At 57.8% G+C, this 55,734-nt stretch carries 52 protein-coding genes and 1 pseudogene (2 of these 53 running past the window's edge); 20 read left to right on the top strand and 33 right to left on the bottom strand.

Annotation, left to right across the window (positions count from 1 at the left end; all coding sequences use genetic code 11):
• Both L6D89_RS21005 and L6D89_RS21000 read right to left on the bottom strand, forming a co-directional pair.
• Positions 1 to 1,335: the 5' portion of a heavy metal sensor histidine kinase gene (locus L6D89_RS21005; RefSeq protein WP_236201053.1), read on the bottom strand. Its footprint begins 51 nt before the window's first position; the window shows 1,335 of its 1,386 coding nt (coding positions 1-1,335); its start codon is at positions 1,333 to 1,335; its stop codon lies beyond the left edge, outside the window.
• Positions 1,332 to 2,006 (bottom strand): heavy metal response regulator transcription factor, encoded by a 675-nt coding sequence (locus L6D89_RS21000; RefSeq protein ID WP_236174115.1) that lies wholly within the window; start codon positions 2,004 to 2,006, stop codon positions 1,332 to 1,334. The genes L6D89_RS21005 and L6D89_RS21000 overlap by 4 nt, the downstream gene beginning before the upstream one ends.
• Before the next feature lie 402 nt (positions 2,007 to 2,408).
• On the opposite strand from L6D89_RS21000, the gene L6D89_RS20995 reads away from it, so the two are divergent.
• From L6D89_RS20995 to L6D89_RS20975, 5 genes are all read left to right on the top strand, one after another.
• Complete coding sequence (locus L6D89_RS20995; RefSeq protein ID WP_373874979.1) at positions 2,409 to 3,656, top strand: TolC family protein; 1,248 nt, start codon at positions 2,409 to 2,411, stop codon at positions 3,654 to 3,656.
• A gap of 171 nt (positions 3,657 to 3,827) precedes the next feature.
• The gene (locus tag L6D89_RS20990; RefSeq protein WP_236201052.1) at positions 3,828 to 5,078 is read left to right on the top strand and encodes an efflux RND transporter periplasmic adaptor subunit; all 1,251 of its coding nucleotides are present in this window, start codon (positions 3,828 to 3,830) and stop codon (positions 5,076 to 5,078) included.
• A 12-nt stretch (positions 5,079 to 5,090) separates the two neighbouring features.
• Positions 5,091 to 8,249: a CusA/CzcA family heavy metal efflux RND transporter gene (locus L6D89_RS20985; protein WP_236201051.1), complete on the top strand. Its 3,159-nt coding sequence runs from the start codon at positions 5,091 to 5,093 to the stop codon at positions 8,247 to 8,249.
• 595 nt (positions 8,250 to 8,844) lie between these two features.
• The gene (locus L6D89_RS20980; RefSeq protein WP_236174112.1) at positions 8,845 to 9,255 is read left to right on the top strand and encodes a hypothetical protein; all 411 of its coding nucleotides are present in this window, start codon (positions 8,845 to 8,847) and stop codon (positions 9,253 to 9,255) included.
• Between the two features lie 81 nt (positions 9,256 to 9,336).
• Entirely contained in the window at positions 9,337 to 9,882 is a 546-nt protein-coding gene (locus tag L6D89_RS20975; protein ID WP_236201050.1) for a hypothetical protein, read from the top strand.
• Between the two features lie 260 nt (positions 9,883 to 10,142).
• On the opposite strand, the gene L6D89_RS20970 is transcribed toward L6D89_RS20975, so the two are convergent.
• Positions 10,143 to 11,498, bottom strand: coding sequence for an OprD family porin (locus L6D89_RS20970; protein WP_236201049.1), 1,356 nt, complete (start codon positions 11,496 to 11,498; stop codon positions 10,143 to 10,145).
• Between the two features lie 244 nt (positions 11,499 to 11,742).
• Here L6D89_RS20970 and L6D89_RS20965 point away from each other — a divergent pair.
• Positions 11,743 to 12,012: pseudogene (locus tag L6D89_RS20965) on the top strand (cupin domain-containing protein); the annotation flags it as partial.
• 140 nt (positions 12,013 to 12,152) lie between these two features.
• Here the strand turns inward: L6D89_RS20965 and L6D89_RS20960 are convergent.
• Genes L6D89_RS20960 through L6D89_RS20945 form a run of 4 tightly spaced genes read right to left on the bottom strand, consistent with a single transcriptional unit; the run spans position 12,153 to position 18,001 of the window.
• The gene (locus L6D89_RS20960; RefSeq protein ID WP_236201048.1) at positions 12,153 to 14,453 is read right to left on the bottom strand and encodes a hypothetical protein; all 2,301 of its coding nucleotides are present in this window, start codon (positions 14,451 to 14,453) and stop codon (positions 12,153 to 12,155) included.
• The gene (locus L6D89_RS20955; RefSeq protein ID WP_236201047.1) at positions 14,450 to 15,388 is read right to left on the bottom strand and encodes a TniB family NTP-binding protein; all 939 of its coding nucleotides are present in this window, start codon (positions 15,386 to 15,388) and stop codon (positions 14,450 to 14,452) included. The genes L6D89_RS20960 and L6D89_RS20955 overlap by 4 nt, the downstream gene beginning before the upstream one ends.
• Entirely contained in the window at positions 15,381 to 17,360 is a 1,980-nt protein-coding gene (locus L6D89_RS20950) for a DDE-type integrase/transposase/recombinase (RefSeq protein WP_236201046.1), read from the bottom strand. The genes L6D89_RS20955 and L6D89_RS20950 overlap by 8 nt, the downstream gene beginning before the upstream one ends.
• Positions 17,357 to 18,001, bottom strand: a complete 645-nt coding sequence (locus L6D89_RS20945; RefSeq protein ID WP_236201045.1) for a Tn7 transposase TnsA N-terminal domain-containing protein — start codon at positions 17,999 to 18,001, stop codon at positions 17,357 to 17,359. Before L6D89_RS20945 ends, L6D89_RS20950 begins: the two co-directional genes overlap by 4 nt.
• A 438-nt stretch (positions 18,002 to 18,439) precedes the next feature.
• On the opposite strand from L6D89_RS20945, the gene L6D89_RS20940 reads away from it, so the two are divergent.
• The gene (locus tag L6D89_RS20940) at positions 18,440 to 19,396 is read left to right on the top strand and encodes a hypothetical protein (RefSeq protein ID WP_236201044.1); all 957 of its coding nucleotides are present in this window, start codon (positions 18,440 to 18,442) and stop codon (positions 19,394 to 19,396) included.
• A 606-nt stretch (positions 19,397 to 20,002) separates the two neighbouring features.
• On the opposite strand, the gene L6D89_RS20935 is transcribed toward L6D89_RS20940, so the two are convergent.
• Positions 20,003 to 20,377 carry a DNA-binding protein gene (locus L6D89_RS20935; protein ID WP_236201043.1) on the bottom strand — a complete coding sequence of 125 codons (375 nt, stop codon included), beginning with the start codon at positions 20,375 to 20,377 and terminating at the stop codon, positions 20,003 to 20,005.
• Between the two features lie 178 nt (positions 20,378 to 20,555).
• On the opposite strand from L6D89_RS20935, the gene L6D89_RS20930 reads away from it, so the two are divergent.
• The 3 genes from L6D89_RS20930 to L6D89_RS20920 all read left to right on the top strand — a co-directional run bounded on the left by L6D89_RS20930 (position 20,556) and on the right by L6D89_RS20920 (position 23,165).
• Entirely contained in the window at positions 20,556 to 21,533 is a 978-nt protein-coding gene (locus L6D89_RS20930; RefSeq protein WP_196913529.1) for a site-specific integrase, read from the top strand.
• A gap of 478 nt (positions 21,534 to 22,011) precedes the next feature.
• Positions 22,012 to 22,479 carry a helix-turn-helix domain-containing protein gene (locus L6D89_RS20925; RefSeq protein ID WP_196913530.1) on the top strand — a complete coding sequence of 156 codons (468 nt, stop codon included), beginning with the start codon at positions 22,012 to 22,014 and terminating at the stop codon, positions 22,477 to 22,479.
• Positions 22,480 to 22,793: 314 nt separating this feature from the next.
• Positions 22,794 to 23,165 (top strand): histone-like nucleoid-structuring protein, MvaT/MvaU family, encoded by a 372-nt coding sequence (locus L6D89_RS20920; RefSeq protein WP_196913531.1) that lies wholly within the window; start codon positions 22,794 to 22,796, stop codon positions 23,163 to 23,165.
• A 41-nt stretch (positions 23,166 to 23,206) separates the two neighbouring features.
• Here the strand turns inward: L6D89_RS20920 and L6D89_RS20915 are convergent, their stop codons facing one another.
• From L6D89_RS20915 to L6D89_RS20865, 11 genes are all read right to left on the bottom strand, one after another.
• On the bottom strand, positions 23,207 to 23,575 hold the full coding sequence (locus L6D89_RS20915) for a molecular chaperone DnaJ (protein ID WP_231387799.1): 369 nt from the start codon (positions 23,573 to 23,575) through the stop codon (positions 23,207 to 23,209).
• Positions 23,576 to 23,601: 26 nt separating this feature from the next.
• A complete protein-coding gene (gene hxsA, locus L6D89_RS20910) occupies positions 23,602 to 24,252 on the bottom strand; it encodes a His-Xaa-Ser repeat protein HxsA (RefSeq protein ID WP_236201042.1) in 651 nt (216 codons plus the stop codon).
• Positions 24,249 to 25,478: a His-Xaa-Ser system radical SAM maturase HxsC gene (hxsC, locus tag L6D89_RS20905; protein WP_196913534.1), complete on the bottom strand. Its 1,230-nt coding sequence runs from the start codon at positions 25,476 to 25,478 to the stop codon at positions 24,249 to 24,251. Before hxsC ends, hxsA begins: the two co-directional genes overlap by 4 nt.
• Positions 25,479 to 25,481: 3 nt before the next feature.
• A complete protein-coding gene (gene hxsB / locus L6D89_RS20900; protein WP_196913535.1) occupies positions 25,482 to 26,969 on the bottom strand; it encodes a His-Xaa-Ser system radical SAM maturase HxsB in 1,488 nt (495 codons plus the stop codon).
• Positions 26,970 to 27,272, bottom strand: coding sequence for a His-Xaa-Ser system protein HxsD (gene hxsD, locus L6D89_RS20895; RefSeq protein WP_236201041.1), 303 nt, complete (start codon positions 27,270 to 27,272; stop codon positions 26,970 to 26,972).
• A gap of 376 nt (positions 27,273 to 27,648) precedes the next feature.
• On the bottom strand, positions 27,649 to 28,050 hold the full coding sequence (locus L6D89_RS20890) for a heme-binding protein (protein WP_236201040.1): 402 nt from the start codon (positions 28,048 to 28,050) through the stop codon (positions 27,649 to 27,651).
• Positions 28,051 to 28,087: 37 nt separating this feature from the next.
• Positions 28,088 to 29,305, bottom strand: coding sequence for a glycolate oxidase subunit GlcF (glcF, locus tag L6D89_RS20885; protein ID WP_236201039.1), 1,218 nt, complete (start codon positions 29,303 to 29,305; stop codon positions 28,088 to 28,090).
• Positions 29,306 to 29,312: 7 nt separating this feature from the next.
• Positions 29,313 to 30,365 (bottom strand): glycolate oxidase subunit GlcE, encoded by a 1,053-nt coding sequence (gene glcE, locus L6D89_RS20880; RefSeq protein ID WP_373874978.1) that lies wholly within the window; start codon positions 30,363 to 30,365, stop codon positions 29,313 to 29,315.
• Positions 30,365 to 31,864: a glycolate oxidase subunit GlcD gene (gene glcD / locus L6D89_RS20875; RefSeq protein WP_236201038.1), complete on the bottom strand. Its 1,500-nt coding sequence runs from the start codon at positions 31,862 to 31,864 to the stop codon at positions 30,365 to 30,367. Before glcD ends, glcE begins: the two co-directional genes overlap by 1 nt.
• A gap of 134 nt (positions 31,865 to 31,998) precedes the next feature.
• Entirely contained in the window at positions 31,999 to 32,196 is a 198-nt protein-coding gene (locus tag L6D89_RS32945) for a DUF7740 domain-containing protein (protein ID WP_236201037.1), read from the bottom strand.
• Positions 32,197 to 32,297: 101 nt separating this feature from the next.
• Positions 32,298 to 32,585 (bottom strand): hypothetical protein, encoded by a 288-nt coding sequence (locus L6D89_RS20865; RefSeq protein WP_196913540.1) that lies wholly within the window; start codon positions 32,583 to 32,585, stop codon positions 32,298 to 32,300.
• A gap of 302 nt (positions 32,586 to 32,887) precedes the next feature.
• On the opposite strand from L6D89_RS20865, the gene L6D89_RS20860 reads away from it, so the two are divergent.
• From L6D89_RS20860 to L6D89_RS20850, 3 genes are all read left to right on the top strand, one after another.
• The gene (locus L6D89_RS20860) at positions 32,888 to 33,637 is read left to right on the top strand and encodes an electron transfer flavoprotein subunit beta/FixA family protein (protein ID WP_236201036.1); all 750 of its coding nucleotides are present in this window, start codon (positions 32,888 to 32,890) and stop codon (positions 33,635 to 33,637) included.
• The gene (locus L6D89_RS20855; protein WP_236201035.1) at positions 33,637 to 34,581 is read left to right on the top strand and encodes an electron transfer flavoprotein subunit alpha/FixB family protein; all 945 of its coding nucleotides are present in this window, start codon (positions 33,637 to 33,639) and stop codon (positions 34,579 to 34,581) included. The genes L6D89_RS20860 and L6D89_RS20855 overlap by 1 nt, the downstream gene beginning before the upstream one ends.
• A 108-nt stretch (positions 34,582 to 34,689) precedes the next feature.
• Positions 34,690 to 35,718 (top strand): aldo/keto reductase, encoded by a 1,029-nt coding sequence (locus tag L6D89_RS20850; protein ID WP_236201034.1) that lies wholly within the window; start codon positions 34,690 to 34,692, stop codon positions 35,716 to 35,718.
• Positions 35,719 to 35,795: 77 nt separating this feature from the next.
• On the opposite strand, the gene L6D89_RS20845 is transcribed toward L6D89_RS20850, so the two are convergent.
• The gene (locus L6D89_RS20845; RefSeq protein ID WP_196912408.1) at positions 35,796 to 37,130 is read right to left on the bottom strand and encodes an amidohydrolase family protein; all 1,335 of its coding nucleotides are present in this window, start codon (positions 37,128 to 37,130) and stop codon (positions 35,796 to 35,798) included.
• Positions 37,131 to 37,456: 326 nt separating this feature from the next.
• Here L6D89_RS20845 and L6D89_RS20840 point away from each other — a divergent pair, with 326 nt between their 5' ends.
• Positions 37,457 to 38,305 (top strand): cache domain-containing protein, encoded by an 849-nt coding sequence (locus L6D89_RS20840; RefSeq protein ID WP_196912407.1) that lies wholly within the window; start codon positions 37,457 to 37,459, stop codon positions 38,303 to 38,305.
• Positions 38,306 to 38,324: 19 nt separating this feature from the next.
• Here the strand turns inward: L6D89_RS20840 and L6D89_RS20835 are convergent, their stop codons facing one another.
• The 5 genes from L6D89_RS20835 to L6D89_RS20815 all read right to left on the bottom strand — a co-directional run bounded on the left by L6D89_RS20835 (position 38,325) and on the right by L6D89_RS20815 (position 42,343).
• The gene (locus tag L6D89_RS20835; RefSeq protein WP_236201033.1) at positions 38,325 to 39,575 is read right to left on the bottom strand and encodes an NAD(P)/FAD-dependent oxidoreductase; all 1,251 of its coding nucleotides are present in this window, start codon (positions 39,573 to 39,575) and stop codon (positions 38,325 to 38,327) included.
• Positions 39,576 to 39,600: 25 nt separating this feature from the next.
• A complete protein-coding gene (locus L6D89_RS20830; RefSeq protein WP_196912412.1) occupies positions 39,601 to 39,768 on the bottom strand; it encodes a rubredoxin in 168 nt (55 codons plus the stop codon).
• A gap of 79 nt (positions 39,769 to 39,847) precedes the next feature.
• On the bottom strand, positions 39,848 to 40,867 hold the full coding sequence (locus L6D89_RS20825) for a zinc-dependent alcohol dehydrogenase (RefSeq protein WP_236201032.1): 1,020 nt from the start codon (positions 40,865 to 40,867) through the stop codon (positions 39,848 to 39,850).
• Positions 40,868 to 40,926: 59 nt separating this feature from the next.
• Positions 40,927 to 41,400 (bottom strand): MaoC family dehydratase, encoded by a 474-nt coding sequence (locus tag L6D89_RS20820; protein ID WP_024764200.1) that lies wholly within the window; start codon positions 41,398 to 41,400, stop codon positions 40,927 to 40,929.
• A gap of 40 nt (positions 41,401 to 41,440) precedes the next feature.
• The gene (locus tag L6D89_RS20815; RefSeq protein ID WP_236201031.1) at positions 41,441 to 42,343 is read right to left on the bottom strand and encodes an SDR family NAD(P)-dependent oxidoreductase; all 903 of its coding nucleotides are present in this window, start codon (positions 42,341 to 42,343) and stop codon (positions 41,441 to 41,443) included.
• A gap of 626 nt (positions 42,344 to 42,969) precedes the next feature.
• Here L6D89_RS20815 and L6D89_RS20810 point away from each other — a divergent pair.
• Complete coding sequence (locus tag L6D89_RS20810; RefSeq protein WP_236201030.1) at positions 42,970 to 43,713, top strand: TetR/AcrR family transcriptional regulator; 744 nt, start codon at positions 42,970 to 42,972, stop codon at positions 43,711 to 43,713.
• Here the strand turns inward: L6D89_RS20810 and L6D89_RS20805 are convergent.
• The 3 genes from L6D89_RS20805 to L6D89_RS20795 all read right to left on the bottom strand — a co-directional run bounded on the left by L6D89_RS20805 (position 43,710) and on the right by L6D89_RS20795 (position 46,319).
• Positions 43,710 to 44,558 (bottom strand): FAS1-like dehydratase domain-containing protein, encoded by an 849-nt coding sequence (locus tag L6D89_RS20805; RefSeq protein ID WP_236201029.1) that lies wholly within the window; start codon positions 44,556 to 44,558, stop codon positions 43,710 to 43,712. The two genes, L6D89_RS20810 and L6D89_RS20805, sit on opposite strands and share 4 nt — an antisense overlap.
• Before the next feature lie 70 nt (positions 44,559 to 44,628).
• Positions 44,629 to 45,429 carry an enoyl-CoA hydratase gene (locus tag L6D89_RS20800; RefSeq protein WP_196912399.1) on the bottom strand — a complete coding sequence of 267 codons (801 nt, stop codon included), beginning with the start codon at positions 45,427 to 45,429 and terminating at the stop codon, positions 44,629 to 44,631.
• Between the two features lie 20 nt (positions 45,430 to 45,449).
• Positions 45,450 to 46,319 (bottom strand): MaoC/PaaZ C-terminal domain-containing protein, encoded by an 870-nt coding sequence (locus L6D89_RS20795; RefSeq protein WP_236201028.1) that lies wholly within the window; start codon positions 46,317 to 46,319, stop codon positions 45,450 to 45,452.
• A 231-nt stretch (positions 46,320 to 46,550) separates the two neighbouring features.
• On the opposite strand from L6D89_RS20795, the gene L6D89_RS20790 reads away from it, so the two are divergent.
• The 4 genes from L6D89_RS20790 to folX all read left to right on the top strand — a co-directional run bounded on the left by L6D89_RS20790 (position 46,551) and on the right by folX (position 49,653).
• Positions 46,551 to 47,414 (top strand): SDR family NAD(P)-dependent oxidoreductase, encoded by an 864-nt coding sequence (locus tag L6D89_RS20790; protein ID WP_196912396.1) that lies wholly within the window; start codon positions 46,551 to 46,553, stop codon positions 47,412 to 47,414.
• Positions 47,415 to 47,476: 62 nt separating this feature from the next.
• On the top strand, positions 47,477 to 48,664 hold the full coding sequence (locus L6D89_RS20785) for a thiolase C-terminal domain-containing protein (protein ID WP_236201027.1): 1,188 nt from the start codon (positions 47,477 to 47,479) through the stop codon (positions 48,662 to 48,664).
• A gap of 67 nt (positions 48,665 to 48,731) precedes the next feature.
• Complete coding sequence (gene folE, locus L6D89_RS20780) at positions 48,732 to 49,280, top strand: GTP cyclohydrolase I FolE (protein ID WP_373874977.1); 549 nt, start codon at positions 48,732 to 48,734, stop codon at positions 49,278 to 49,280.
• Position 49,281: 1 nt separating this feature from the next.
• A complete protein-coding gene (gene folX / locus L6D89_RS20775) occupies positions 49,282 to 49,653 on the top strand; it encodes a dihydroneopterin triphosphate 2'-epimerase (RefSeq protein ID WP_236201026.1) in 372 nt (123 codons plus the stop codon).
• A gap of 132 nt (positions 49,654 to 49,785) precedes the next feature.
• Here folX and L6D89_RS20770 read toward each other — a convergent pair whose 3' ends face one another.
• From L6D89_RS20770 to L6D89_RS20750, 5 genes are read right to left on the bottom strand one after another with little or no spacing between them, the layout of a single operon-like run.
• On the bottom strand, positions 49,786 to 50,805 hold the full coding sequence (locus tag L6D89_RS20770) for an acyl-CoA dehydrogenase family protein (protein WP_236201025.1): 1,020 nt from the start codon (positions 50,803 to 50,805) through the stop codon (positions 49,786 to 49,788).
• A gap of 26 nt (positions 50,806 to 50,831) precedes the next feature.
• Positions 50,832 to 51,992 (bottom strand): acyl-CoA dehydrogenase family protein, encoded by a 1,161-nt coding sequence (locus L6D89_RS20765; protein WP_236201024.1) that lies wholly within the window; start codon positions 51,990 to 51,992, stop codon positions 50,832 to 50,834.
• A 10-nt stretch (positions 51,993 to 52,002) separates the two neighbouring features.
• On the bottom strand, positions 52,003 to 53,250 hold the full coding sequence (locus L6D89_RS20760) for a CaiB/BaiF CoA transferase family protein (RefSeq protein WP_236201023.1): 1,248 nt from the start codon (positions 53,248 to 53,250) through the stop codon (positions 52,003 to 52,005).
• A 2-nt stretch (positions 53,251 to 53,252) separates the two neighbouring features.
• Positions 53,253 to 54,038, bottom strand: coding sequence for an SDR family NAD(P)-dependent oxidoreductase (locus tag L6D89_RS20755; RefSeq protein WP_196912386.1), 786 nt, complete (start codon positions 54,036 to 54,038; stop codon positions 53,253 to 53,255).
• 9 nt (positions 54,039 to 54,047) lie between these two features.
• Positions 54,048 to 54,416, bottom strand: coding sequence for a Zn-ribbon domain-containing OB-fold protein (locus L6D89_RS20750; protein WP_196912384.1), 369 nt, complete (start codon positions 54,414 to 54,416; stop codon positions 54,048 to 54,050).
• Positions 54,417 to 54,665: 249 nt separating this feature from the next.
• On the opposite strand from L6D89_RS20750, the gene L6D89_RS20745 reads away from it, so the two are divergent.
• Positions 54,666 to 55,734 carry the 5' portion of an MFS transporter gene (locus L6D89_RS20745; RefSeq protein WP_236201022.1) on the top strand. 515 nt of this gene lie beyond the right edge of the window, so the window shows 1,069 of its 1,584 coding nt (coding positions 1-1,069); it begins with the start codon at positions 54,666 to 54,668; its stop codon lies off the right edge, out of view.

Genomic DNA, 55,734 nt, shown 5'->3' with positions numbered 1-55,734 from the left:
CGAGCTCTGCGCGCTGGCCGCGCCCAGGTGCAACTCCATGATCGAACGCACGATGGCCAGCCCCAGGCCCGTGCCGCCCTGCGCTCGCGAGCGGCCCTTGTCCACCCGGTAGAAGCGCTCGAACAGGTGCGGCAGGTGCTCGGCGGCAATGCCCGTTCCGGGGTTTTGCACCTGCAGAGTTACGGTCTCATCGTCGTTGCGGACCTGCACGCTGATGCGCTCGCCCGCGGGCGTGTGGCGGATGGCGTTGGACAGCAGGTTGGAAATGGCGCGCTGGATCATCAGGCGATCGCCGACGACCCGCCCATGGCCGTCGATGCTGATGCGCAGCGACTTCTCTTCGGCGCTGAAAGCGAACAGTTCGGCGACCTTCGCGGCTTCCTCTTCCAGCTGCACCGTCTCCTGCGGCAGCAGCGCGCGCGGGTGGCTGACCTGAGCGAGGAACAGCATGTCGCTGACGATCCGGCCGACCCGTTCCAGCTCCTCGGTACTCGCGGCCAGCACCGCTTCGTACTCTTCCTTTTGCCGCGGTCGCGACAGCGTCACCTGCGCCTTGCCCAGCAGGTTGCCGATGGGCGAGCGCAGCTCGTGGGCGAGGTCGTCGGAGAACTGCGTGAGCTGCTGCACGCCGCCATCCAGCCGGTGCAGCATCAGGTTCAGCGCTCGCGCAGCCTTGCCCAGCTCCCGTGGCAGGTCCTGCACGGGAATGCGGTGGCTGAGGTCCTGGGTGGTGATCAGCGAGGCCACCTGGCCGAACTGCCGCAAGGGTTGCAGGCCGCGCTTGGCCACCAGGCGCGCGCCGAGGGCGATCAGCAGCAACAGCAGCGGCACCGCCAGCCAGGCCGAACGCAGGAAGGCGCCGAGCAGGGCATCGTCGTCGCGGCGATCCAGGCTCAGGAATACCCGCAGGGTGTTGCCGTCGCGCAAGCGGATCAGGCTGCGCTCGGTGAGCAGGCGGCGGCCGTCCGCCGAGCGCCAGGCAAAGGCGCGGCCACTGCCGGCGAACCCATCGAGCACCGCCAGGTCGCGAGTCGGCCCGCTGCTGAACTGCGCCGGCTGCCCGCGTCGCTCATCGAGCAGCGCGGCGCTCAGGTTGTCGTGGCCCATCAGTTGGTCCTGCAGGGCATGGCCGCGCAAGGGCAGGGCGGCGAGACCCGGATCGGCGTCGAGGGCGTGGCGCAGTTGCCCGAGCTTGTCCTCCAGCTCGCGGTGGGCGCGCTGGTCCAGTTGGTGGTCGAGGGCGAGGTAGGCCAGGCTGAGCAACAGGATCATCAGCACCGAGCCCAGCACGCCGACCCACAGGCCGATGCGCAGCGACAGGCTGGCCGGCTTCATGCGCGGGACTCCAGCACGTAGCCGACCCCGCGCAGGGTATGGATCAGCTTGTCGGCAAAGGGATCGTCGATCTTCGCGCGCAGGCGGCGGATGGTGACTTCCACCACGTTGGTGTCGCAGTCGAAGTTCATGTCCCACACCAGCGAGATGATCTGCGTACGCGAGAGCACTTCGCCGCTGCGGCTCATCAGCAGGTGCAGCAGGGCGAATTCCTTGCTGGTCAGGTCGATACGCTGGCTGTCGCGGTAGGCACGGTGGCGCCCGGGGTCGAGCTCCAGCCCGCCGATCTCCAGCACCTGGGGCTGGTCGATACGCTCGCTGCGGCGCATCAGTGAACGCACGCGGGCCAGCAGTTCGGGGAATTCGAAGGGCTTGAGCAGGTAGTCGTCGGCGCCCAGGTCGAAGCCCTTTACCCGCTCGGTGAGACGGCCGCGGGCGGTGAGCATCATCACGCGAATGTCGCTGTGCTGGCGCAGGCTGGCGAGTACGTCCCAGCCATCCATCTGCGGCAGGTTCACATCGAGGATGACCAGGTCGTAGGCGCACTGTCGGGCCAGGTGCAGGCCGTCGACGCCGTTGTCCGCGCGATCCACCACATAGCCGCTTTCGCTCAGCCCCTGTTGCAGATAATCGGCCGTCTTGTGGTCGTCCTCGATGAGCAGGATTTTCATGGATAGTTACCCGGTAATTACGTGGAGAGTGGTGCCGCAGGCGCAGGAAAGTTCATGCCGCCGGTGAAAAGCGCGGGCAGTCTAGAAGCTGTAGCGACTTCAGGGTCAATCGTGCAGGGGTCGCATCTGGTATCGCAGTTGAAGGCTTCAAAGTTATGCAGGTGGCTGTCCTGAAAGGATTTTTCAGCCGTCAGCGAATTTCTCGGAATGGCGCGAATTGTTTCCTGAAGTTACCTGGAAGTGGCACAAAGCCTTTTTAAATACATACAACGGGAAGTCGCTGGATGGCCAATTACATGTTTGTAATTATCCAGTCACCTTGTCGCTAGAGAGGCACTTCTAGATTCGCCGGTGGAAATGACGGAATACCGTCGAAGTTGACTCCACCGTGCGAGGTTCGCTGTGTTTTCAAGACGTTCTGGATTCGCCGCCTGGGCAACGCTGCTGGCGCTGCTGCTGGGGCAGTTCCCGGCCTGGGTGCAGGCCCGCGAGATCGGCATCGAGGATGCCTTGCAGGCCGCTGCCAGCGGCAACCCCGAACTGGCCGCCAGTGCCCGGGAAATCGGCATCGCCCAGGGACTGCGCGAGCAGGCCGGCCTGCTGCGCAACCCGACGTTCTCCTGGGAGCAGGAAGGCACCGAGTCGCGCAATCGCACCACCACCCTCGGTATCAGCCAGCCGCTGGAGCTGGGCGGCAAGCGAGGCGCGCGGGTGGAACTCGCAGAGCGCGGCCAGGCCGTCGCTGCGCTCAGCCTGGAGGCCCGGCGCAACCAGCTGCGCGGCGAGGTGATCGCGGTTTTCTACAGCGCCTTGCGGGCCCAGGAGCGCGAGCGCCTGGCACAGCAGTCGGTGGCGCTGGCGCAGCGTGGCGTGGTCGCGGCGCAAGGGCGCGTGCGTGCCGGCAAGGCAGCGCCGCTGGAGGCCAACCGTGCGCAGGTGCAACTGGCCGAGGTGCGTCTGGAACAGGAGCGCGCGCGCCGCGAGCGGGCCGACGCCAACCAGGCGCTGGCCGCGCTGATGGGGCTGGCCTCGGCGGATTTCACTGGCGTGCGCAGTGACAGTGGCAAGCCACTGCCCGGGCTGCCAAGCCCCGATGAGCTGCTGCGTCGCCTGGGCGACAGCGCGCCAATGCGCCTGGCGCAGAGCCGAATCGATGAAGGCGAGGCCGCCGTGCGCCTGGCGAAGACCCAGCGGATTCCCGACCTCGACGTCAGCCTGGGCAGCCAGGAAGCCATCGAGGATGGCAACCGCGAGCGCATCGCAGTGATCGGCCTGAGCCTGCCGTTGCCGCTGTTCGACCGCAACCAGGGCAACATCCTTGCCGAGTCGCGCCGTGCCGACCAGGCCCGCGACCTGCGCAACGCCACCGAGCTGCGCCTGCGCCAGGAAACCCAGCAGGCGCTGCAGCAGTGGAGCACCGCCCAGGGCGAGGTGAATGCCTTCCGCCAGACCATCCTGCCCAGCGCCCAGAGCGCCGTGGAAAGCGCCACGCGCGGCTTCGAGATGGGCAAGTTCGGCTTCCTCGAAGTGCTCGATGCCCAGCGCACCCTGATCACCGCCCGCGACCAGTACCTGCGCGCGCTGGCCCAGGTCAGCGACGCCTGGGGGCGGATCGAGCGGGTTTACGGCGATGTCGGTGCGGCCCGTTAAGGCTCGCCGTGCCTGGTTCGGTTTGCTGCTCGCGGCGCTGACGCCATCCGCCGCCGCGCCGACCGCGAGCCTGCCGCCGCACTGGTGCGTCCATGACCTCTTCAGCACCCTCCATCACCCTGCGGTGCCTGCGCCACGGCGCGGCGCCGACGGATTTTCCCCGGAGCTTCCATGATCAAGAAAACCCCACTTGCCGCCGCTGTACTGCTGGCCTCTGCACTGGGCGTCAGCGCTTACGCCTGGATGGGCAGCGAACAGGCTGGCGGCAGCCATCTCGACGATGCGACCCATGCCGATGCTGAGCACCACAACAGCGCTGCACCGACTCGCCATGCCGAATCGGCGAACCATGCCGACGGCGAGCACCACGCCGCACAGGAAACCCAGGCCGAGGAGCAGGGGCTGCACCTGAGTCCGGCACAGATCGAAGCGGCCGGCATCCAGTTGGCCATCGCCGGCCCGCAGGCGCTGGACGAGGCGTTCAGCCTGCCCGGAGAAATCGGTTTCGACCAGGACCGCACCGCCCACGTCGTGCCGCGTACTCCCGGCGTGGTGGAGTCGGTGTCGGTTGAGCTGGGGCAAAGCGTGAAGAAGGGCCAGTTGCTGGCGGTGATCGCCAGTCAGCAGGTCTCCGAACTGCGCAGCGAGCTGGCTGCCGCCCAGCGCCGGGCGAGCCTGGCAAGCAAGACCTTCGAGCGCGAGCGTGAGCTCTGGCAGGAGAAGATTTCCGCCGAGCAGGACTACCTGCAGGCGCGCCAGGACCTGGAGGAAGCACGCATCGCCCTGGCCAATGCGCAGCAGAAGACCAACGCACTGAGCGGCGTGTCGGTCAGTGCCGGTGGCAATCGCTACGAGCTGCGTGCGCCTTTCGACGGTGTGGTGGTCGAGAAGCACCTGGTGCCTGGCGAGGTGGTCAGCGAGACCACGGCGGCTTTCACGCTGTCCGACCTGTCGCGGGTCTGGGCCAGCTTCAGCGTGGCGCCGCAGGACCTGGCGCGGGTGCAGGTGGGCAAGCCGGCGCGGGTGGAGGCGGCGGACCTGGGCATGCAGGTCGATGGCCGCGTCAGTTATGTCGGCAACCTGCTCGGTGAGCAGACCCGCAGTGCGGTAGCCCGCGTTGCCCTGGCCAATCCCGATGGCGCGTGGCGCCCCGGTCTGTTCGTCAACGTGCGGGTGAGTAGCGAGGCACGCCAGGTGGCGGTCGCGGTGCCGGAGCAGGCGATCCAGGAGGTGGAAGGCAAGCCCAGCGTGTTCGTGCGCAGTGCCGAAGGCTTCGACCCGCGCCCGGTCGACCTGGGGCTGCGCAGCGCCGGCCAGGTGGAAGTGCTGGCGGGACTTTCTGCGGGTGATCAGGTGGCGGCCGCCGGCAGCTTTATTCTCAAGTCGGAGCTGGGCAAGAGCTCGGCGTCCCACGCGCACTGACGGGGCGAGAGCATGTTCGAACGCATCATTCGTTTCGCCATCGAGCAGCGCTACCTGGTGCTGCTCGCCGTCCTCGGCATGGCCGGTCTGGGTATCGCCAGCTACCAGAAACTGCCCATCGACGCGGTCCCCGACATCACCAACGTGCAGGTGCAGGTCAACACCTCGGCGCCGGGCTTCACGCCGCTGGAGACCGAGCAGCGCATCACCTACCCGGTGGAGACTGCCATGGCGGGCTTGCCGGGCCTGCAGCAGACGCGCTCGATTTCACGCTCCGGGCTGTCGCAGGTGACGGTGATCTTCAAGGACGGCACCGACCTGTTCTTCGCCCGCCAACTGGTCAACGAACGCCTGCAGCAGGCGCGCGAACAATTGCCCGAGGGCGTCGAGGCGGCCATGGGGCCGATTTCCACCGGCCTGGGCGAGATATTCCTCTGGACCATCGAGGCCGAGCCGGGCGCGCGCAAGGAGGATGGCAGCGAGTACACGCCGACCGACCTGCGGGTGATCCAGGATTGGGTGATCAAACCGCAGTTGCGCAACGTGCCGGGCGTGGCCGAGGTGAACAGCATTGGCGGTTTCGCCAAGCAGTTCCAGGTGGCCCCGGACACCCGCCGGCTGGCGGCCTACCGGCTGACCCTGGCGGATGTGATCGCCGCCCTGGAGCGCAACAACGCCAACGTCGGCGCCGGCTACATCGAGCGCAACGGCGAGCAGCTGCTGGTGCGCGCGCCGGGGCAGGTGGGCAGCCTGGAGGACATTGCCAACATCGTCGTGGCCAATGTCGATGGCACGCCGATCCGCCTGCGCAATGTCGCCGAGGTCGGCCTGGGCCGCGAGCTGCGCACCGGCGCCGCCACCGAGGACGGCCGCGAGGTGGTGCTCGGCACGGTGTTCATGCTGATCGGGGAGAACAGCCGCACGGTCGCCAAGGCCGCCGCGGCGAAGCTGGACGAGATCAACCGCACGCTGCCGGCCGGGGTCAAGGCGGTGACCGTCTACGACCGTACGCAACTGGTCGACAAGGCTATCGCCACGGTCAAGCGCAACCTCACCGAAGGCGCGATCCTGGTGGTCGCGGTGCTCTTCCTGTTCCTCGGCAACATCCGCGCGGCGCTGATCACCGCCATGGTGATCCCGCTGGCGATGCTGTTCACCTTCACCGGCATGTTCAGCAACCGCATCAGCGCCAACCTGATGAGCCTCGGCGCGCTGGACTTCGGCATCATCGTCGATGGCGCCGTGGTGATCGTCGAGAATGCCATCCGCCGCCTGGCCCACGCGCAGCAGCACCACGGCCGCCTGCTCACCCGCAGCGAGCGCCTGCACGAGGTCTTCGCCGCCTCGAAAGAGGCGCGCCGTGCGCTGATCTACGGGCAACTGATCATCATGGTGGTGTACCTGCCGATCTTCGCCCTCACCGGCGTCGAAGGGAAAATGTTCCACCCCATGGCCTTCACCGTGGTGCTGGCGCTGCTGGGCGCGATGATCCTCTCGGTGACCTTCGTGCCGGCGGCCATTGCGTTGTTCATCACTGGCAAGGTGAAGGAAGAGGAAAACCTGCTCATGCGTGGCGCGCGCCGCGCCTATGAACCGGTACTGGACTGGGTGATGGCGCGGCGCGCGCTGGTGTTCGCCGGCGCCGCCGTGCTGGTGCTGCTTTCGGGGTTGCTCGCCAGCCGCATGGGCAGCGAGTTCGTGCCCAGCCTGGGCGAGGGCGACTTCGCCCTGCAATCGCTGCGCACGCCGGGCACCAGCCTGTCGCAATCGGTGGCCATGCAGGAGGCTCTGGAACGCCAGGTGCTGGACAAGGTGCCGGAGGTACAACGCATGTTCAGCCGCACCGGCACCGCGGAGATCGCCTCCGACCCGATGCCGCCGAATATTTCCGACGCCTACGTGATGTTGAAACCCAAGGAGCAGTGGCCCGACCCGAAGAAGAGCCGCGCGCAGCTGGAAGCGGAAATCCAGGAAGCCGCCAACGGCGTGCCGGGCAGCGCCTATGAGCTGTCGCAACCGATCCAGTTGCGCTTCAACGAGCTGATTTCCGGGGTACGCAGCGACGTGGCGGTGAAGGTCTTCGGCGACGACATGGAGGTCCTGAACCAGACCGCCGAGCAGATCGCCGGCGTGCTGCGCCAGGTACAGGGTTCGTCCGAGGTGAAGGTCGAGCAGACCAGCGGCCTGCCGGTACTCACCGTCAACATCGACCGCCAGCGCGCGGCGCGCTACGGGCTGAATGTCGGCGACATCCAGGACAACGTCGCCGTGGCCATCGGCGGCCGCGAGGCAGGCACGCTGTTCGAGGGCGACCGCCGCTTCGATCTGATCGTGCGCCTGCCGGAACACCTGCGCAGCGACATCGATGCGCTGTCGCGCATGCTCATCCCGGTGCCGGCCCCGGCCAATGCTGCGGATTCGCGCATCGGCTTCATCACCCTGGGCGAAGTGGCACGCCTGGAACTGGTGCAGGGGCCGAACCAGGTCAGCCGCGAGAACGGCAAACGTCTGGTCGTGGTCAGCGCCAACGTGCGTGGGCGCGACATCGGCTCGTTCGTCGCCGAGGCCGGCGCCAGCATCGAGCAGCAGGTCAAGCTGCAAGCCGGCTACTGGACCACCTGGGGCGGCCAGTTCGAGCAGTTGCAGTCGGCGGCGCAGCGTTTGCAGATCGTGGTGCCGGTGGCGCTGTTGCTGGTCTTTACGCTGCTGCTGATGATGTTCAACAACGTCCGTGACGGGCTGCTGGTGTTCACCGGGATTCCCTTTGCCCTGACCGGGGGCGTGGTCGCGCTGTGGCTGCGCGACATTCCCTTGTCGATCTCCGCTGGTGTCGGTTTCATCGCGCTGTCGGGCGTGGCGGTGCTCAACGGCCTGGTGATGATTTCCTTCATCCGCAGCTTGCGGGAGGAGGGGCGCAGCCTCGACGAAGCGATCCGCGAGGGGGCGCTGACGCGTTTGCGTCCGGTGCTGATGACGGCACTGGTGGCCTCGCTGGGCTTCGTCCCGATGGCCCTGGCCACCGGCACTGGCGCCGAGGTGCAGCGGCCCCTGGCGACGGTGGTGATCGGCGGCATCCTGTCTTCGACCACGCTGACGCTGCTGGTGCTGCCGGCGTTGTATCGGTGGATGCACCGGCGGGATGAGGAGGCGCAGGTGGGCACGCCAACGTAGGGCGTATAACCGTTTGCGGTTATACGCCGCTGCACCTGTCGCGACTTGAGCTTCGTGGCCGAGCCAGGGGCCCATGTGCCTCAGGGCTTGCCCCCCAGCGGGCCGGAAATCTGCGCCAAACGGCGGATAACGCTGCGCGTTATTCGCCCTACAGGGCTGGTGCTGTCGGCGCTGTATCGGTGGATGCACCGGCGGGATGAGGACTCCTGAGAGGGGTGTTCCAGGCGACCATGGGGCGTATGAGCATTCACAGTCATACGCCGGATGGCCCGAAGCCTTCCGCGGTGCCTGGTGCGGGGCGGTGATCACGCTGAAGTGGCGGATAACCGCGAAGGTTATCCGCCCTGCGGGGTTGAGCGTTCGCGTTGCAGTGTCCGGAGGGCGGTAGAACCGTCGCCCAGATTGGCGCAAGGGTCACTTGCGCCGTTCAAGCCAAGTGGCACCATGCCACCCCATCTGTAAGAACTCGGATACAGGCTGCAGGAAGCCTGGCTTTTCGCGTGGGAGATTGCCTGGGATTTGGTCCGACAGGCTGCGCCGCGCGGGAGCCCATTCCTGAATCACCCATCAGTTGAATGTTGCCAAGGATGCCTGGATGAGAGAGCGGAATATCGAGATCGGGAATATCGCGGAGATCGATATCAGAGAGGTATATGCGCCCCCTGCCGCCAAGCTGGTCGTGACGCAGTCCACCACCGATATTCTGAAGCTCAAGAAGCGCATGCAGTATTCGTTCTGCGCCGCTTTTCTCGCCAGTTTCCTGCCGTCGCTGATCTTTCAAATGGCCGGCGGTGTACCGCTGTTGTTCCTTGCCGTGTTTTTCCTCGTGCCGCTGTTCTGGCTCGCCATGCTGGTGTTCATCTTCCTGCTCAACAAGCGGCTTTCCTCGGTGGGCTATGCGCTCTTCAGGACCGCTATCGCGCTGGTTCCGATCCTCGCTCTCTACGTGCTGTACCGCACGTCCTACGACGCCAACAAAGTCATTCGCGCCAATAGCGCAGCGTGACTGCCGGGCGCTTGGGAACCTGGCAGGGCGCTGGGGCGCCCTCTGCTGTCAAACAAACAACAACGAGAAGGTTTGCCGTTCATGCTCAAGAAATTTTTCGGGGGATTGCTCCTGCTGGTCACGCTGTCCGCGATCGGGGGATGCGCCAGCCAGCCGACCGCTGTTTCCAAGTCCAATATCGCGGAGGGATACACCTCGGCGTCAAAGAGCATCTATGTCATGTCGCTGGTGGGTAGCACCCAGCCGGAGTTCAATACGCTGCTGGAGAAGAGCCTGACACGCAAGCTCGAGTGGGCCGGATACCAGGTCAAGTACGCGAACTCCAACGGTCTTGAGCTCGATCCGGATTCCCACCTGGCCAAGGCCAAGGAGTTCGGTGCGCAATTTGTGCTGGTCATTACCCCCAACGGCGGAAAGGTAATGGGTATGTCGAATCTCTACGTCGAAGGCCAGTACCGCATCGCGGCTGTCGATGTGACGCTCAAGCGCGTGGTTTACAAGTCGCAGTTGCGGTTCTGGCCCTACAACGAACCGTGGATCATGGGAATCCAGTGGAACGACGTGAGTGCGCAGGGGCTCGCCGATGCCATCTACAACGAAGGGCACTACCAGGGCCTGCTGTTCTGATCCGGGCGCGTCTCCTGCCGCGCTGAAAGGCTGAGCCGGTTGCCGGTTTGTCTCGGGGAAAAAAAGGCGCCCAGTCGGGCGCCGAGGGTTCCTCTTCCTCCAAAGGGGCACGTGGAGCGCCAGGAAGCGGAGCAGTCTTGCGGGGAAAATCATCACCGGTTGCCTTGGGGGCGGTGATGCCTGCCGTTATACGCAGGGGCGCCTAACGGCAGGCTGAGGCGCAGCTGACAATTCCGTCATCCGCCCGCCCGGCGCTGGTGTTACAGCACCGCCAACGGGTACTCGATGATCAGCCGCACTTCGTCCAGGTCCGATTCGAAGGCCGTGGCGCGGGTCGTCGCCTGGCGCACGCGCAGGGACAGGTCCTTGAGCTGGCCTTTCTGGAACACGTACCTGGCCTCGATGTCGCGCTCCCAGCGCTTCTGGTCAGTGAGCGGATCGCCATTGTCGTCGCGGCGCATGTACACAGCGTTGGCATTGGAGTAGTCGGCGTCGGTGCCGCGGGCGTAACGGGTCATGAAGCTCAGGCCGGGCACGCCGTAGGTGGCCATGTCGAGGTCGTAGCGGACCATCCAGGAACGTTCCTTCGGCGAGTTGAAGTCGCTGTACTGGATGGAGTTGTCGAGGTAGATCGAGTCGGCCTGGCGCAGGTAGTCGAAGTCGTTGTTGCCGTTGTTGCGCTGGTGGCTGACGGCGATGCGGTGGGCGCCGAAGTGCACGCCGGCGCTGGCGCTCCAGATGTTGGTGTTGAACTCGCCGAGCAGCTCGCGGCCCTCGTCCTGCGACTTGTAGTAGTTGAAGCCGCCGAACAGCTCCACTGCCTCGCTGAGCGGGAAGTTCAACGCGGTGCCGAAGTAGTACTGGTTCCAGGCGTCCTTCAGGCGGCTGCTGTAGAGGCTGACGCTGGCATTGTCATTGATCGTGTAGTCACCGCCGCCGTAGGCGAGCCAGGAGGAATCCACCGGGCCGGCGTAGAAGGTGGCGAAGCCGTCGTCCATCTGCCGCGATTGCGGCTGGCTCATGGCGTGCAGGCGGCCGCCCTGCAGGGTCAGGCCTTCGAGGCTGGTGTTCTGCAGGGTGAAGCCGCGGAAGGATTCGGGCAGCAGGCGTGAGTCGCCGTAGTGCACCACGGGAGTCTCGGGGAACACGTCGCCGACCTTCAGCACCGTGTCCCACAGGCGCACCTTGGCGGCGCCACCGGCCTTGGAGTAGTCGCTTTCGGTACGCCCGTCGTTGTCGGTGGGCAGCACGTCCACCGAGCTGCCGGCGCCGTTGCGGCCATCGCCGGTATCGAGCTGGAAGCCAAGCATGGCGAAGGCGTCCACGCCGACGCCGACCGTGCCCTGGGTGAAGCCGGATTCGAACTTGCCGATGATCCCGTGGGCCCAGACTTCCGAGTAGCCGTTGCCGCGCGGCGGTGCGGACTGGCCATGGCGGGTGTCGCGGTTGAAGTAGAGGTTGCGGTTGAGGACTTCCAGGCTGGCGCCTTCGATGAAGCCTTCAGGCTTCTCTTCGGTGGTCGCCTCGGCGAAGACGGTCGGCGATGCGACTCCCAGAGCCAGCAGCGAAGCCGCCAGCGGAAACTTGTGTCGGTACTTTCGATACGTGTGATGCATGGATGTGCTCCCAAGGGCAGGGTGGTTTGGTTACCGCCTGCTGTTGTTGTTTTCGCCCAGGCGTGGCGAGGGCCACGGGCATCGTGTAGGAGCGTGGATAACGACCCGGTGAGCGGTGCATGACAAATCTGTCAGGCAGCGGCTGGGCAGCGCTGGCAGGCAAGCCGATGTCGGAACCAGGCAATCGTTCCGGGTGGTCGATGCCTAGGGTGGCGAACCCTCACCGAAACGATCTGGAGCTGACATGTCCGACTTCATTACCGTGCTGCGCGACACCTGCCCGACGCCTGTGCTGGACGCCACCAGGTGGCAGCGCATCGGCGGCGATCCGCACACCGTCAACCTCAACGCCTACTTGTCGGCGGACGGCAGCAAGATCATGGGCACCTGGATCTGCACTCCCGGCAAGTTCCAGGTGAACTACGAGAAGTGGGAGTACTGTCATTTCCTCGACGGCTACTGCGTCATCACCCCCGAGGGTGAGCCGCCGATCCATCTGCGTGCCGGCGATCTTAGAAAGTCAGGTAGAAATAAAATTGTGCATAGGGAAATCAAAGGGTTAGGAATGGCTAAAATCGATAAATTTGGAATATTTTATCAATTTTTCTGAAATTCACGCTCAATATGCAAAAAAAAATGATCGAGTGAAGAGTGTTATTCGTTCGTCACTTCTAGCGTTGATCGCTGAATAAGAATGCTTCGTGTAGATAGCTCTGTTGGGAGAGGGGCTCTGGTTAGCTTCCCAAATCTGACTAAACGGTATGTGTAACCGGGCGGCAGGTTAAATGCTGAATCGTGGGCGCGGCAGGTATAGTAATTATTGGTGAAGTGAAGAATTCTAACATAATCAGACTTCCGTATGTGAGCTATATTGTCAATGGTGATTTTCTCGATTTTGTTATTGTCATTAATTAAGTAATGTAGCTCTCTGTTTGATAGCCAAGTTTCGGAAATGACTGAGCTTATTGGAATAAGGGAGTCAATGTGATTTCTTATTATTTCAATTTCAGGTGGAGATATTAAGCAGATTTTGCGGAAGTGCTTTGGCCTGGCAGGGAGGACAATATCGAATTTTAGTGAGATTAGCGTGGGAAGAGATATCCGAAGAATTTTGGCAGCTTGTGTCGGGGAGATCAATAGGTTGCTTCTGTGGTAATGTCCAAAATGGTGACCCTTGGGGTTGATTGATGAAATAAATTTCGACGTCATATCCGAGCGAAGAAAATAAGTGTCGCGCTCTCCGGAGGTTGTTGGCCCAGTACACGGAGCGGCATCGTGGGAGATTAATATAGCGACAGTTTTGTTCGGTGAGGTGAGTAACATCTCGGATGCCTCTGCTGAAGAGATATATTTTGATTTGAATGTATGCACACTCTCTTTTTCAATTAAGTATCCATGGCGGCTGTTTTGGAAAGGGGCATGAAGTAAGTTTGCTCTTGCAAGGCTTCGGATAGTAGTCTTGTCTAAGTTGAGAGCTTTCTCTGCATCTGTAACTGTATAGTAATTAGATTCTTCCGCTGGAGGGCAGAGTGGAAGTTTAAGAGAAAGAAGCCGGTGTGCCGGCGTGGCGGGAGCAGTGGAGGATGATTTTAGGTTTGATAGACTGCTGCGATTTATGAAGTCATTGCGCCGATATCCTGGTCTATTTGAAGACTTAATTATTGGTATGTTCAGACGTCTTAGCAAGGGTCTTAGAACCTTGATGCTTGATTTGATTGATTCGGCTGCAGCTATAATGGTAATGTGCCTGGCTCGAAAGGTATTAATGCTTTGTTTTAGTATTCGGCAAGAGTTGTTTTGAGTTGTAAGTCTGGGGGGCTCGGTTAGGAATTTTGAGTTAATTAAGAATTTGGCTTCTCTGGTGCTGATTCCGAGAAGATTCGCTGCTTCAGGCAGGTTAAAAGTTCTATCTTTTATTTTTTGGTCTCTCTGGTAAAGTTTGACGAGATACGCTCTCGCCCGGCGATGAATTTCACAGATTTCTTCAACCTCCTCAGAGCTGAATTTGGAGTATTTCTTCTTTTTTGGGAATTTTTCGTCTGAAACTACGATCCGCCATTCATCTGCAGTAGGTGTTAGGTATTTTTTTAACTGTTTTTCACTTAATGAACACAGCCTAAAACGGGCGATGCTGGACGGTGAGGCTGAAAGATGATAATGGACTTTGGTTAGTAGAGAGTTAGGGGTGATGTTAAAAAGGAGAGCAATAGCTAGCTCTTTGTTTATAGAGTCGATTTTTTGTACTCTTAAAAGATTAATTATCACCCCTTCAATTTCCTCTTTGCAAATAGCCAAAGCTAGAGAAAAAATTGCTCTGCGCTCTTCTTTGTTGCATGGCCTTGTTCTAATTCTTAGGCTTGTATATGCTTTTGTGAAGATATCTAGCCTGTCTTGCGATTTCGCGTTGAGTAGTTCAATAAATTGATTCTCTAGCTCTACCTCTTCGCTAGAACAAACTGGTGACTCCAATTGTGCTCGACAAGAGCAGCCATCTATAATTTTGTCATGCCAAAAGAAGTTCTTTTTGCAAGTGGGGCATGAAAAAAGGTACTTCCTGTTGTGGTATGGACAGTTCTCGATGGGCAGGAAGTCCTTAATGACTCTCTCCCAACCCTCGCGAATACACTCAGTACATACTGCGGAAACTTTATGGCGAATAATTTTTGTGTTGAATGAAATTCCGGTTATTTCGATTCTGGAGCCGTCTTTATTGCTTTTGGATGCTGAGTAAAATGTGCTTTCAATCTCTAGTGAATATTCCCCTGCATTCTTCTTGAGCAGTTTCCCAAAGGAAGAGTCTTTTAACATCGGGCTTTTATATATACCTTCTGTGCCACATTTTGCTAATAGAAAAATGAGGCAGCTATTATAGCCATTTGCATCAGTTGCTCGTCTGAGAAGGCTGAATGGACTCTCATCAGGTAGGGGCCTAGGGATAAAGTGCAAGTTGATCATTGCCGGCGCCCCTCTAGCAGTGCATAACAATTCGAAATGCTAAGAGAGAATGGATTCGCGCCTCTACATGGACAAAGCTTCAGTTCAATAGTTGAACATGCGTCGTGGAAATCCTGCTTTTGAAGTGAAAGGGAGCGTCTTGCTAGGCAAGTAGTAAATGCCCGAGAGAGAATCTGCCGGATATACTCTAAGTTCCCCTGTGTTGCTACATGCAAAGGAGTGGAAATATTGGTGTCCGTTAGATGTGCGCCGGTTGCGAGATTCCCTATTTGATACAGTTGCTCATCAAGCAGGCGAAGGAGTGTCATGAACTCTGAGTTTGGATTTTGGTCGAATTTTACATAACTAAGCTCAGCCAAGAAAGGATAGCGGCGTGCGAGGCGGTCCTCTTTGTATATTATATATTTGCATGCGTCGGTTCCTGCGCAGATGATGGGTATGGAAAGCCGATTTATTAAGCTTACCAGCCAGTTAATTAGCACCGTTAATTGCTTTTCATTTTCTGGATCTGCGAGTGTGTGAAATTCATCTATAAAAACAATTTCTGTTTGACAGGTTTTTATTAATTTAATAAGTCTAAGAAACAGGTCCTCCGTGTCGCCTCTGGTATCCGGGCAATCTAGACTGCTCACCATAACTTTACAGAATGACTTTATGGTTACTTTGGCTGGCACGCAGCAGTAAAGAGCAGGTATGGTATGTACGATTCGATCCGGCTCGACCTTAATAGAGGTTTCTGGAAACGAGTTTTTAATAATATTACATAGAGTAGACTTCCCTGAGCCGGAAGGGCCTATTAATACTGCTGAGGTAGGAATTCCTCTAAGACGGGTGCTTTCAATCGCCATTTCAATCTTGGCATGGGCTTGACTAAAGCCTTGAAAGAACGCAATTTTCCTCTCGAAGGCTCTAACTTTGTCCTCAAGTTTAGTCATCAATTTCTCCAAGTTGAGTTGGCTTAAGGAGTTCGACTATCTTAGGCTCGCGTGGAGTAGTGCTCCGGGCGAGGTGCTTGTCTGGATCAATAAGGAAGTTTTTTACTTCCTCCGTTTGAATGGCGAGGGCCGACGACTCTCCAGAATTCAAGTTTATTGTTTTAGCCTCTAACATCCTGGCGTGGCGTTTCTTGCCTCTCTTACGAAGTTCATCTGCGATTTTAAGGTTGAGCCTAGCCCGGTTGTTCCTAGCAGTGCGGAAGTCGAATTTGCACCGTTGCTCTTTTATCTCGGCTTGAACTAACTTGTGCATATGCAAAGTAAGATCATCCTGATAATCAGCATCAGATGCTATGATTGGATAAACATCGTCTGGTAGATCAGGGTGGCAAACATAAGCGGCACCAAGATCACTCGGGTCATAATAAAGTACCAATTTAGGCTTTCGATATTTTTGCTTATTTCGACAGCGGCTTTGTCCTAGTGTGCTCAAGTAAGAAACACTTGGCCCTGTCCACTCGAGATGTGAAAATCCTACTCGTCCATTTGCTGGGGTCACATACTTGACACTCAAGAAATGCCTGCGCAGGTCTTCCTCAGAGTAGCGTCGTGCTGGAAATACTGGATCCTGGTGGCTATCCCAAAAATCATTTGGGGATGTGTTCAGTGACTGGTGAAAGCTGATGTGATAAACATCTTCGAGCCAAGTGTTGAATACTTCCCTTACGTGGTCGATAGTAAAAATAGCCTCTTTCTCCGAGTCATAATCGCCGCGCTCAACGATGTTAGAAAAACAGGTGCCCTTGAGGGTGTGTATAATCTCCATGTTCAGAGTTCTAAACCATCGCTCCACGAAAGGCTTTTGATTTGGTTTGCCAGGAGCACAAAAAGTAATTCTTGCACCGAGTAGGGTTAGACAATCTCTCAGCTTTTTAGCAACGAATTCGCTTCCGTTGTCTACCACATAATGCAATGCCAATCCATTTCTCTCATATGCGCTATTAAGAGAGTTTTTAATGGCTCGGATTGTTTTTTCTATACTCGGTGGGTTAAGGGATATATCCCATCCTATAATGCGCCTGGATGAGACTTCCAATACGACAGTGAGAAATGGTCTGCCTAGAATGCGGCCATATTTGTCGACTACGTATATGTCGAGAACTTGTGTGTCGCATTCTACCCTGACCAGCAAATGGCGAAGTTTTGTGTGGCGTATACTCCACGTTTGTCGTTTTTGCGCAGCTCGAAGCCCAAGTTGGTAGAGGTCGGTTTCATAAGCATCTAGTTCATTGATAATTCGGCGGATAGTTGATTTGCTAGGGGCGTTTAGTTTGTCTGAAATTGGCCTCCCCTCGTTGTGGTCGTCTATAAGAAACTGGATAGTTTCCACCACGGCGCTAATTGAGCATGGAGTTTCGATGTAATATAAGCAATCTAAGCAATACTGAATGATGTCTTGAATTAGGTCCGGCTGCCTGAATACTCTCGGTTTTCTCTCTTTGACTTTCTTGGAAAGTAGAGCAAGGCAGTTTTCCCCAGAGTTTAAATAGCTTCTAATCCAGTTGTATACGCTACTATAGGAGGGCGGCTTTGAGTCTCCGATGTCAGCCGATATCTGGAAAATCTCAGCAACCGCAGCTGGTCTTGGGAGGCGGCCTTTAAGTTTTTTAAGGCAACCGGTTACGTATGCGAGTTTTCTGTCGAATTTTTCACGTGCCGTCTTTGTTAGCGAGGATATTACTTGGCTCGATTTTCCTTTAAACGGCGCCTCCTGGATTTTTTGAAAATTTCCAGATAAATTTGCTTTTGCTAATCGTTTGAAATCTATTATTATTATGTTTCTTTGCGCGTCTAACCCCCTTAGTTGCACGCGCTCGCCCTTCACCGCAATGATTTCATAGGCTCCGGTGCGGTATCTGTACTGCTCGCCGACATTAATCTCTAGTCCTGTACCTTCCTCAGAGCTTTTCATCTTGGCTTCAAGATGGTTTGAGAGTTAAATGGAAGGCTAAGGTCGGCATTTATATGCCCATAAAATACTGAAAATGCAATGTCTGACGCGGATTGACTGCGACCTAAAAGATCTTGAACTTTCAGGGCCTTGTTTGATGTGTTAACTATGTCGATGGTCGGTTTTGCTGAGGTGAGTGTTGCGTCGGAGCTGGTGTGATATAACCGCTGAAGGTTATATGTTTTTATTGGGTGGCGGAACTGGCTTTCTCTGATTACTTCAAAGAGATATCCACAGGTTGCGAATATAATTTTTAGATTAAGGAGTCTGGTCATGGTTACGCTATCTTTAAGCGCAGTGTCTGGCTTTATTTCATATATGACTGTTGAGCCGTCTTTGAGTAATACGGAAAAGTCTGGAGTATATTTAATTTTTCCACGCTTAACTGCTAATGTGAATGGCTGCGTTTGATATGACACGATGGTTAGGGATCGTTCCAATTCTAAGCAGAGATCAGTCTCGAGCAAGGTTTCGCAAGTTCTAATGCATTTGTTCTTTCGCGAAAATATACAAGTTACATGTTTACCGTGCTTGCCGTGACGCAGAGTTCGGCCAGGGAGAATCTCAAAGTTCTCTATAAATTCGCCTGGAATGCGTATCATATACTCTCCTTGGGCTCCCAGGCGTTGTGCCAGTTGGAGCAGCTGTTACAGATTTTTTCGCTATTCGCAATAATTCTCTTGGCCTTTTGCTCATTAACCTAGATGTGTACAACGGTACATCTACTCGTTGTTGGCATCGTCTTAAGCCACAAGGTGGACTTGAATTTTTTAGGTGGCAATGACAAAAACATGCAGAAGGAATTCATTAACTGTTTGTTTTTTATGGGATTAAATTTTTTGGTACGTGCGCTATTTACGCCTAAGCTCGAATTGTCCCGAGATAGAGCGCCACTTGAAATGTCAAGGACAAAAAAGTGAAGAATCAACTATGTTTATGAGGGGTATTTTTCTATTTTTTACGGTAATTCAATAAGTTAGTGTCGACTAAAAATTTCATCATGTTCACGGTGTGTGACTTCGGCGGAGGTATTGAACAGTATGAGTAACTCCTGGAATCAATCCGTACGTCGTTGCAGGGCTGTTGTCTTTGGGAGACTATTTGCTAGCAACGTGACTGCGTCAGGTAAGGGGGCGGAGCTTAATGATTGGTTGAACGAGAACTGGAATCGAGAGAAAAGATGGGACGATCCGGTAGCAAAGTCGGGGCGTCTGCTGAAGGGTACATTTCCTCAAAAGGAGTTGCGCCAATTTGTGATTGAGAGATTCCCGAGGTTTAAGCGGTTTTTAAGCAGTCCTATTTGGCTTTCTCTGAGTCAGCTATCAGTCGATCAGTACGATAATAGATTCTGGAATTCTTGCGCTTCAGCCATTGAGATAAACGGAGTTTCGCTGTCTCGCCACAAAAGTAAAGTTATGGAGAGCTTTGCCGGGACGGGATGGGATTGGTGGGATAGGCTTGGTTTGCTTTTGATGATATTGCGCAGCGACGATATGAATTTTTCAGTGCATCGTGAGTGGATTAAAAGTAATTTTTTTGCTTATATGTGTATCGTATTCATATCTTACCCTGCGAGATGGGTGGTTCCACGGCTTTTTGGGTTGATCGACGAAATGGTCCGTACAGGAGTCTTGGGCGATAACCCATTTTACTACTGGCCCAGTAGTCTTGACGAGCTTAACTACGAACTTGAATGTTACCAATATGCATTTGATAAGATTGTTTTGCAAAGATGGTGGTGGAGATGCAAAGGAGGGGAGGATCCCAGTTTGCTATTATGGCTTTTGACTGAGGAAAGGGATGCTTTGCAAGACCTCTGTGATGACGTTGATAAGAACTACAGAATTTCTGCTCAGTTGCGGATGAAATGGCTTAGAGCTCTAAGAGTTGCACGTGAAACTAATATAGAATTTAGGCTGGAGAAAGTTGGCGTTCGGGGTATTCCCGCTGCGGATAAGAGGGTTGTTTGCCGCTTTTACTTGGAGAAAGACTGGTAGTTCTTGTGATTTAAGTTTCTTTTAGCCATCCCCTTGTATAGACTTTTTTGAAGTTGAAGTCTGATTGCTAAGTAGCCGCCTAAAGTAGCGAAATCTCAAAGTGCGTTCTCGTAATTTTTCTTTCAGTATCATGTTTTCGGATCGCTGAGAACCTATCTCGTTATGCAGATTTTCTTTCTCTGCCTCCAGAATGGTTGATTCCTCCAGGAATATTTTCCTTTGAGCGTGTATTTCTTGTTCCCAGGTGTTTACCTGATGGGCTAGATTTCTATTTTCATGTATCAGTCGTTCATTGTCTCGGTTGAGCACGAGGATCTCATCGTTCTTGGCTATCAAGCTATTCTGTAGCGCACGTAATTCAAGGCGGAGCAGGTTCAGTTCTTGTTCAGATTTTCGAATGTCCTGCGCCCTTTGCTCTTTCTGGGCAGTCCGATAGTGTTCAAGTGCTTGTCTCGCATGTTGATTTTTATCCTCAAGCGAGGTTAGCTGATTTGCATGATCGTCTGCTAGTTGCTTTAAGATCTGCTCAACGGCGAGCAGACGGCTTCGCTCAATTTCGCTAATTCGTAACCGCTCCTGAAGCTCCGTCTCCAGGCTTCGGAGCTCTTACAACTGTGATTCCAATTCCGCTTTTGTGCTCTGGAGGCCTTCAATTTTCTCGAGTGCCTGCTGGCGTTGGATTTTATTGTTGAGGTGCTCTTGTGTTAGCAGCTCTCTCTCAGATGCGATTGATGCTTGTGCATTGTCACGCATTCGTTCTGCCACTTTACCAATCAGGATCGATAGTTCTTCTTCTAGAGAAGGGGGTTGACATGGGGCTTCAATCTGCTCCAGCTCCCGCAGGCATCGAATGATCGTGGTCTTGGAGCCCGTGTTCCCCAGCTCAATTCTGATGGCATCAATACTCGGCTTTACCCCTCGGGCCAAGAGTGCGTCGCGTGCAATTTTAACCACAGCTCTGTTTATTCCTCCGCGTGCCATCAGTTCACTCCGACGATTTTGTACTGTGCTATGGAGTATGGGAGTACAGACAGAATGGTGCCGCTAATCGGATGTGGCAGCCGACGGGCTGACATTGGATAAAGTGGAGTTATCTCGTGTGAGAGCCGTTTTCGACCTGTCCGGGGTGAAACGCAGTACGTCGAGGTGGGAGAGAGCGGTGGCGCAGACAGTTGAGGACTACCTGCAGGCGGGTATCCGAGCGAATACCCAGCGAAGTTATCAGCAGGCAATTGAGCACTTCGAAGTGACCTGGGGCGGCTTTTTACCAGCCACGAGTGATGCCATTGCTCGGTACTTGGCTGACTTTGGCGGCACACTTTCTGCCAGCACCCTCAAGCTGCGCTTAGCCGCCCTGGCTCAATGGCATAGCAGCCAGGGTTTTCCCGATCCGACTAAGGCTCCCTTGGTACGCCAGGTCCTCAAGGGAATCAGGACTCTTCATCCAAGGCCGGAGAAGCAAGCGGAGCCTATGCAGTTGGAGGAGTTGGATCGTTGTAGCGTGTGGTTGGAAGAGCAGGCCTCAATGGCGATAGTGGACGGCAGCACCGCTCGGCTTTTGCGCTCTAAGCGTGATCGTGCGCTGATGCTGCTAGGGTTCTGGCGTGCGTTTCGTAGCGATGAGCTGTGCCGGCTACAGGTAGAGCACATTCAGGCAAAGGCTGGGGAGGGGATGCAGCTTTTTCTCCCCTGGAGTAAGTCCGATCGAGAAAGTGAAGGTCAGACCTATCGAGCACCCGCATTGAAGCGGCTTTGTCCCGTCCAGGCCTATATCGACTGGATAGAGGTTGCCGGGCTGCGCAATGGGCCAGCATTCAGGGCAATCGACCGCTGGGGCAACATGAGAGAAGGTGCGCTACACGTCAACAGTGTCATACCGTTGATGCGATCAATCCTTAAACAAGCCGGACTGGAGGCTCAGTTATACAGCAGCCATTCATTGCGACGCGGCTTCGCTACATGGGCTACGCACAACGGTTGGGATCAGAAGGCTCTAATGACGTATGTCGGGTGGCGCGACGCGAAGTCCGCTCTTCGGTATATCGAAAGCGAGCCGCCGTTTCGGGATGATGCGATCGAGATTTCGAACAGCGGTAAGGAGGCTGCCTGGAGAAGCCCTAAAAACGAGTTGCATTGAGAGGTGTAACATCAACTCTTTTTCCTATTTTTTATTTTGATTGGAGCCCTCTAGATCAGCCATCACAGGGCATTTTTCCAATCCTACATTCACATTTTTTTTCGCATTTTTCGCATGCACCTTCAGAGAGTCATCTGCGGAGTGCGCAACGGCGTTCTCCGCCGAGGATGGTCTTATTCGAAAATTATGCGAAACGCCATAATTGCGCATAATCGCTCCCTACCGATCTAACCCAGCGCTGATCTTGCTGATCTAGGAAATTATTGTGCTCTTACCTCAAAGTCAGGCAGCTAGTTGCTTGGCTACGCTTTTTGTACCAGCTCAGATGAGGTGAGTGTGCACTGCTGTGCAAGCGAGTCAGATGGTTGCCTCTCCCTCAAATACCTTTTGAGTCTTTGCGGCCTCGTAGCGATTGGCATAGAAAGAAAGCAGTAGCGGCGGGACCGCTACGTCCTCGGAACCAACCTACGGGGTGATCATGGCTAAGCATGATTTTGCTAGTTTCAGACTCCCCAAAGGTGACGAGGTCGAAGCGGCCGTCGCCGCGCTTCGCCAGTTGCCGGAGCACTGGCCGACGAGGGCAGGTACTCACCAAATTGTCCTGTCGCCTGAAGCAGCTGATCGCCAGGTCATTGAGGTACCAACCCTTGCGATGCGGGTGTTCGCTCAGATCCTTGGAGAAATAGCCGTTGGGCATGCAGTGAGAGTCATTCCAGTTCGCCCGGAGTTGACCACTCAAGAGGCGGCTGACCTTCTCGACGTGTCAAGGCCGAAGCTGGTGAGGCTCTTGGATGAGGGGGTGATCCCGCACAAAAAAGCAGGCGCCCATCGTCGGGTAAGGCTTGAGGATATAGTGGCTTATAAAGAGCAGCGCGATGCCGCGAGCCTTAAAGCACTGGAGGCTCTGGCAAGGCAGGCTCAGAAACTAAAGGTGGGATACGAATAGTGCCTTCAGCGTGTCTAAATGTGTGACTTAAGGCACGCGTCAGCTCCGAAACCCGGATCTGCGAGTGGTAAGTGATGCTGTACTGATTAGCTATCAACGGCCCATTGTCATGAGTTGTTTGTGTCGCGGGCGTAGCTTTGGGGCAGAGATATTCAGTTGCATGATCATTTGATTGTGAATCAAAGCATAGGTCGTGGAGGTTTTTCTGCATCTAAAGAGTTAATTTTTATGATCGCAAGAGCTGATTGAAAGAGTATATGATTTCTACTTATACTAGAAGGCTGAGTAAATTATTTTCTAGAGAGGATAGGTGAATGTCCAAGCTTGCTGAGTTTCGCGCTGCCGAAAAAGCACTTGCTGAACAGTTGGCATATCTCGAGTCGCTGAAAAATGATGGCGCGCTCAAGAAAGAAATCGAGTTCGAAGAAAAGCTGCGCGGTTTGATGAGCCAGTACGGAAAATCTCTGCGTGATGTGCTCGCTATCTTGAACCCAGGTGCCGAGCGTGAAGTCGTTCGTCGCGGCCCTCGTAGTGGTCAGTCTCCTCGTCGTGAGCGTGCGATCAAGGTCTACAAAAACCCGCATACCGGCGAGGTTGTGGAAACCAAAGGTGGCAACCATAAAGTACTCAAAGCTTGGAAGGCTGAGCACGGTGGCGAAGTAGTTGAGAGCTGGCTCCAAGGCTGACTTTCTGCCTTGTGCTTTGGGATCAGCGCCGCTGTGCGGCGCTAGTTCATTGAATGGCGTTGGGTTGAGTAGTAGTAGGCCAGCACGCTTCCGATCAGTGGACCGGAGAATGCCAAGACTTCGCTGAAGTAGCGACTTTGAGTTATTCCGCACATAAGTACTCCCGCCAGCAACATGAAAATCACAATGAAGCCAACGATAGCTGGAATGCGCTTATTGATGCGCTCTGTCTTCGGCTCCGCCTGACCAATCCCGCCGCACACCATGCAGGGTAAGCCTGCGAAGCTTTTCCCTTTCAGTTCGTTCTCTTTGACGCATACCGCGCAAGATAGCTGTTGCTCTCCGTTACGGCAGGTTCCGCTGCCTGCACAGTGGGCGCATGGGTACAAATTCGACTTGATGTCATGCATCGTCATTTTTCTTCTTTCACCACGAGTCAGGGAATCCGGATGCCTAGGGCATTTAGCGTCGGCGTATCCATCCGGCCGTTGATCTGCAGTCCACTGTCCATCTGGAACGACATCAGCGCACCGCGTGTGGTTTTACCCAGAATCCCGTCGATCGAGCCTTCGTAGTATTTGCGCACCATCAGTGCGGTCTGTACCCGGACCACGAGATTGGACAGTTCACTGGCAGCAGGACGTGTTGGAGTGGCCCTGGTAGTAATGTCGGGACTTGGGTTGGTCGAGGAGTCGTAGAAGCTGTTCCCTGATCGTCTGATAGTGCTGCCGCCAGTGCTTCCACTCGATGTGCTCGGTGCGCTGTAGTAGGTGTTCGGTGTGTAGCTCGGCGTCGGGGCCGCCGGCGGATTGTAGTAGCGAGGAGCGCTGTAGCCCCCCGACCCGCTGTAGTGCGAGCTGTGGGAACTGTGCGAGCGATGAGAACTGTGTGAACGGTGCGCGGCGTAGATGTTCAGCGCGTCGGGGGCGTTCAAAGTGTTCATGAAGACCGGTGGCTGCGCATCGCTGCGCGGTTCCCAGGCAGACTCGGCGAGAGGCAGTTGGTTGGCTTGGGCAAAGGCGCTGCCGGCGACCGGTAGCAGCGTGATCTGGCCAATCAGAATTTTCCAGCGATCGAGCAAACTCATGAGGCACTCCTTGCATAGGTACTGAGTTCTTCCGTGGAAAGCGGACGAATACCGCGGCTCTGCCAGCGGTCGGTGTGGGATTTGAAGAAGCCGGCGCACTCACTGGTGGCTGCACAGCTTTGGCAGGAATCGATGAAGCGGTTCTTCCAGTCGGAGATGCTCTGCCGAGCAAAGCGCGACAGAGGGGCCGGCAACACGCACAACGGCAGGTTGTAGATCGAAACAGGGATGCCGCGGTTGTGCAGGAAGAAGGCGGCGAGACTGAGCGGCTCCTGGTAGTCCAGCGGATCAATCCAGAGGTCTTCGTAGTGCTTCTTGGCCAGGCCTGTGCTTTCGATACCCATCAAGGCGACGTGGCGGGCGAAAGGAAGGTTGCGAAAGATGAAATGCGCCAGCTCGGGCAGCCTGGGTGTGGTCAGGCGATTGAGTACCACGCGAATTTCCACGATCTGATTCGCCCTAGCGAGGTTGTACATCCCACGTAGGGTTTCGCTAAACGCCCCAGGGGCTTGGACTACGTAGTCATGGTCGTCGGCGTTATCGGCGTAGAGGGGTATGCCCCAACTGAGGCTGGGATGGTTCAGCTGTTTCAGTTCGGATATCCAGCTGGGGTCCTGCAGGAGCCGGCCATTGCTGAGTAGATGGACCGACTTCTCCGGCAGAACGGCTTTGCACTTGGCGAGAATCTCCAGCAAACCTTCGCGATACAGCGTCGGCTCTCCGCCGCTGATGCCGAGGTGTTCTTCGCCCGGATCCATCAGGTCAATCAGGTGCAGGTTCTCTTCGATGTGCCAGCGATCATCGATGTCTTTGGGCGGTTGTGAGCACATCAGGCACAAGCTGTTGCAGCGGTCGGTGATGAACAGCAGGTTGGAGTTGGCTCCACGCCGATACAGCACGCGCACCAGATTGCTCGACGGCGTGAGCGCAATCACATCGCCAGGTCGAACGACTTCTGGATCCCTGGGTGCGCAGAGTTGCAACGCGGTGTCGGGAAGTACCAGTGGCTCATGGCTGGGGCATAGAAAAGCACCCACCGGCAGCGTGCGCAGGGCGGGATGCTCTTCCAGTTCATGCGGTTCGAACCACAGTGCTAGGTCGTGAAGAGTGGCATGACCGGCGCAGACAGCGGCGCCTTTCTCGATGAGTTCTCTGACCGTGATCACTTTCAATAAACATGGAGCGCTCAGGTTCTGAATGTCGAATTGAGTCTCTTTGCGCAGCATGAGTTATCCCCTGTAACCGACGTGGGGGATGTCATTGAACGAACGGCGGGTCAGCCATGACAGCAGGACACGTTGAGTGCCGTCATCGCCATCCCGGAGCAGGCCGAACAGGTGCCGGAGAAGCCCCATGTTCTTGTCGCAGAAGCTACTGAAGGCGCGATGGCCAATGGGGTCCCCTTGGCGGGCAAAATGCTCAATGGGATCGGCCCCGCAATACGGAACCAGGGCGCAGTCGCTGCAACCAGGTAAAGCTTCCGCAATGCCGGCTTCGAGTAGCAGGTGCATCACGGGCGAATTCAGCAATTCGCGCAACGGCTGACGGACACTGCCGAGTCGCAAGCCGCCTTCGCCCATTTCGAGGAGCATTCGGGCTTCGTCGGAGGGATAGACATAACCGTCATAGTTGTAAACCAGTGCTCCGGTGCCGGCACCCATGGGGGAGCGCAGGTCAACATAGCCGGAGGAGAAGGGCGTCAGTATGTTGTTCAGCAAGAGCGCGGTGTAGCCTTCGGCGAGGTAGATACCTTGCTGGTTCAACTCCAGGAGGTAGGCGAGAGCTTCCTTGTAGAAGCGGACATAGTGCCCCATCGGGTAATCGAGACGCTGCGCACTTTTGGTAGCGAATCCATAAGGACTCAGCGGGCGCAGAGAGATGCTGGAGAAGCCTTGTTTCACGTACTCGTCAATGATCGCCCGCGGTTGCTCCAGGCTCTTGGCGGTGAGGGTCGTAAGTGCGGATACCGCGTCGTGCCCCAACTTCGCGCGGACACGCTGAATGCCCGCAAGGGTTCGTTCGTGGGAGTCGCGAGTTGGAGTAGGGCGGTTGGCATTATGCAGTTCGGCCGGCCCATCCAGGGAGGTGGAGAACTGGATGCGGTGCTTGAACGCGAAATCCAGGATCTCCTCGGTCAAGTGTTGCAGGGTGCTGGTGATAACGAACTGGATATCTCGTTGTTCAGCTTCGTTCCGCTCTGCCACACGCTCAACGATCTGTCGTATGCGTTCGAAGGCTAGCAACGGCTCGCCCCCTTGAAACTCGACAGTGAGAGTAGAGGAAGTGGACTCGAACATTCGTTCGACTGCGTCTAGTGCGTCTTGCTCGGACAGATCGTGACCATCGCCGGCAAGCGGGGCGCGTGAGACCTGGCAGTACTGGCAGGTATGATTGCAGCGCAAGGTGACGACGAAGAGATGCAGGGCCGGGCCCTGTGAGAGAAAGTCTTTGCGGCTGCGAAATTGCGCGGCCATCTCCGGCAGCGGGTCGTGCTTGCCTGGTTCGTAGATGAAGTGACGTGCCAGCAGGTCCTTATACAGAGGGGTACCTTGATGCAGTCTTTTCTCCGACAGCTCACGCAGTTGTGAATCGGAGATAAACAGGTGTTCACCAGTGTCGCCGGTGAGCAGCACACTCCGCGAGCTTTCGCCTTGCAGTCGCATGAAGCGGAGCGGCAGCAGCCGATAGCTGCTATCCGTGGAGATTATCTTGCTCATTTAATTACTACAGCCGGCCAATGCAGTTCGCATCAGCAATTCTCTGATGCCAGCAGTTTCCTGTTGGATGCGCTCCCGCAAGACAAAGTCATTCAATTGCTGGAGCACCAGGTTTTTCACCTGCTCGGCAGAAAACGCCGTGGCGCTAGCTGAGTTCGGATTAGGGCTGACCTGAAGGGTAGTGTGCTCCCTCTGCCTGTTGACCTCGGCAGTGAAATCCCTGGCGATACTGTATACCACTCGCTGGATGACGCTGGATGAGTAGACTTGCTCGTCCAGCGGCAGTATGACCTGCCAAGGCATGGGCTTCTTTCCTTGAATACCAGAGGCTTTGTAGGGGATTTTGCCCTGCTTTAGGGCAAATGGCCAGCATGGTTCAAAAGGTCGACAATCCACTGCGGATTGGAACCAATTAATAGGGCCTGTGCGCGCTATTAGTGTCGGTATCTGCACACGATGCGGGCGGCGATAGTCATTATTGAAGCGTGCGCAGGGTCTCGTCTTTGATAAGATGGCTCGCTAATCTCTTATGCGTATTTCGCCGAGAAGTCGCGGGTTTCGTCTCGAGGTTTGGAAGCGCTGCAGAAGCCAGCGAGGAGCTCGTGGATCGCGACTGAGCGCAACTATTCTCGTGCTAACTGATATGGCCTTCATCCTTATCAGTTAAAGCTAATTGCATCTAAAACAAGGCTTCTGCTCCTGCGCGAGCAACCTGGGCATCCTGATCAGGCTTGACGCCTGAAACGCCCACGGCTCCTACTACCTGGCCATCTATGAGCACCGGCACACCGCCTTCCAGGGAAGTCAGTAGAGGTGCGGATAGGAATGCATGGCGGCCCCCATTGATCATGTCTTCATAACCTTTGGACTCACGTTGGCCAAGTGCTGAGGTTCGTGCTTTTTCCATGGCGATGTAAGCACCAATAGGAGCACATCCATCGAAGCGCTGGAGAGCCAGCAGATGCCCCCCGTCGTCTACTACTGCGATGGTCACGCTCCATTGTTGGCGCTCAGCCTCGACGCGAGCGGTCTCAAGAATGTGGGAGACTTCTCGTTGGCCTAGCACGGGTTTGTTTTGCATGGGATTCCTCGAATACTTGTTGAGTATGAACGTGGGCCTAGCCAATAGCCTCGTCCACCAGCTCGATCCAGTGCCTTACTGAAATCCGGCTGGTGCCGCCGAGATGGCTCTGACACCCTATGTTCGCGGTTGCTATCACCTGTGGGTTATCGCTCTCCAGAGCTTTGAGTTTGTTGTCGCGCAGCTGTCGCGACAGATCCGGTTGAGTGAGCGAATAGGTACCGGCAGAGCCACAACACAGGTGCGAGTCGGGCACCTCGGTGAGATGGAATCCAAGGCGGGCCAGCGTACTCTCTACGGCTCCACCGAGTTTTTGAGCGTGTTGCAGCGTGCATGGGCAGTGGAAAGCCAAGCGCAGGTCAGTTCGGATACCAAGATTTTCCAGCGGTTCTGCCCGTAATACCTCAACCAAATCCTTGGCCAGTGAGCTAACTCGATGTGCACGCGCTGCGTAGTTGAGGTCATGCTGAAGAAGGTGGCCGTAATCCTTGATGAAGGCACCGCAACCACTTGCGGTTTGAACGATTGCTTCTGCACCACTCTCGATGGCTGGCCACCAAGCGTCGATATTGCGTCGGGCTCGGTCGAGGCCAGTCTCTTGGGCATTGAGGTGATAATCCACTGCGCCGCAGCATCCGGCTTCACTAGCAGGAATTACGCTAATTCCCAGGCGGTCCAGTACTCGAGTGGCGGCGGCATTTGTATTGGGTGATAGTCCGGGCTGTACGCATCCCTCAAGCATCAGTACCTTCCGCCCATGCCGTACGTGGGAGCGGGTGCGTGCAGGGTGTATTTCAGGCGGCAACTTGTCCCTGAGAGAGCCAGGGAGCAGAGGGCGAAGAGCGCTACCCGTTTTCACAAATGCTTTAAACAGCCCAGCATTAGGAACCACGAATCGTAATGCTCTTCTGAGCAGGCGTTCGCCCAAAGGGCGCGACACTTGCTGTTCGACTACTGATCGGCCGATATCCAAAAGATTGTGATATTGCACGCCAGACGGGCAGGTGGTCTCGCAATTTCGACACGTCAGGCAACGATCCAGATGTTCCAAAGTACTTGCACTGGGTTCGTGCCCTTCCAAGACCTGCTTCATTAGATAGATTCGCCCACGTGGGCCATCAAGCTCATCGCCGAGTAATTGGTAGGTGGGGCAAGTTGCGTTGCAGAAACCACAGTGGACGCAACTACGCAGAATAGCTTCAGCTTCTTTGCCGCGCGGCAGGGCGCGAGCTTGTTCGCTCAAATGGGTTTGCATGCTTGCCTCAAATTTCCGCGTACATTCGCCCAGGGTTGAAAACTCTCTGTGGATCCAGCTGTGCTTTTAGTTGGCGGTGGTAACGCATCAGCGGCTCAGAAAGTGGGTGGAAAGTGGATTCTCCACCGTCGAAGCAAATGGCATGTCCTCTCGCACGTTGGGCGATGGAGCGGATTTCCTCTGCGGATGCATCTGATTTCAGCCAACGCTGTGCTCCCCCCCAATCCACCAACTGATTACCGGGGAGGCGCAAGTCGGGAGAGGAGGCGGGAAGTGAGAGACGCCAGAGGGGGCGCGGATCGTCGAAGAACGGTAAACGCTGTTCCTTGAGGGCATTCCAAAAGCCTGGCTCAACGATTTCGCAGCCAAGTCGATCACGAGCGGCCGCTACCGAGCTTTCACCGCCCTCGAGTCTAAGGTGCAAGCTTTCTCCGTCGTGACACGCGGCGCTTATTGGGAGAGGCTGCTGCCCCCAATCAGCTAGCTTCTGCAGCGCTTCGGGTAAATCTATCTTTAGGCTCAGATTTGCGAATGAGCGCGGCTTTGGCAGCACCTTGAGTGATATCTCTGTCAGGACGCCAAGGCAGCCGAAGCTTCCGGTCATAAGCCTAGAAACGTCGTAACCAGCGACATTCTTCATTACCTCTCCGCCGAAACGAAGGTGCTTACCGTGCCCGCTGATGACGCGAGTGCCAAGGACGAAGTCGCGTACTGAACCCACCCAGGGGCGCCGAGGGCCAGATAGTCCCGCAGCAACCATCCCGCCTACCGTGGCACCCTGGCCTAGATGCGGAGGCTCAAAGGGTAACCACTGGCTTTTTTCGTCCAGAGCCTGTTCCAATTCTGCCAGAGAGGTGCCGGCACGTACGGTGACCACCAACTCGGTAGGGTCGTAGCTAACAATTCCGCAATGCTCCCGCGTATCCAGTTCCTGCCCGATCACCTGCCGGCCAATCCGCGTCTTGCTTCCACCCCCGCGGATACACAACGAGTTTCCATCCGCAAGTGCTGTACGAACTTGCTCAAGAAGGTGGTTGCTAGCGTCAAACGCATGGCTCATCAGAAGCGCTCCAGTTCTGGGAAGGGCAACTTCCCCATGTGCACATGCATTGCTCCAAACTCAGCGCAGCGGTGAAGGGTAGGGATATTTTTGCCAGGGTTAAGCAACCCAGTGGAATCGAAGGCCGCCTTTACTGCGTGAAATACAGTGATCTCGTCCGCGTTGAATTGCGCGCACATCTGATTAATTTTCTCGCGTCCTACTCCGTGCTCACCGGTGATGCTTCCACCCACCGCTACGCAGAGTTCGAGAATCTTTCCTCCAAGGGCCTCGGCGCGTTCCAACTCGCCGGGGTGGTTGGCATCGAATAAAATCAAAGGGTGCATATTGCCGTCGCCGGCGTGAAAGACGTTGGCCACCCTTAAGTCATATTTTGCGGAAAGCTCAGCAATGCCGCGGAGCACTCCCGGTAGCTCGCGTCGAGGGATAGTCCCGTCCATGCAGTAGTAATCAGGAGATATCCGACCAACCGCAGGGAAAGCATTCTTTCGGCCAGCCCAGAAACGCACTCGCTCATCCTCATCTCGAGCCAGTCGTACTTCGGTTGCTCCTGCTGCTTCGAGCACTTGGCTTACTCGCTCACACTCATCGTGTACATCCGCCTCTACGCCATCCAGCTCGCAGAGCAAAATGGCCTCTGCGTCCACCGGATAGCCAGCATGGATAAAGTCCTCTGCAGCACGAATCGCTAAGTTGTCCATCATCTCGAGACCGCCTGGGATGATGCCTGCGGCAATAATGTCACCCACCGCGCGACCTGCCTTTTCCACCGAGTCAAAACTAGCCAGCAAGACCTTGGCTACCTGTTGTTTGGGCAACAGTTTTACAGTTACCTCGGTAACGATGCCGAGCATTCCCTCTGATCCAGTGAAGAGCGCAAGCAGATCAAAACCAGGACTATCAAGGGCATCAGAGCCCAGAGTTAGGCGCTCGCCCTCGACGGTGAGAATGTCCACCGCCAACAGGTTGTGGACCGTGAGGCCGTACTTCAGGCAATGCACGCCGCCGGCGTTCTCAGCCACATTTCCGCCAATGGAGCAGGCAATTTGCGAGGATGGGTCAGGGGCGTAGTAAAGGCCAAAAGGTGCAGCAGCCTGCGAGATGGCAAGATTACGCACACCGGGCTGCACGCGTGCGTTACGACCCGATGGGTTAATTTCGAGAATGCGATTGAACCTGGCCATGACCAAGAGCACGCCTTGCTCCAGTGGAAGCGCACCACCAGATAGACCCGTACCAGCCCCACGAGCCACAACTGGTACACCACGCTGGTGGCATAGTTTGAGCAAGGCCTCTACCTGCTCCACTCGCTCCGGCAAAGCCACGAGCATGGGGGTTGTACGATAGGCAGACAGGCCGTCGCACTCGTAAGGTTTGAGATCCTCCTCGCGATGGAGGATATCGAGGTCCGGCAAGAGCCCACATATTTCGGTCAGAAATGCAGATTTATCGACTCTTGGTAACACTCCATCAACGTGCTCGTCGAAGAGGATGTTCATATCAGGCTCATTTGTTTTTTATTGTGTTGATGCCGACCAGTTGTGCTGTCATGGCTCAGTTGGTCGAATCCGAGTATTTGTCCTGCTGATTAACCGCTGGGCTGCATTAACCTGTATAAGCAGGCGGCGCCTGCTTACTGCAAATTTTTTGCTATGTGATTTATGAGCTTCAAGGGTTCTTTGCTATCCAGTACCGTGAAAATGAGATCCCGCTTGCCTCGTGGCAGTTGCTTCATGCAACGCTTCGCGGTTGCTCTGATTGCATTGTCTGTTTTATGGATGCGGGCCGCCAATAATAGTGCAAGTACCGCATCTTTGTGATTCAAACCCATTACTTTCAACCTTTCCGGTCAATTCTCATTGAATCGCCTGATAATTCTCGAAAAAAGCAATATTCCCCCTGCCTCGTGTGGATGGGTAGGGGGCAACCTCGCTACTTATTCATCTTAGCTAGTAAGTCCGAGGCACTGTCTTTCCCAATGAGCGGGCACGAGATATTTCCATCAACTACTGCTTCGAGAAATGACCTTTTGATGTATGACGCTTCGCTTGGCGCTGAATCCACCCGGTCTCTCAAAAGCTCATAGAGCGCAGGCTCCTCGAACGCGGGAGGGGCCATCAGCAATGCGATCAGCTCTTGAGTCTGACTGGCATCCAGTTTCGGGCAAGGAAGACCATTCTCTTCTGCTGCATGCATGAGAGTCAGATAGGACGTCAGCATGGTTCACTCCTGGCGCCATCAAAGGCGCGGGTATCGCCATCGATAAAGGGTAGGAGCAGCACCGGTTCTGGGTGACCACCTGATTCCCGGCCGCTCAGCCTGCTCCTACAAAAAGGGCCGCCATAACCGCCGTCTGTTGTGCGTCGGTACTTCAAGGTCGGCGATGGAAAAATAACATTCTTTCAGTTATTGTCAACTAGCGGGCGACTCTTGTTGTTCCCGTGCAACGGTGCTGTCTGCTCTGCAGCACTTCGTGTGTCCGGCAGGTCCGGGTTCCTACTTGCTCTCCTGAGGGAGTCCCTATGAAAGCACTGGTCGCTGTGAAGCGCGTGGTCGACTACAACGTGAAGGTCCGCGTCAAGGCGGACAACTCCGGCGTCGATCTCGCCAACGTAAAAATGGCCCTCAACCCCTTCTGCGAAATCGCCGTGGAAGAGGCTGTTCGCCTGAAAGAGAAGGGTGTGGTCACCGAAATCGTCACGGTCTCCGTCGGCCCGACCGCTGCCCAGGAGCAACTGCGTACCGCGCTGGCTCTGGGTGCTGATCGCGCCATCCTCGTTGAAACCAACGAAGAACTGAGCTCCCTGGCCATCGCCAAGTCGCTGAAAGCCCTGGTCGACAAAGAGCAGCCGCAGCTGGTCATCCTCGGCAAGCAGGCCATCGACAGCGACAACAACCAGACCGGCCAGATGCTGGCCGCGCTGACCGGCTACGCGCAAGGCACCTTCGCCTCCAAGGTCGAAGTTGCTGGCGACAAGGTCAACGTCACCCGTGAAATCGACGGCGGCCTGCAGACCGTTGCCCTGAACCTGCCGGCAATCGTCACCACCGACCTGCGCCTGAACGAGCCGCGCTACGCGTCGCTGCCCAACATCATGAAAGCGAAGAAGAAGCCGCTGGACGTGGTGACCCCGGACGCCCTGGGCGTTTCCACCGCTTCCACCGTGAAGACCGTGAAAGTCGAAGCTCCGGCTGCCCGTAGCGCTGGCATCAAGGTCAAGTCCGTTGCCGAACTGGTCGAGAAACTGAAGAACGAGGCGAAAGTAATCTGATGGCTATTCTGGTAATCGCTGAGCACACTTCCTCTGGAAAAGCAGACGGCGCACTGGGCGCTGCCACTCTGAACACTGTCGCTGCCGCGCAGAAGATTGGTGGTGACATCGCTGTCCTGATCGCTGGCCAGAACGTCGGTGGAGTGGCTGAAGCCGCTGCCAAGATCGCTGGTGTTGCCAAGGTGCTGGTCGCCGACAACGTTGCCTACGCTCACCAGCTGCCGGAGAACGTCGCTTCGCTGGTCGCTGAGCTTGGCAAGGGTTACAGCCACGTGCTGGCTCCGGCCACCACCAACGGTAAGAACTTCCTGCCGCGCGTCGCCGCCCTGCTGGACGTCGACCAGATCTCCGAAATCATCGAAGTGGTCAGCGCCGACACCTTCAAGCGCCCGATCTATGCCGGTAACGCCATCGCTACCGTGCAGTCCTCGGCTGCCGTGAAAGTGATCACCGTGCGTGGCACCGGCTTCGACGCCGTTGCTGCCGAAGGTGGCTCCGCCGCTGTTGAAGCTGTTTCCGGCCCGGCCGATGCCGGCAAGTCCGCCTTTGTCGGCGAAGAGCTGGCCAAGTCCGACCGTCCGGAACTGACCGCTGCCAAGATCGTCGTATCCGGCGGCCGCGGCATGGGCAATGGCGACAACTTCAAGATCCTCTACTCCCTGGCTGACAAGCTGGGCGCTGCCGTCGGTGCGTCCCGCGCCGCGGTCGACGCCGGCTTCGTGCCGAATGACATGCAGGTCGGCCAGACCGGCAAGATCGTTGCTCCGCAGCTGTACGTGGCCGTTGGTATCTCCGGCGCCATCCAGCACCTGGCGGGCATGAAGGATTCGAAAGTGATCGTTGCGATCAACAAGGACGAAGAGGCGCCGATCTTCCAGGTCGCCGACTACGGCCTGGTCGCCGATCTGTTCGAAGCCGTGCCGGAGTTGGCCGGCGCGTTGTAAAACGCCGCACCTTTTCTGATGTCTGTAGCGCGGGGCCGAGCCGTTAGGATTGGCCCCGCGTGTCATTTCGGGATTCAGACTAGTCGCGTGGCCTTTAGAGGATCAATCATGCGCTACAAGCTGTTAGGCCGTTCAGGATTGCGGGTTTCCGAGCTTTGCTTGGGAACCATGACCTTTGGCAATACCGGTTGGGGGAGTGACGAGTCTGAGGCTCGCTCCATCTACGCACGCTTCCGCGATGCGGGTGGCAACTTCCTCGATACTGCCAATGAGATCTATGCACAAAGTCGCTCCGAGGAAGTGTTGGGCAGATTGGTTACATCGCATCGCGATGAGATGGTGATCGCCAGTAAGTATTCCCTGGCGTTGCCCGGCAGTCGCGATCCGAATCTGGCTGGTAATCATCGCAAGAGTTTACGTCGATCAGTTGAGTCCAGCTTAAGCCGGCTGGGCACTGAATATCTCGACCTGCTCTGGGTGCATGCCTGGGATGATCTCACTCCTGCCGAAGAGACGATGCGAGCGCTGGATGACCTTGTGCATCAAGGCAAGGTTCTTTACCTGGGCATATCTAACGCCCCGGCTTGGGTCGTGGCAAAGTGCAATATGCAGGCGCGGGCCATGGGGCAGGCAGCATTTATTGCGCTGCAGGCGGAATACAACCTGATAGAGCGCTCGGTCGAGCAGGAATTGCTGCCGATGGCCCATGATTTCGGCATGGGTATTACCGCTTGGTCGCCTCTTGCAGGGGGCCTGCTGAGCGGAAAATATTCCGATCCGCAGCGCCAAGCTGGACGCCAGCGCCTGGATGTCGCCAGTCTGGGCGACATTGGCGAACACGGAATACGGGTTGCGCGAAGGGTCGTGGAGGTAGCCAGCCGGCTTGGCCGTAGCCCTTCTCAAGTGGCGCTGAATTGGCTGCGCGCGAGCCCCGGCACCATCCCCCTGGTCGGGGCGCGCACTCTGGCACAACTGGAGGATAATCTTGGTTGTCTAGAGTTCACGTTGGATCAGGAAACGCTGGCTGAATTGGGGAAAATTGGAGAGCCGCTAGTGCGTTATCCGCAGTCGTATCTGTTGAAATACCGCGAGCTACTATCGGCGGGTTTCGCCCAGCGAATAGACCTCAAGGGGTGAAAGCAAACGACCGCCCAAATGGGCGGTCGTTTCAATGGGCAATTCAGAGATCCTGGAGATCCAAGATCTCCTAGGTATCAGGCTTCTTCGGCCATGATTTTGCCGTCTTCCTTTGCCACTGCGGTGAACATCTTGATGATGTCTCCGGAGGTCACGCGACGACGCACTTCGCCTTCCGCCAACGGAGCCGGGCCGCCGTACGACTTGGCTGCGGTGTCGACATCTTGCGCAAGGGCACGCAGTGCGCCGACAGTGCACTTGTCACGACCACCCATCTTGCCGAAGGCGTCAAAGTTGTACAGACGCAGGGCGTTGCCGTGGGTGATCTTGTCGACAGCGGTGGGGGAAAGGTTCTTAAGAGAATTGAGCAGCATGTCTGCCGACTCCGGCCACACCGTATCGGAGTGCGGATAGTCGCACTCATAGGCGACGTTATCTTCACCGATATCGTCGAGGTTCTTCAGGCCGAACACGTCATCGATAAAGCAGGTCTGGAAATGCTCACGGAATACTTCGCTCGGCTTTTTGCCACCAAAGTCTGCATAGGTCCATGCGCGATGGTGCTCATGGACAAAGTCGGCGCGTTCCAGAAAGTAGGGAATCCAACCGATGCCACCTTCGGAGAGCGAGATCTTCAGGTCTGGGTAACGCTGAAGTGCCTTCAGGTGCAGCCAATCCGCTGCTGAGTTCACGATGGAGATTGGCATCGTGATGATCCACGCGTCGATTGGCGAATTCATCGAGGCATGCGGAGCTTGGGCTCCAGAGCCGATATGAATATTGATGACCACCTTGTTTTCTGCGCAGACCTTCCACAGCGGCTCCCAGTGCGGATCGTGGATGCTTGGCTGGCCTTTGAGCGAGGGGTTGTCAGAGAAGGAGATGGCGTGGCAACCCTTGGCTACAACACGTTTAATCTCTGCAACAGTGGCATTGATGTCCCAGTAGGGGACTATCGCGTTGGGAATATTGCGGCCTGGATAGCTGCCGCACCATTCATCGATGTGCCAGTCGTTATAGGCCTGCAGCAGAGTCAGGGCGTTCTGTTTATTGTCGAACTGATGGAACAGGCTACCGTCAAAGGTCACCACGCTAGGGAAGTTCAGCGAAGCCAGCAGGCCATTGGCGTTCATGTCGTCGATGCGCGCGTGGATGTCCCAAGCGCCTTTACGCATCTGGTCGAATGAGATCGGCTCGCAGCCATATTCTTCACGCAGGCGGCCTACTACGGCGTTCAGGCCAATGTTGCCGGCGCGGCGACCCTCGAACAGCCAGTAGTCGGCGCCATTCTTGTCTTTGAGCACCTTGGGAGCGAACGCTTTCTGGGCAGTGGTCAGGTGCTGCTCGAACATGGTTGGCGGCTCGACGATGTGGTCGTCGACGCTGACAAGAATGAGATCTTCGACTTTCATGCTTAATCTCCATCGCTCAAGACGGTTGCCGGAAGGGGGGGAACCCAGCCCCGGCTGCTTCGGGTTGTTGTTGTATGCGATGTTGGACCTTACCTCCTGCACGCCCAATCATCAAGAGAAAACAGACAAATAGTCAGTTATTGAGTCGATCGAGAAACGCTAAAGTGCTCCTGGACCGAGCATTGCCCTCGTAATTCTCCAAGGCCAAATCATCATTGCCTATGTGAGTCATACGCATGGCCCGACGGAAGCGTCTGGAGGTCTTTCTGGTTAAATAATACAATGTCACTTTTATCGCAATGGCGAGATGTCGGGAAATGAGGTGTATGCGACTCCTTTGGATGATGGTTCTTTGGGGGGTACTAGCTAACGGCGCCTGGGCGGCTGCCAGTGGCTACGACAATGATGATGTGCAGGCTAAAGCGCTCTTGAATGACGCCGTGGACTACTACCGCGCGAACAAGGAGCGGGCGTTACCTGTATTCAGCCGCCAAGGCCCCTTTGTGCGTGGACCTTACTACGTCTATGTGATCGACACCCATGGGGTGATGCTGGCCAGCGGTGGCCCTTCGGCCAGTATGATCGGTACGCGAGTGATAGACGGCCTGCCGGCTGATTTGGCGCTGTCATTCCAACAGGCGCTGCGTGTCGCTGAGGGGCAGGGAATACAGGAGGCCGAGTATCACTGGAAGAACTGGCAAACAGGTCGAGTCGAGCGTAAGAAAGTTTTCTTCCAGCGTGTCGATGACAAGCTGCTGGCAGCTGGATACTTCATTTCCAAAGCCTCTCCGGCAAGCGCTCGGGCGCTCCTGGAGAAAGCGGCGATAGCAGTTGCCAACTCCCCATCGGAAACATTTGCAGCCATAAACGCGCAGAGCCTGGCGTTCTTGGAGGATGATTTGTACGTATTCGCGGTCGACATGCGTACTTCGAATTACGTGGCTCACGGTTACAACCGACGTCTCGTTGGAACGGATTTCCGCCGGGTCAAGGACCCACACGGTCTGCCGGTCGGCATCACGTTCTTGAAGTCGGCTGCGCACGACAGCGAAGGTGCTTTGGAGTACCTGTGGCCCAATCCGGTGACCCGTCTGGTGGAGCCCAAGCACACTTACTATCGAGTGGTTGGGCCCTACTTGATCGCTGTCGGCTATTACGTCAAAGCGGCTGAGTAGCCGTTTTCCGGACGTCCTATCAGGATTGAGGTGCGATCAGGTCCTTGAGGGAGGTTGTTTCATCGGCAAGCATCGCCGCAGCACCGCTATAACCTCCGTGGACCAGCTTCTTCACTGCCATGAACTCCTGCTGGCGGTTGATGCAGTCCGCTGCAATCAGCCGGCCCTGGTTCAGGTAGAAGGCAATGAACGAGCGTAGCGATGGTTTGCCTCTGATCACCACCTGGTCGTAGCCCTGGTTCAGGCCGCTGATTTGCAGCTTGAGGTCATACTGATCCGACCAGAACCAGGGAATCGCCTGATAGGCCTGAGATTTGCCATTGATTGTTGCCGCTGCCGCACGTGCCTGTTCGACAGCATTGGGAATTGACTCAAGGCGCAGTCGCCGGGCATAGAACGTACTGGGATGGTTGCTGCAGTCGCCGATGGCGTACACATCAGCGGCCGAGGTTCGGGTGAACTCGTCCACGAGGATGCCGTTGTCGACGGCAATTCCTGCCTGTTCTGCCAGTTCGATATTCGGCTGTGCGCCTATTCCAACCAACACCAGATCCGTTTCAATTGCACTCCCGTCAGCGCACACCAAGGCCTCCACTCGCTGGCCGCTGACATCCAGTTTCAGGTGTTCGAGCTGGCTATTGAGGCGTAGATCAATCCCGGCAGTTCGGTGTTCATGATCGTAGAAGGCGGAAACTTCGTTGGCAGTTACACGCGCCAACAGGCGCGGCATGGCTTCCAATACAGTGACTGTTAGGTCGGCCTTCTTGGCAACAGCGGCTACCTCCAGTCCGATGTACCCTCCACCCACGATCGTCAACCGTTGCCCTGGCTGCATTTGTTCGCGTAAGTGGTAGGCGTCTTTCCGACTGCGCAGATAGTGGAGGTTCTCTGGCAGGGTAGCGCCAAGGCCCTCGAGCTGAAGCGGGCGGGCCCGGCTTCCGGTGGCGAGAATGAGGCTCGAATAATGTAAGTGGCTGCCGTCGCCCAGCTCGATCCATTTTGCAGTGGTGTCGATGCGAGTCACCGTCGTTTCGCTGCGCAATTCTATTGCGGCCGTCTCATAGGTGGCGGCTGGACGGATCGGCAGGCTCTCAACCGCAACCGTTCCACTGAGATAGGCTTTCGACAGAGGAGGGCGCTGATAGGGCAGTCCTGCTTCGTTGCCAATCAGGATGATGCTGCCGTCGTAGCCGCCTTGCCGCAACGAAACCGCAGCCTCGCTGCCCGCGTGACCGGCGCCGATGATCAGGGTTTGCTTCAGGGTCGTCATGGCGTTTCTCCCGGGGCTGCGCCTGTTAAGCCATTTCCAGCATGGCGAAGTCTTCCTTGGTGGCTCCGCATTCGGGGCAGATCCAGTCCTCCGGCACGTCTTCCCAGCGGGTGCCCGCTGCTATGCCTTCCGTGGGCATTCCCAGGGCTTCGTCATAAATGAAACTGCAGAAAAAGCATTGCCACTTCTTCATTGTCGCTCCGGTCAGTTGCAGCATCCGAGGGATGCTTTGCGTTTGGATCATGGAGCCTGCCGGCTCCGGTGGACGGGCCTCAGTCGAGACGGACGACGACTTTGGCGGAGTCGCCGGCCTGCTGCGCTGCAGCAAAGGCGTCGGCGAATGCTTCGAAGGTGAATTGATGGCTGAGCAGGGGCGCCACCGAAAGCTTGTCATCGCTCAGCATCAGCAGAACCTCGGGGAACTCATCGGGGTACGACAGTGAACCGAGCAGGGACAGCTCCTTGATCATCAACTGAACCATATCTAGCTCCACCGGCTGCTTGTGGGTCGCGAGCACCACAATGCGGGCTTTGTCCCGGGCCAGGGCTACGGTTTGCTGTAGCAGGGTGGCGTGGCCGGCACAGTCGATATATAGCGAGCAGTCAATCAGGGGCTGCCCGGTCACACTGCTACGCACCTTGCCGAAATACTCGGCAAGAGCTGTCGGCAGATCGTCTCGGGTAGGATTGATAACCTGTTCGGCACCCAGTTGTTGAGCCCGCTCCAGGCGGCTGTCGATTACGTCGACCGCCACGATGCGCTGCACGCCGCGATGCTTAAGTGCGGCGATCACTCCCAGGCCGATAGGGCCGGCTCCAAAGACTGTGACCCGATCATCGGCCCGGGCTTCGCCAAGGTTGAGCCCATGCATGCCCACCGCCAGCGGCTCGGTAAGTACGGCTCGTTCGAAACTCATGTTCTCTGGAATCTCGAATAGCGACTTGCCAATGACTGCTTCACGTACCAGCAAGTATTCGGCGAACCCACCATGCACGGGATCGCCAGTGCCAATGCGGTTGCTTCCGTGCATCGGGTGGACTACCACGCGCTGGCCGATGTAGAGGCCGGATACATCACTGCCCAGTTGATGAATGGTGCCGACCAATTCATGGCCCAAGGGCATCGGCTGCGGTGATTGGCGGCCTATGTAACCGGCTCGGGCGAAACCCAGGTCACTCCCGCAAATGCCGAACATCGCGACCTTCACCACCACCTCGCCAGGGCCGGCGACGGGCATCGGCACCTCGTCAATGCGCAGGTCCTGGGGACCGTGCAAGCGCACTTGCCTCATGATTTTCTCCTCATGGGAAAACCCAGCCAGGGCCTTTCCACTGATTAGACTACGGTCGCTCAAGCCAGGTTGGCGCGCCCCTTGACCAGGCGCAGCGGGGTGTATTCCATCACCAGCGTGCCGTCCTGCTTCACCACACGGTTTCGGGTCCGCACCAGGCCCATGCCCGGTTTACCTTTGCTCGGCCGCGATTCGATCACCTCAACCTCGACGTGCAGGGTGTCGCCTGCAAAGGTCGGCCCCTTTATGTCAAGTTCCATGTTCAGAAACGCCACGCCAACGCCCTGTAGGGCTGTCTGGAACAGCAAGCCTTCGGCGAAGCAGAAAACCTGCCCACCCGGAACCAGGCGCCCGGAGAAGCCAGCGTCATGGAGAAATTCGACGTTGGTGAACAGGACTTCGAGCATGCCGGTGCTGGAGATGAAATTGACGATATCGGCTTCGGTTACGGTGCGGCCGTAGGTCTTGAAGCGGCGGCCGACTGGCAGGTCTTCCCACGGGAAGCCAGTGCCGATGGTTTCGAGTTCGCTCATGGCGCTTTCCTTCGATTTGAGAGGGTGCGTGGCTGACGGCTCAGATCGGATCCCAGGTGGTCAGCTGTGGCGAAGGGATGTTGTCGTAGAAGGAACTGCGCATCGCCGGGATTGCGTGTTCGGCAATGCTCTCCGGCGTCCAGCCGTCGCTGCGATGGACCGAACGGATTACCCGGGATTGGGAGAACAGATAGATCTCGTTGGCACGCACACCAAATATCTGTCCGGAAACGCCGGCCCCTGCGTCGCTGGCGAGGTAAACCGCCAATGGGGCGATCTTGCGAGGCTCCATAGTCTTGAGTTTCTCCATGCGAGCCGCGGCGTCTGGAGTATCGGTGGGCACTGAGGCGGTCATTGCCGTCCAGGCCCAGGGGGCGATGCAGTTGGAGCGTACGTTGTAGCGCGCCATGTCGAGCGCAATGCTTTTCGACAGGCCAACCACTCCGAGCTTGGCTGCTGCATAGTTGGCCTGGCCGGGGTTACCGATAAGGCCGCTGGTGGAGGTCATGTGAATGTAGGCGCCGCTGTTTTGGGTCTTGAAGTGGTGCGCTGCGGCCTTGGCGACGAAGAATGAACCATTGAGATGCACGCCGACCACGGCCTGCCATTCTTCTTGCGTCATGTTGAAAAAAAAGCGATCCCGAACAATGCCAGCATTGTTGATGACGCAATCCACCTGTCCGAAGTTGTCCAGGGCCGTCTCGACGATGCGGTGAGCTGAGTCCCACTCAGCGACGCTCTCGACGCTTGCGACAGCCTCACCACCGGCCGCACGGATTTCCTCGACGACCGCTTCGGCGGCGCTGCCGCCGCTCTCATTGCGACCTAGGTCATTGACTACTACGCGTGCACCTTCGGCCGCGAAGGCGAGGGCGAACTCGCGCCCGATGCCGCTTCCGGCGCCGGTAATCACAACCACTTTATCTGCAACCATGTTCGGCATGCTGCCTCCTTTGATGAGCTATTGCTGCACGACGCAGGCGTCGTTCTGGATGGCCGATGCTAGCATGGTAACTGTAAGAGTGTCAGTTATCGAGTGAGGCTGGGTTTATTTTCGTTACTCGAGGATATTGAAAATCGCTTAGATACTCCTGCTTGTGCCCGTTCTTGAAATGTGTCGGATGTTGCTATAGGTTCAGGCAATAGCTGTTATTCTGTTTATTATCGCGGCGAAAGAGATGCGTCCCGAGCATCGTGATGTACCTTTGCGGCGCGCTGGGGAGAGCTTCAGAGCGACGTGCGGCGCACTTGTTGACGATCCTTCGCAGAGAGGGCACGCGAACGGCTCTATGACACTCAAGGGTGTTGGTTCGCGAAGGCTGCAGGCTTAGAGGCATTGTCGGTTGCCTGTCTGGGTTCCGAAGAGAGAAGTCCAAGGCGGCAGTCCGATCGATGGACTATTCGAGTTGTCCACTTGGCAACGGCGAGATCGCGAACGGGCGAATGGCGCACTAGAGCTATGCGGTGATTAATCGGCCCACTGTCGAACGTATCGAGCACTGCTGGGGCAGCGTGCAGTGCGGCGGCGCCATGATCTTTTCGATTTCTTGGAACTATTAGGACGAAGCTATGGCTTATGAAGTCAGCATGAACAAGCAGGGCCAGGTCCTGGGGCGTAAGGGGCTGGAGACTCGTCAGCGATTGATGGCAGCTACTCGTCGGTTGCTTTACACCCATCCGCTGGTGGATATCACTGCAGTTGCTATTGCCAAGGCTGCTGGAACCTCGTCGGCAAGCTTCTACATGTACTTTGACGATGTGCAGGATGTGCTCTATTCACTCGGTCTGGTCGCCGGGGAGGATATGGCGAATGTCGCCGCTTTGCTGGAGGGGCCCTGGGATCCCGCGAAGTTCGAGGAGGAGGCATTGCGTTTGATCGAGGCGCTGAATGGCGTCTGGAGCCGACATCGCGAAGTATTGCGGTATAGGAACCTGGAAGCCGACCGAGGCGATCCGCGTTTCGAGGAGCTTCGGATGAACACCTACATCCCCTTCATCGAGCGTTTCGCCAAGTTGATTCTCTCGGTTAACCCCGCTATTGGCAGTCGGAAAAAGAGCGACGCCTATGCAGAAGCCACTGTGCTCCAGGCCGCCATGGAGCGACTCGCGGCCACCGACCCCGTGGTAATGGAGCGAGGCCTTGGGGCAAAGCGGATCAACGCTGCAATCGCTCGAATGGTAGTGCAGACCCTTCAGCAGGGCGCTGTTGTGCCTCCCGTGGCAGAGAAAGCCGAGGCGCCAAAGGTCCGTAAGCCTCGTGCGAGTAAAGCCAAGGAGGCGGCTGGCGAGCAGCCAGCCGTCGAGAAGGCCTAAGCCACGTACTCGATGACGCCGTGACTCAGCACCGGTTTGTCGCGCTCGATGGCGTGCATTCGGAAGAGGGCGAGACCCGGTTCGCTGTGCCAGAGTTCGATGCGCATGGTTTCGCCGCTCAGCATCGGTCCGGCGTAACGTACCGACAGGCTGCGTAGGCGTGGCGCATCGTTGTCGCAGACCATCCGTAGCACGCCCCGGCCGGCCAAACCGAAACAACCCAATCCACGCAGCACAGATTGCTGTTTTCCCTCGGTTTGGGCGGCGACGGCTATCTCCGCCGACAGGCGGAACAGGCTGTCCGGTTCCCTCGGCGTAGCGATCTCCAGGCTGGCATCGGCCGGCCGCTCCGGTAGCGGGGTGGGGCGCGGTGTGTCCTGGGGCTTGCCGCCGAAGCCGCCATTGCCGCGTAGTACAGTGGTTACTTCGATGCTGGCTACAGCCTCACCCTCTGGGGTATTGAGGTGCAGGCTCTGCAGCATCATCGCGCCGCGCTCGGCGCCGCGATCATAGATCTCGTCGATTTTCTGGGTGATTACCAGTGTGCCTTCACTGGCCAGGGGGCGATGCATTCGAAGGGTTTCCTGGGCGTGGACGATCTGCTGCCAGGCGATACCGGTGCGCGGATCCTGCTGCCAGAACTCGCCATCGGCCAGGGCGACGGCGGACATCGGCAGAGCGACCAGGTCGCCGTTGGCGTGCAGGTAGGGGGAATCGATCTCTGCCCAATCAGCCGAGGACCCTGCGCCAAAACCACGGGCGTAGGCGATACAGTCGGCCGCACTGTAGTGGCGGGTCATTACAGGGAATGGCCAGTCCATCAGGCGCTGGTAGTCGAGGCTCACGGCGAGCTCCCTTGTCTGGAAGATGGTGGGGCGGGCGCCGGTCTGAACCAGCGCCCGGTTGGTGCGCGACTCAGGATTGCGCCTTCTTGGCGGCCTCCATCGAGGCGCGCATGCCGGCAGCAGCGACAGCGAAGTGTTCCTTGGTAGAGGTGCTGAGAATGTGCGTGTCGAAGTGCGCCATCAGCGAGTTGCGGAAGCCAGCGATGTCGGCGGAGCGGTTGATCGAGCGCTTGAGCATGCGAATGCCGATGGGCGGCGCAGCGGCGATGCGGTTCGCCAGTTCGAGAGTGAAGGCTTCGAGCTCTGCGCGCGGCACGACGTGGTTGACCATGCCCCATTCCTTGGCTTCGGCGGCTGGCAGCCGCTGGCCAGTGAAGAGAAACTCCTTGGCCTTGCGAGTGCCCATTACCCACGGGTGTACCAGGGCTTCAACCGAGGCCGCAGCCAGGCTATGGGCAACCGGGTCGCTGAAGAAGGCATCCTCGGAAGCGATCAGCATGTCGCACATGTTTGCCACCATGAAGCCGCCGGCGATGCACGCGCCCTGGACTTGGGCGATGGTCGGCTTAGGGAAGTCCCAGATGCGCAGAGCGTTGCCCAGGTAGTGTTCGCTTTCCCACAGCCAGTGCTCTTCGGGTGAGTAGGCACCGCGTTTCTCCATGCCATCCATGAGGTCATGGCCGGCGGAGAAGTGCTTGCCGTTGGCGCCGATGATCAGTACGCGGATGTTGTCGTCATGCTTGGCACGGTCAAGGGCATGGTCCAGCTCGGCCAGCAGGTTTTCGGTTTCGGCGTTGGCCTGGTTGGGGCGGTTATGGCAGATCCTCGCAACGGCACCGAGGACTTCGTAGGTGATTTCCGAATAATCCATCTTGTTTTACCTCGCAGGGGTCACGCGTCGAATTCGGCGTAACCGTTGTTGAGAATGAGCACGTCGCGTTCTACGGCGCGGGCGCGGAAACCTGCCTTGCCTTGACCTTCCAGCCATACCTCGACGCGCAACGTCTCGCCGGGATACATCGGGGCGGCGAAGCGAAGGTTGAGCGCACGCAGACGGTGGGGATCGTTGTTACAGAGCAGTTTTACGATGGCGCGGCCGGCCATGCCGTAGCTGCTCATGCCATGCAGGATTGGCTTGTCGAAACCGGCGCGAGCAGCGAACTTCGGGTCGATGTGCAGCGGATTGAGGTCACCCGAGAGTCTGTAGATCGTTGCCTGCTCAGGGCGGCTGGCGAGTTCGACGCTGAGATCAAAAGGGCGATCCTCGGGTAGCGCGTGTGGCTTTGGTTGGCCTTCGGCGGTGCCGCCGAAACCACCATTGCCGCGCATGAAGGTCGACCAGGTGGAAGTTGCCAGTAGTTCCTCAGTCTCAGCGTCATAGATGCGCCTTGACATGTACATCACTGCGCCCTTGTCAGCACCCTTGTCGAAAATCTCATCGACGCTGTCGCGGCCGATCAGGGTTCCGTGGGCCGGCAGCGGCTTATGAATACGCAGGAATTGCTCGCCGTGCAGGACCTTGGTCAAGTCGATGCCGGCTTCCGGGTGGTCCAGCCAGAACTCTCCGCTGGCCATGATCGTCGCCATGCTTGGCAGCGCTTTCAGGCCCTTCTCATAGACGAACTGCAGGTCTTCCTCTGGCAGGGGATTGCTTGTGGCTGCGCCGACGCCCAACGCGTAGAGGATGGTGTCCCGCGCGCTGTAGGTCTGTCTGCCTTCTTTTATGGGCCAGTTCTTGATGCGGTGGTAGTCCAGTGGCACGTCGGGCTCCTTGGTCGGGCTTTTATTTTCTCCTAGCATTGCTCTTTGCTTGAAAACTGTCAAACAGTCAGTTACATCATGTAGTATGCCCATAAGGAAAAGGTATTTTGGTTGATCCTTGACACTTTCCTGATGGCATATCAGTTGTTGCCGTAATCAAGACAGCCCTCGCTGAGGCCTGGACAGCGGCAGAGCGCATCAATCAATCAATAAGAATCTGGGAGACGGGCAATGGCTCTATTGGATGGCAAAGTCGCAATCATCACTGGCGCCGGACGTGGTCTGGGCGCTGCCCACGCGCACCTCCTGGCCCGTGAGGGCGCTGCGGTAGTGGTGAATGATCTTGGGCGAGACGAACAGGGCAATTTCACTGCTGAAAGTGTGGTGGCAGAGATCCGCACCGCGGGTGGTCGGGCGATTGCTCACACTCAAGATATTTCCACTACAGAAGGAGGAAGGTCGCTGCTGGATACCGCCCTCGGCGAGTTCGGCCGGGCCGACATCCTGATCAACAATGCCGGCATCCTGCGTGACAAGTCCTTCCTCAAACTGGAGGAGGGCGACTGGGACGCGGTACTCAAGGTCAACCTGAAAAGCATGTACGCAGTAACCCAGCCGGTATTCGCCTGGATGAAGGAAAACGGTGGCGGGGTCATCGTCAATACTTCCTCGACCTCCGGCCTTGTGGGCAATTTCGGCCAGTCCAACTATGCCGCCGCAAAGTGCGGTGCTTGGGGGCTGTCCAATGTGCTGGCCATCGAGGGAGCGAAGTTCGGCATTCGTGTCTGGACCTTGGCACCGGCTGCCGTGTCAGCGCTCACCGCGCCACTGATGGATGAGGCGACCAAAGCGCAAATGGCTCCCGAGTTCGTGGCGGAGGTCGTGCTCTATATGGTCAGCGAACTATCCGGCAAACGGACAGGCCATTGCCTGTTCGCCTCGGGGCAAAGTGTGCGCGAGCTTAAGCTGGTTTCGGCAGAAGGCATTAGGGGCGGCGGCATCGACTCCAGTTTTGACGCACGGAAACTGGCTGCGTCCGAAGAGCAGGTTTTCCGCGCCGAGGCGGCGCTGACCATCATGGATTTCGCCAAGTAAGGCGCCCGCAGGCAAACCAACAGCAATGCCGGGGCGGCGATGCTGTCCCGAGGGAGATCAATATGAGCAACAAGGTTTTGGTCGCCGGTGTGGGCATGGTCAAGTTCACCAAGCCTGGCAAGAGCGAGATGTACGACGTAATGGGGGCCGATGCGGTGGTCCGTGCGTTGACCGATGCAGGGATCGAGTACTCCCAGGTGCAGCAAGCCTATGCCGGTTTCGTATCTGGTGATACTTGCTCCGGTCAGACAGCGCTGTATCGAGTGGGCCTCACCAGCATTCCGGTGATCAATGTCAACAACGCCTGCGCCAGTGGCTCTACGGCGCTGTTTCTGGCCCGCCAGGCGGTGCAGAGCGGCGCCGTCGATGTGGCCCTGGCGGTCGGTTTCGAACAAATGAACCCGGGTGCGCTCGCTGGCAGCGATGCGGCAGCACGCACGCCGATTACTGTGCGCATCGATGAGGCCACCCGGCGGATTCGCGGCTGGGACGACCAGGCACCGAGCGGTCCGCAGTACTTCGGTGGTGCAGGTGCCGAGTACATGGAGAAGTACGGAGTTTCCGCAGAGCTATTCGGCCGCGTGTCGGTCAAGGCTCGCAGCCATGCCCTGCGCAACCCCTATGCGCTGTTCACTGAACCGCTGACCCTGGAGCAGGTGATGGAGTCGCCTCGCATCTTTGGTCCAGTCACCCGCCTGATGTGCTGCCCTCCGACCTGTGGCGCAGCGGCGGCGGTGGTGGTCTCGGAGGCTTTCGCGCGCAAGCACGGTCTGCAGAACTGCGTGGAGATCGCCGGCATGGGTATGGCTACCGACTCGCCGGCCAGCTTTGAGTCCGGCAGCATGATTGAAGTGGTCGGAGCTGGTATGACCCGTACCGCAGCACATCAGGCCTATGAGCAAGCAGGTATTGGTGCGCAGGACATCGATCTAGTCGAGTTGCATGACTGCTTCTCGCCCAACGAAGTGCTCTGTTATGAAAGCCTCGGGCTATGTGCTGAAGGCGGTGCCGAGCAGTTCGTGATGGATGGGCAGAACACCTATGGCGGCAAAGTGGTTACCAACCCTTCCGGCGGTCTGCTCTCCAAGGGGCATCCGTTGGGCGCCACCGGTTTGGCGCAGATCACCGAAGTAGCCTGGCACCTGCGTGGCCTTGCCGGTGATCGTCAGGTTGCCGATGCACGCATTGGCGTGCAGCACAACATCGGACTCGGCGGCGCCTGTGTGGTGACTGTGCTCAAGCGTATCTGAAGATCCCGTCCGCCCGGCTGCGGTCGGGCGGACGATTGGTAAGGGTGAATCATTAATGAGCGAGTCGATGTCCCGGCAATATCGGGAAATTCTCCTTGGTGTGGGCGAGGATCCGAGCCGCGAAGGCCTGCGGGATACGCCTCAGCGAGCCGCAAAGGCCATGCAGTTCCTGTGCAACGGCTATGGCAAGACCCTGGATGAAGTGGTCAACGGTGCGCTGTTCGAGTCGGACAACGATGAGATGGTGATTGTCCGCGAAATCGAGCTGTACTCGCTCTGTGAGCACCACTTGCTGCCCTTCATCGGCAAGGCCCATGTTGCCTATATACCGACCGGGCGCGTATTGGGATTGTCCAAGGTAGCTCGGATCGTCGACATGTTCGCCCGTCGCCTGCAGATCCAGGAAAATCTTACCCGGCAGGTCGCCGAGGCGATTCAGCAGGTAACCGGCGCAGCGGGCGTGGCAGTGGTGATCGAAGCCCAGCACATGTGCATGATGATGCGGGGTGTGGAGAAACAGAATTCCGTGATGAGTACTTCGGTGATGCTGGGTGCATTCCGCGAGTCAGCCAATACGCGCCAGGAGTTTCTCCAGCTGCTCGGGCGGAGTCGCTAGTATGTCTTCAGTGCAACCGAGCATGGCTCGTATCCGCGTCAAGAATCTGCGCTTGCGCACGTTCATCGGAATCAACGAGGACGAGGTTCGCAACCGCCAGGACGTCGTGATCAACCTGGTAATCGAATATCCGGCTGAAGCGGCTGTCCGGATCAACCAGATCGAGCACGCCTTGAACTACCGGACTGTTACCAAGGCGGTTATCCGCCATGTTGAGGAAAATCGTTTCGCACTACTCGAACGCTTGACTGAGGAACTTCTCGAGCTGCTGATGCAGAACCGGGTGGTGGGCTTCGCAGAAGTCGAGGTGGACAAACCTCATGCACTGCGCTTTTCCGACTCGGTCTCAATCACCTTGTCCCGCTGTCGTTGAGGCAAGGGTGGCCACGTCGCAAAGATGCGCGTCTGGCATTCGTGCGTGTTCTACAACAGGTAGCTATTAAGTTACGAGCAACGAAAAGGCCAGGCAAATCGCCTGGCCTTTTCGTTGCAGTGCCTCAGGGCGTTAAAGCGTTGCCGTGATTCGTGTCCACAGGTTCGCACCTTCGCTTTGCAGAGTTTGCTGGCCGAGGCGTTCCGACCACCAGTGCTCGCTGCCCGCATCCGCGCGCCATTGCCACAGGCGGCGGGTGTAGTAGTGCAGACTGTGCTCGTCGGTTACTCCAATGGCGCCGAAGACCTGATGGGCGATGGCGGCTGCTCGAGTCGCCGAGCGACCGACCAGACTCTTGGCTACGGCGGCTCCCTGCTCCGAGTTGCCAGCATCGATCTGCCGTGCAGCATAGAGCCCGGCCACTTGGGCGGCGGCGGCCTGAGCTGCGAGTTCGGCGATCATTTGCTGAATTGCCTGGAATTTGCCGATCGGCTTGCCGAACTGAATACGGGTATTGGCGTACTCGACGCAGAGATCGAGTACTTGATTGAGCGCGCCAGCGATCTGGATGCTGCGTAGCGTTGCGAGGTAGGGGCGCAGGCCGAGTTCGCCGAGCGTGGGAGTCTGGACCATCTGCAGTGGCAGCACGCCGTCGAGTTGGTAGCGTGCGCAGGGTAGGCGGTCCAACGTGTCGATCACGGCCCGCTGGCCTTGATCGGCAGACAGCAGGCAGAGATAGCGAGCGTTACCTCTTTTCGCGCCAAGCACGACGTGGCTGGCCACCGGCAGCCAGGGCAGCGCCGAATCGGTCCCGTGCAGCCGGCCGTTGCTGTCCAGGCGGAATTCCGCATCGGACAGCGTGAGGATACCCTGGGGAACCTCCAGGTCGGCTTGGTCGAGCAACCAACCGCTGAGCAGAGCTTCTCCCACCGGGGCAGGGCAGGCGTGAGCTCCGAGCAGGCGCAAGCTTGCCTCACTGGCAGCCCAGCCAAGGCCGGCGCCACCGAGTTCTTCGCGGCACATGGCGAGGGTGATGCCCATGTCCTGCACCTCACGCCACAGGTTGGCATCAAGCCTGCCTTCCTCCGCGTGGATCCAGGCGTCACGGTCGATTCGGTCGCTGAACAGGCGTTGGACCTGCTCGGTGAGCATTGCTTCGATATTCATTTCCATGCTGCTCATTTCAATCCGAGCCCCTTGGCGATGATGCCGCGTAGAATTTCCCGGGTGCCGCCGCGCAGGGAGAATGTCGGCACCGTCTGCACCAGGAAGCCTTGCAGTTCGCTTAGCTTGTCGTTCGCCTGGATGGTTGCCGGCAGGTCCAGCAGTTCGCGTACCAACTCCGGCGTGCGTTGTTCCAGCAGGTTGCCGAGGTATTTTACCAGTGCCGCTTCGCGGGCTGGGGAGTGGCCGCCCTGAAGCTGCCCAAGAATTGACAGGGACATTTCACGCAGCACGGTCATTTCCGCTACCACCTCGCCGATACGGCGGGCGGCCAGACGATCTGTTGCCTGTCCGGCGCGAAGGGCGTCGATGGTCAGCGGCAGCAGTGGGTAGCAGCTCATGTAGCGATCCGGTTGGCTGCGTTCGAAGGCGAGCTCGGCGCTGGCCTGGGCCCAGCCGTCGCCTTCGCGACCCACCAGCATGTCGTCGGCGACAAACACATCATCGAAGGTCACTTCGTTGAAGTGTGCTTCGCCGGTGAGGTCGTGGATAGGGCGAACTTCTATGCCTGAAGAGCGCATGTCGATGAGGAACTGTGACAGGCCTTTGTGTTTCTCGCCGTCTGCCTGGGCGGTGGTACGAAACAGGCCAATCATGAAGTCGCAGAGATGAGCATTTGTGGTCCAGACTTTGCGGCCGCTCAGGCGCCAACCGCCATCTACGCGGGTGGCCCGCGAGCGCAGAGAGGCCAGATCGGAGCCGGAGTCCGGCTCGCTCAGACCGATGCAGAACGACGCTTCGCCGCGAGCGATCAGTGGCAGGAAGCGTTCACGCTGTGCGGTGCTTCCCAGGCGCAATAGCAGAGGGCCGCTCTGGCGGTCGCCGAACCAGTGCGCACCTAATGGTGCACCAACGGCAAGCATTTCCTCGACCACGACGTAGCGTTCCAGTCCCGAGCGCTCATGGCCGCCATAGGCCTTCGGCCAGGTCATGCCGATCCAGCCGCGGGCGCCAACCTCGCGGCTGAACTCGCGGTCGAAGCCGGTCCAGGAGTGACCGACCTTCCAGCCCGACCAGTGGCGCGACGCCTCGGTGAGGAAACCGCGAACTTCCTGGCGCAGCGGCTCTAGCGCAGCGGGTATTTCCAGGGGTTTGAAATTGAAGGCAGCTGTCACGGTTAGTCCCTCAGATCACGTTGCGCTGGCGCAGATCGTCGATTCGCTCCGGCGAGAGGCCAAGCCAGTCGCGCAGCACGATGTCAGTATGTTCACCAATGGCCGGCGGCGGCAGCTTGTACTGCACTGGAGTGGCGGAGAAGCGCAGCGGGCTTGCGGCACTGCGCACACTGCCGTTGAGTGGATGTTGCTGGGTGACGATCATCCCTCGATCGATCACATGCGGGTCGGTCTCCAGATCGGACATGCCGTTGATTGGCCCGCAAGAGACTGTGTTGGCGTTCAGGTGCTCGATCCATTGCGCTTTGGTGCGACCGCGCAGGGCTTCGGTAAGCTGCTGTGAAAGTTCCTTACGATTGGCCACTCGTGCTCCGTTCTTGGCGAAGCGCGGATCCTCAATCCAGTCCTCCCGCCCGACGGCTTTCGCCAGGCGCACGAACTCACGGTCATTGAAAGTGGCGACCAGTATGTAGCCGTCATCCACCGCATAGACGCCGTAAGGTGATGCACTGGGATGGTCGTTACCCGTACGCCCGAGTTCCTTGCCGCCGTTGAACCATGCCGAGAATGTGTTCAGCAGTGTCGCCATCTGCGCATCGAACAGCGATACGTCGATGTGTTGACCGCAATTGCTCTGTTGGCGGTGGTTGAGTGCGCCAAGCACGCCGATCGCTGCATACAGACCAGCACAGATATCGGCCACGGGTACGCCCACGCGCATTGGGCCGTCGCCGACTTCGCCGTCACGGTGGCCAGTTACAGACATGACACCGGCCATGGCTTGGATCAGGTAGTCGTAGCCAGAGCGGTTGGCGTAGGGGCCGGTCTGGCCGAAGCCCGTGATCGAGCAATAGACAAGCCGCGGGTTGATTGCGCGAAGTTCTTCGTAGCCCAGCCCGTAGCGGGCGAGGGTGCCGGTTCGGTAATTTTCAAGGAGCACGTCGCAATTGGCGACCAGCTGACGGATCAGTTCGGCGCCTTCGGGTTGCGCGAAGTCAACGGTAAGCGAACGCTTATTGCGGTTGGCGGCCTGGCTATAGGTCGACTCCTGATGTGGCTGGCCCTCCGTACCCTTGATCCAGGGCGGGCCGATGCGGCGAATGTCGTCACCTTCGCCCTGGCGCTCGATCTTGATGACTTCCGCGCCCATGTCGGCGAGGATTTGCCCGGCATAGGGGCCGGCTATCACTCGGGTCATGTCAAGAATGCGGATGCCGCTGAGCACTTCTGCCTGGTTCTGCGAGTTGGTGTTATTCATGTTCATACCGCGATGGTGTAGCCGCCATTGACGGAAAGGACCTGCCCGGTGATGTACGAGGCACCTTCGGATAACAGGAAGCACACGGGAACCGACACTTCTTCGGGCGAGGCGAAGCGGCCGAGAGCGATCTGCTGCAGGTAGGTGTCGAGGAAGCGAGGATCGGTGCGCACCTTCTCAGTCATGGCGGTCTCCACCATGCCGAAGCAAACGGCATTTGAGCGCACGCCGTACTTCGCCCATTCGCGAGCAGCGGTCATGGCCATGCCGAACATCCCTGATTTGGCTGCTGAGTAGTTGATCTGTCCGAGGCTGCCGCGACGTCCGGCATCGGAGGAAATGAACACAACGGAACCCGGAGCGCTATCACCGCCCTTGGCGCGCTCGATCAGATGGCGGCCCACCGCCTGGGTGAAGAGGAACGAACCGGTAAGGTGGACGTCCATCACCAGTTGCCACTGCTCCAGGGTCATTTTCTCGATCATCGCCGGGCGGCCGATTCCGGCGTTGTTGACCAGGCCATGGACCGCTCCGAAGCGCTCTACAGCGGCGGCCACTGCTCGCTCGACGAATGGCGCGTCGGCCACGCTACCGACCAGCGGCAGGTAACTTTCTCCGAGCTCCGCCGCTGCGCTCTTCAGGGCCTCCTCATTGAGGTCGACCGCTGCCACGTTGCCACCCAGTTCGATGACCAATCGCGCGATGCCCAGGCCGATACCCTGTCCGGCGCCGGTGATGATGATGCTGCGTCCCGCTAGGGACATCGGGTTCCTGATGCTGTCGGTCATGCTGTTCGCCTAGTTGCTGTGGGGATCGAAAATGACGAAGTGCTGCTCGCCTTCCGCGACGATGCGCGCCTTGACCCGTAGGCCGATGCTGACCTGATCGGCTGGTAGGCCTTCGACACGGCTCATCATCCGAGGGCCTTCATCGAGGTCGATGAGAGCAACGTTGTAGGGCTCGGCGGGTGGCTTGGGACGCACAACGGTCAGTGCGTAGACGCAGCCCAGACCACTGGCCTCGACCCACTCGAGGTCGGTACAGCCAGTGCCGGGTTCCAGCACTCGTGGGTAGAAGAAATGCCGACCGCTGGCGCGGCTGCGCTGAAGCATGAAGCGTCCCTGATGGAGGAAGTCCTGGAAGTCGAGGTCTGGGCGTGGAGTCATGGCGCTTCCGCGTCTCCGCTGCTGTCGGAATGATTCGGCTGACGCTCTATAACTGTTTAAGGGTCAGTAATTGAGCGGTTCATTGCCATGATTTCAATTGACTGTTGAAGGTTCAATTGCAAAACTGGCATATCGTTAGTTTTTAATATGCGTGCATTCGCCTGCCCAGTCAAGCGCGCCCCGGCCGGGAATGGCAGGGCTGTTGCTTCAGCTCAGGGCGCGGGAAAGGACAGCCATGAAGAGATGCCAATGAACGACAACTCGGGTTCGCTATGGGCGCCATTGCGCTTTCCTGCCTTTCGATGGCTATGGCTCGGCGCGCTGGCAATGAACTTGGCAATCTGGATGCAGAACGTCGGTGCGGCCTGGCTGATGGTGTCGCTGACCACTTCGCCGATGCTGGTGGCGCTGGTGCAGACTGCGATCAGCCTGCCGTCGTTCTTCTTCGGCTTACCGGGAGGGGTATTCGCCGACATCTTCAATCGACAGCGCTATCTGCTGGTCACGCATGCTGGAATGCTTTTTGCCTCAGTTACCCTCGTCGGCGTCTGTGCGGCTGGGGTCGTCGGGCCTTGGGCGTTGCTGGGACTAACCTTCGCCTTTGGTATCGGTTTCGCCCTGCAGGGGCCCGCCTGGTACACCACCCAGGCTGAGTCCGTACCGCGAGCCTTCATGGCGTCGGCGATGGCTTTGTCTTCCGTTTCCTATAGCGTTGCGCGAGCGGTGGGGCCTGCGTTGGCCGGTGGGGTGGTGGCGGTATCCGGGGTGGTGAGTGTCTTCATCGTTTGCACAGTGCTGCTGTGTGGATCGTTGCTGGTGGTGGCGTGTATGCGGCGCCCCGCGGATGGCTCGACGTTGCCGGTGGAGTCCCTGTGGAGCGGCCTGCGCAGTGCGCTGCGTTACGCCCGGCACTCGTCGGTTATTCGCGGCCAGTGCCTGCGGACTATCGCCTTCGTCAGCGCGGCCAGCGCGCTCTGGGCGCTGTTGGCAGTGGTCGCCCGTGACTCAGGTGGCGCTGGAGGTTATGGCTTGCTACTGGGGAGCATCGGTGCCGGGACCATGTTTGGAGCCCTGATTCTGCCGGTGCTGCGTGCCCGTCTGGAGCTCAACCGGATGATTGCCTTTGCGTGTGTGGTCTATGCACTGGGAATGTTCGTGGTTGCGCAGACCCATCTGGCATGGCTGCAGTGCACGGCTCTGTTCATCGCCGGCATCGGCTGGATGTGTATCGGCACCAGCAACCTAGTGGCGATCCAGTCGGCTGTTCCGCCGTGGATCCGTGCCCGCTCAGTGGCCATCTATATGCTGGTATTTCAGG

Origin of the sequence: Pseudomonas pseudonitroreducens (assembly GCF_021603645.1) — a bacterium.
GTDB classification, from domain to species: Bacteria; Pseudomonadota; Gammaproteobacteria; order Pseudomonadales; family Pseudomonadaceae; genus Pseudomonas; species Pseudomonas pseudonitroreducens.
This window is presented reverse-complemented; position numbering and strand designations above follow the sequence as displayed.

Excerpts from the sequence above, each read along its gene's own strand:
- hxsD (WP_236201041.1), bottom strand. The coding sequence starts at position 27,272 with ATGCCTTGGCAGGTCATACTGCCGCTGGACGAGCAAGTCTACTCATCC.
- L6D89_RS20990 (WP_236201052.1), top strand. The coding sequence starts at position 3,828 with ATGATCAAGAAAACCCCACTTGCCGCCGCTGTACTGCTGGCCTCTGCA.
- L6D89_RS20940 (WP_236201044.1), top strand. The coding sequence starts at position 18,440 with ATGAGTAACTCCTGGAATCAATCCGTACGTCGTTGCAGGGCTGTTGTC.
- glcD (WP_236201038.1), bottom strand. The coding sequence starts at position 31,864 with ATGAACATCCTCTTCGACGAGCACGTTGATGGAGTGTTACCAAGAGTC.
- L6D89_RS20970 (WP_236201049.1), bottom strand. The coding sequence starts at position 11,498 with ATGCATCACACGTATCGAAAGTACCGACACAAGTTTCCGCTGGCGGCT.
- L6D89_RS20975 (WP_236201050.1), top strand. The coding sequence starts at position 9,337 with ATGCTCAAGAAATTTTTCGGGGGATTGCTCCTGCTGGTCACGCTGTCC.
- L6D89_RS20820 (WP_024764200.1), bottom strand. The coding sequence starts at position 41,400 with ATGAGCGAACTCGAAACCATCGGCACTGGCTTCCCGTGGGAAGACCTG.
- L6D89_RS20920 (WP_196913531.1), top strand. The coding sequence starts at position 22,794 with ATGTCCAAGCTTGCTGAGTTTCGCGCTGCCGAAAAAGCACTTGCTGAA.
- L6D89_RS20790 (WP_196912396.1), top strand. The coding sequence starts at position 46,551 with ATGGCTCTATTGGATGGCAAAGTCGCAATCATCACTGGCGCCGGACGT.
- hxsC (WP_196913534.1), bottom strand. The coding sequence starts at position 25,478 with ATGCTGCGCAAAGAGACTCAATTCGACATTCAGAACCTGAGCGCTCCA.
- L6D89_RS32945 (WP_236201037.1), bottom strand. The coding sequence starts at position 32,196 with ATGGGTTTGAATCACAAAGATGCGGTACTTGCACTATTATTGGCGGCC.
- L6D89_RS20755 (WP_196912386.1), bottom strand. The coding sequence starts at position 54,038 with ATGACCGACAGCATCAGGAACCCGATGTCCCTAGCGGGACGCAGCATC.
- folX (WP_236201026.1), top strand. The coding sequence starts at position 49,282 with ATGTCTTCAGTGCAACCGAGCATGGCTCGTATCCGCGTCAAGAATCTG.
- L6D89_RS20850 (WP_236201034.1), top strand. The coding sequence starts at position 34,690 with ATGCGCTACAAGCTGTTAGGCCGTTCAGGATTGCGGGTTTCCGAGCTT.
- L6D89_RS20980 (WP_236174112.1), top strand. The coding sequence starts at position 8,845 with ATGAGAGAGCGGAATATCGAGATCGGGAATATCGCGGAGATCGATATC.
- L6D89_RS20945 (WP_236201045.1), bottom strand. The coding sequence starts at position 18,001 with ATGATACGCATTCCAGGCGAATTTATAGAGAACTTTGAGATTCTCCCT.
- L6D89_RS20800 (WP_196912399.1), bottom strand. The coding sequence starts at position 45,429 with ATGGATTATTCGGAAATCACCTACGAAGTCCTCGGTGCCGTTGCGAGG.
- L6D89_RS20785 (WP_236201027.1), top strand. The coding sequence starts at position 47,477 with ATGAGCAACAAGGTTTTGGTCGCCGGTGTGGGCATGGTCAAGTTCACC.
- L6D89_RS20845 (WP_196912408.1), bottom strand. The coding sequence starts at position 37,130 with ATGAAAGTCGAAGATCTCATTCTTGTCAGCGTCGACGACCACATCGTC.
- folE (WP_373874977.1), top strand. The coding sequence starts at position 48,732 with ATGTCCCGGCAATATCGGGAAATTCTCCTTGGTGTGGGCGAGGATCCG.
- hxsA (WP_236201042.1), bottom strand. The coding sequence starts at position 24,252 with ATGAGTTTGCTCGATCGCTGGAAAATTCTGATTGGCCAGATCACGCTG.
- L6D89_RS20915 (WP_231387799.1), bottom strand. The coding sequence starts at position 23,575 with ATGCATGACATCAAGTCGAATTTGTACCCATGCGCCCACTGTGCAGGC.
- L6D89_RS20770 (WP_236201025.1), bottom strand. The coding sequence starts at position 50,805 with ATGCTCACCGAGCAGGTCCAACGCCTGTTCAGCGACCGAATCGACCGT.
- L6D89_RS20950 (WP_236201046.1), bottom strand. The coding sequence starts at position 17,360 with ATGAAAAGCTCTGAGGAAGGTACAGGACTAGAGATTAATGTCGGCGAG.
- L6D89_RS20860 (WP_236201036.1), top strand. The coding sequence starts at position 32,888 with ATGAAAGCACTGGTCGCTGTGAAGCGCGTGGTCGACTACAACGTGAAG.
- L6D89_RS20985 (WP_236201051.1), top strand. The coding sequence starts at position 5,091 with ATGTTCGAACGCATCATTCGTTTCGCCATCGAGCAGCGCTACCTGGTG.
- L6D89_RS20935 (WP_236201043.1), bottom strand. The coding sequence starts at position 20,377 with ATGGCACGCGGAGGAATAAACAGAGCTGTGGTTAAAATTGCACGCGAC.
- L6D89_RS20865 (WP_196913540.1), bottom strand. The coding sequence starts at position 32,585 with ATGCTGACGTCCTATCTGACTCTCATGCATGCAGCAGAAGAGAATGGT.
- glcF (WP_236201039.1), bottom strand. The coding sequence starts at position 29,305 with ATGCAAACCCATTTGAGCGAACAAGCTCGCGCCCTGCCGCGCGGCAAA.
- glcE (WP_373874978.1), bottom strand. The coding sequence starts at position 30,365 with ATGAGCCATGCGTTTGACGCTAGCAACCACCTTCTTGAGCAAGTTCGT.
- L6D89_RS20855 (WP_236201035.1), top strand. The coding sequence starts at position 33,637 with ATGGCTATTCTGGTAATCGCTGAGCACACTTCCTCTGGAAAAGCAGAC.
- L6D89_RS20890 (WP_236201040.1), bottom strand. The coding sequence starts at position 28,050 with ATGCAAAACAAACCCGTGCTAGGCCAACGAGAAGTCTCCCACATTCTT.
- L6D89_RS20840 (WP_196912407.1), top strand. The coding sequence starts at position 37,457 with ATGCGACTCCTTTGGATGATGGTTCTTTGGGGGGTACTAGCTAACGGC.
- L6D89_RS20750 (WP_196912384.1), bottom strand. The coding sequence starts at position 54,416 with ATGACTCCACGCCCAGACCTCGACTTCCAGGACTTCCTCCATCAGGGA.
- L6D89_RS20810 (WP_236201030.1), top strand. The coding sequence starts at position 42,970 with ATGGCTTATGAAGTCAGCATGAACAAGCAGGGCCAGGTCCTGGGGCGT.
- hxsB (WP_196913535.1), bottom strand. The coding sequence starts at position 26,969 with ATGAGCAAGATAATCTCCACGGATAGCAGCTATCGGCTGCTGCCGCTC.
- L6D89_RS20960 (WP_236201048.1), bottom strand. The coding sequence starts at position 14,453 with ATGATCAACTTGCACTTTATCCCTAGGCCCCTACCTGATGAGAGTCCA.
- L6D89_RS20815 (WP_236201031.1), bottom strand. The coding sequence starts at position 42,343 with ATGCCGAACATGGTTGCAGATAAAGTGGTTGTGATTACCGGCGCCGGA.
- L6D89_RS20830 (WP_196912412.1), bottom strand. The coding sequence starts at position 39,768 with ATGAAGAAGTGGCAATGCTTTTTCTGCAGTTTCATTTATGACGAAGCC.
- L6D89_RS20835 (WP_236201033.1), bottom strand. The coding sequence starts at position 39,575 with ATGACGACCCTGAAGCAAACCCTGATCATCGGCGCCGGTCACGCGGGC.
- L6D89_RS20760 (WP_236201023.1), bottom strand. The coding sequence starts at position 53,250 with ATGAATAACACCAACTCGCAGAACCAGGCAGAAGTGCTCAGCGGCATC.
- L6D89_RS21000 (WP_236174115.1), bottom strand. The coding sequence starts at position 2,006 with ATGAAAATCCTGCTCATCGAGGACGACCACAAGACGGCCGATTATCTG.
- L6D89_RS20925 (WP_196913530.1), top strand. The coding sequence starts at position 22,012 with ATGGCTAAGCATGATTTTGCTAGTTTCAGACTCCCCAAAGGTGACGAG.
- L6D89_RS20825 (WP_236201032.1), bottom strand. The coding sequence starts at position 40,867 with ATGAGGCAAGTGCGCTTGCACGGTCCCCAGGACCTGCGCATTGACGAG.
- L6D89_RS20955 (WP_236201047.1), bottom strand. The coding sequence starts at position 15,388 with ATGACTAAACTTGAGGACAAAGTTAGAGCCTTCGAGAGGAAAATTGCG.